Origin of the sequence: Corynebacterium sp. Marseille-Q2823 (genome assembly GCF_903645345.1) — a bacterium.
GTDB classification, from domain to species: Bacteria; Actinomycetota; Actinomycetes; order Mycobacteriales; family Mycobacteriaceae; genus Corynebacterium; species Corynebacterium hiratae.
The window spans coordinates 1-56,877 of record NZ_CAHJXS010000012.1; the positions used below are offsets into that span (position 1 = coordinate 1).

At 61.4% G+C, this 56,877-nt stretch carries 51 protein-coding genes and 5 pseudogenes (1 of these 56 only partly in view); 31 read left to right on the forward strand and 25 right to left on the reverse strand.

The genetic code is table 11. The features are described 5' to 3' along the window. Positions 1-167 precede the first annotated feature (167 nt). From HWX44_RS11970 to HWX44_RS11980, 3 genes are read right to left on the reverse strand one after another with little or no spacing between them, the layout of a single operon-like run. Positions 168-563: a YwaF family protein gene (locus HWX44_RS11970; RefSeq protein WP_254868239.1), complete on the reverse strand. Its 396-nt coding sequence runs from the start codon at positions 561-563 to the stop codon at positions 168-170. Between the two features lie 53 nt (positions 564-616). Beyond that, on the reverse strand, positions 617-1,267 hold the full coding sequence (locus tag HWX44_RS11975) for an ABC transporter ATP-binding protein (protein WP_175974874.1): 651 nt from the start codon (positions 1,265-1,267) through the stop codon (positions 617-619). Next, a complete protein-coding gene (locus tag HWX44_RS11980; protein ID WP_175974876.1) occupies positions 1,267-2,262 on the reverse strand; it encodes an ABC transporter permease in 996 nt (331 codons plus the stop codon). The genes HWX44_RS11975 and HWX44_RS11980 overlap by 1 nt, the downstream gene beginning before the upstream one ends. A 115-nt stretch (positions 2,263-2,377) precedes the next feature. On the opposite strand from HWX44_RS11980, the gene HWX44_RS11985 reads away from it, so the two are divergent. The 3 genes and pseudogenes from HWX44_RS11985 to HWX44_RS13580 all read left to right on the forward strand — a co-directional run. Then, entirely contained in the window at positions 2,378-3,544 is a 1,167-nt protein-coding gene (locus tag HWX44_RS11985; protein WP_175975011.1) for a sensor histidine kinase, read from the forward strand. Next, the gene (locus tag HWX44_RS11990) at positions 3,519-4,139 is read left to right on the forward strand and encodes a response regulator (protein WP_175974878.1); all 621 of its coding nucleotides are present in this window, start codon (positions 3,519-3,521) and stop codon (positions 4,137-4,139) included. Before HWX44_RS11985 ends, HWX44_RS11990 begins: the two co-directional genes overlap by 26 nt. After that, positions 4,140-4,679 (forward strand): annotated as a pseudogene (locus HWX44_RS13580) (NAD(P)-binding domain-containing protein); the annotation flags it as partial. A gap of 452 nt (positions 4,680-5,131) precedes the next feature. Here HWX44_RS13580 and HWX44_RS12000 read toward each other — a convergent pair. Then, positions 5,132-5,704 carry a VanZ family protein gene (locus HWX44_RS12000; protein ID WP_175974880.1) on the reverse strand — a complete coding sequence of 191 codons (573 nt, stop codon included), beginning with the start codon at positions 5,702-5,704 and terminating at the stop codon, positions 5,132-5,134. Positions 5,705-5,790: 86 nt separating this feature from the next. Here HWX44_RS12000 and HWX44_RS12005 point away from each other — a divergent pair, with 86 nt between their 5' ends. Further along, positions 5,791-6,756, forward strand: coding sequence for an MDR family oxidoreductase (locus tag HWX44_RS12005; RefSeq protein WP_175974882.1), 966 nt, complete (start codon positions 5,791-5,793; stop codon positions 6,754-6,756). 44 nt (positions 6,757-6,800) lie between these two features. On the opposite strand, the gene metS is transcribed toward HWX44_RS12005, so the two are convergent. From metS to HWX44_RS12030, 5 genes are all read right to left on the reverse strand, one after another. After that, complete coding sequence (metS, locus tag HWX44_RS12010; protein WP_046648774.1) at positions 6,801-6,968, reverse strand: methionine/alanine import NSS transporter subunit MetS; 168 nt, start codon at positions 6,966-6,968, stop codon at positions 6,801-6,803. A gap of 25 nt (positions 6,969-6,993) precedes the next feature. Next, a complete protein-coding gene (locus HWX44_RS12015) occupies positions 6,994-8,613 on the reverse strand; it encodes a sodium-dependent transporter (protein WP_175974884.1) in 1,620 nt (539 codons plus the stop codon). Between the two features lie 251 nt (positions 8,614-8,864). Further along, positions 8,865-10,190 (reverse strand): MFS transporter, encoded by a 1,326-nt coding sequence (locus HWX44_RS12020; RefSeq protein ID WP_175974886.1) that lies wholly within the window; start codon positions 10,188-10,190, stop codon positions 8,865-8,867. A 116-nt stretch (positions 10,191-10,306) separates the two neighbouring features. Beyond that, a complete protein-coding gene (locus HWX44_RS12025) occupies positions 10,307-11,572 on the reverse strand; it encodes an AMP-binding protein (RefSeq protein WP_444843292.1) in 1,266 nt (421 codons plus the stop codon). Between the two features lie 330 nt (positions 11,573-11,902). After that, the gene (locus HWX44_RS12030) at positions 11,903-12,478 is read right to left on the reverse strand and encodes a TetR/AcrR family transcriptional regulator (protein WP_254868243.1); all 576 of its coding nucleotides are present in this window, start codon (positions 12,476-12,478) and stop codon (positions 11,903-11,905) included. 112 nt (positions 12,479-12,590) lie between these two features. Here HWX44_RS12030 and HWX44_RS12035 point away from each other — a divergent pair, with 112 nt between their 5' ends. The 10 genes and pseudogenes from HWX44_RS12035 to HWX44_RS12080 all read left to right on the forward strand — a co-directional run bounded on the left by HWX44_RS12035 (position 12,591) and on the right by HWX44_RS12080 (position 20,748). After that, the gene (locus HWX44_RS12035) at positions 12,591-13,049 is read left to right on the forward strand and encodes a hotdog fold thioesterase (protein WP_175974900.1); all 459 of its coding nucleotides are present in this window, start codon (positions 12,591-12,593) and stop codon (positions 13,047-13,049) included. 111 nt (positions 13,050-13,160) lie between these two features. Further along, positions 13,161-14,147, forward strand: a complete 987-nt coding sequence (gene paaA, locus HWX44_RS12040) for a 1,2-phenylacetyl-CoA epoxidase subunit PaaA (RefSeq protein WP_175974902.1) — start codon at positions 13,161-13,163, stop codon at positions 14,145-14,147. Positions 14,148-14,194: 47 nt separating this feature from the next. Next, positions 14,195-14,482 carry a 1,2-phenylacetyl-CoA epoxidase subunit PaaB gene (gene paaB / locus HWX44_RS12045; protein ID WP_039672784.1) on the forward strand — a complete coding sequence of 96 codons (288 nt, stop codon included), beginning with the start codon at positions 14,195-14,197 and terminating at the stop codon, positions 14,480-14,482. Further along, entirely contained in the window at positions 14,479-15,315 is an 837-nt protein-coding gene (gene paaC / locus HWX44_RS12050) for a 1,2-phenylacetyl-CoA epoxidase subunit PaaC (RefSeq protein WP_070517300.1), read from the forward strand. The genes paaB and paaC overlap by 4 nt, the downstream gene beginning before the upstream one ends. Positions 15,316-15,342: 27 nt before the next feature. Further along, complete coding sequence (paaD, locus tag HWX44_RS12055; protein ID WP_175974905.1) at positions 15,343-15,882, forward strand: 1,2-phenylacetyl-CoA epoxidase subunit PaaD; 540 nt, start codon at positions 15,343-15,345, stop codon at positions 15,880-15,882. Next, the gene (gene paaE, locus HWX44_RS12060; RefSeq protein ID WP_175974907.1) at positions 15,882-17,042 is read left to right on the forward strand and encodes a 1,2-phenylacetyl-CoA epoxidase subunit PaaE; all 1,161 of its coding nucleotides are present in this window, start codon (positions 15,882-15,884) and stop codon (positions 17,040-17,042) included. Before paaD ends, paaE begins: the two co-directional genes overlap by 1 nt. An 11-nt stretch (positions 17,043-17,053) precedes the next feature. After that, on the forward strand, positions 17,054-17,830 hold the full coding sequence (locus tag HWX44_RS12065) for an enoyl-CoA hydratase/isomerase family protein (protein ID WP_175974909.1): 777 nt from the start codon (positions 17,054-17,056) through the stop codon (positions 17,828-17,830). 74 nt (positions 17,831-17,904) lie between these two features. Further along, a pseudogene (locus HWX44_RS12070) lies at positions 17,905-19,100 on the forward strand (thiolase family protein). Beyond that, positions 19,101-19,868, forward strand: a complete 768-nt coding sequence (locus HWX44_RS12075) for an enoyl-CoA hydratase/isomerase family protein (protein ID WP_175974911.1) — start codon at positions 19,101-19,103, stop codon at positions 19,866-19,868. A gap of 28 nt (positions 19,869-19,896) precedes the next feature. Further along, positions 19,897-20,748, forward strand: a complete 852-nt coding sequence (locus HWX44_RS12080) for a 3-hydroxyacyl-CoA dehydrogenase family protein (RefSeq protein ID WP_175974913.1) — start codon at positions 19,897-19,899, stop codon at positions 20,746-20,748. Here HWX44_RS12080 and HWX44_RS12085 read toward each other — a convergent pair. The 9 genes and pseudogenes from HWX44_RS12085 to HWX44_RS12125 all read right to left on the reverse strand — a co-directional run bounded on the left by HWX44_RS12085 (position 20,736) and on the right by HWX44_RS12125 (position 30,705). Then, positions 20,736-21,473, reverse strand: a complete 738-nt coding sequence (locus HWX44_RS12085) for a response regulator (protein WP_175974916.1) — start codon at positions 21,471-21,473, stop codon at positions 20,736-20,738. The genes HWX44_RS12080 and HWX44_RS12085 overlap by 13 nt on opposite strands. Continuing rightward, the gene (locus tag HWX44_RS12090) at positions 21,470-24,067 is read right to left on the reverse strand and encodes an ATP-binding protein (RefSeq protein WP_175974918.1); all 2,598 of its coding nucleotides are present in this window, start codon (positions 24,065-24,067) and stop codon (positions 21,470-21,472) included. Before HWX44_RS12090 ends, HWX44_RS12085 begins: the two co-directional genes overlap by 4 nt. Positions 24,068-24,090: 23 nt before the next feature. Next, positions 24,091-24,642 (reverse strand): potassium-transporting ATPase subunit C, encoded by a 552-nt coding sequence (locus tag HWX44_RS12095; protein WP_175974920.1) that lies wholly within the window; start codon positions 24,640-24,642, stop codon positions 24,091-24,093. A 29-nt stretch (positions 24,643-24,671) separates the two neighbouring features. Further along, positions 24,672-26,741 (reverse strand): potassium-transporting ATPase subunit KdpB, encoded by a 2,070-nt coding sequence (kdpB, locus tag HWX44_RS12100; protein WP_070510099.1) that lies wholly within the window; start codon positions 26,739-26,741, stop codon positions 24,672-24,674. Continuing rightward, positions 26,738-28,123: pseudogene (gene kdpA / locus HWX44_RS12105) on the reverse strand (potassium-transporting ATPase subunit KdpA); the annotation flags it as partial. The pseudogene kdpA and the gene kdpB, both read right to left, overlap by 4 nt. A 15-nt stretch (positions 28,124-28,138) precedes the next feature. After that, positions 28,139-29,452: an ISL3 family transposase gene (locus HWX44_RS12110; RefSeq protein WP_175974922.1), complete on the reverse strand. Its 1,314-nt coding sequence runs from the start codon at positions 29,450-29,452 to the stop codon at positions 28,139-28,141. 99 nt (positions 29,453-29,551) lie between these two features. Beyond that, complete coding sequence (locus HWX44_RS12115) at positions 29,552-29,926, reverse strand: potassium-transporting ATPase subunit KdpA (RefSeq protein WP_254868244.1); 375 nt, start codon at positions 29,924-29,926, stop codon at positions 29,552-29,554. Further along, on the reverse strand, positions 29,923-30,018 hold the full coding sequence (gene kdpF / locus HWX44_RS12120) for a K(+)-transporting ATPase subunit F (RefSeq protein ID WP_039672809.1): 96 nt from the start codon (positions 30,016-30,018) through the stop codon (positions 29,923-29,925). Before kdpF ends, HWX44_RS12115 begins: the two co-directional genes overlap by 4 nt. A 276-nt stretch (positions 30,019-30,294) precedes the next feature. Continuing rightward, positions 30,295-30,705, reverse strand: a complete 411-nt coding sequence (locus HWX44_RS12125) for a PaaI family thioesterase (RefSeq protein WP_070510093.1) — start codon at positions 30,703-30,705, stop codon at positions 30,295-30,297. 102 nt (positions 30,706-30,807) lie between these two features. Here HWX44_RS12125 and paaZ point away from each other — a divergent pair, with 102 nt between their 5' ends. The 5 genes from paaZ to HWX44_RS12150 all read left to right on the forward strand — a co-directional run bounded on the left by paaZ (position 30,808) and on the right by HWX44_RS12150 (position 38,581). After that, positions 30,808-32,886 carry a phenylacetic acid degradation bifunctional protein PaaZ gene (gene paaZ / locus HWX44_RS12130; protein ID WP_175974924.1) on the forward strand — a complete coding sequence of 693 codons (2,079 nt, stop codon included), beginning with the start codon at positions 30,808-30,810 and terminating at the stop codon, positions 32,884-32,886. A gap of 60 nt (positions 32,887-32,946) precedes the next feature. Beyond that, positions 32,947-34,647: an FAD-binding dehydrogenase gene (locus HWX44_RS12135; RefSeq protein ID WP_175974926.1), complete on the forward strand. Its 1,701-nt coding sequence runs from the start codon at positions 32,947-32,949 to the stop codon at positions 34,645-34,647. Between the two features lie 27 nt (positions 34,648-34,674). Continuing rightward, positions 34,675-35,958 carry a hypothetical protein gene (locus tag HWX44_RS12140; RefSeq protein WP_175974928.1) on the forward strand — a complete coding sequence of 428 codons (1,284 nt, stop codon included), beginning with the start codon at positions 34,675-34,677 and terminating at the stop codon, positions 35,956-35,958. A 233-nt stretch (positions 35,959-36,191) separates the two neighbouring features. Further along, entirely contained in the window at positions 36,192-37,946 is a 1,755-nt protein-coding gene (locus HWX44_RS12145) for an RNA-binding domain-containing protein (protein ID WP_368302423.1), read from the forward strand. Between the two features lie 341 nt (positions 37,947-38,287). Then, a complete protein-coding gene (locus HWX44_RS12150; RefSeq protein ID WP_246818760.1) occupies positions 38,288-38,581 on the forward strand; it encodes a type I restriction-modification enzyme R subunit C-terminal domain-containing protein in 294 nt (97 codons plus the stop codon). A 168-nt stretch (positions 38,582-38,749) separates the two neighbouring features. Here HWX44_RS12150 and leuS read toward each other — a convergent pair whose 3' ends face one another. Further along, complete coding sequence (leuS, locus tag HWX44_RS12155) at positions 38,750-41,593, reverse strand: leucine--tRNA ligase (RefSeq protein WP_175974930.1); 2,844 nt, start codon at positions 41,591-41,593, stop codon at positions 38,750-38,752. A 199-nt stretch (positions 41,594-41,792) separates the two neighbouring features. Between leuS and HWX44_RS12160 the strand changes: the two genes are divergently transcribed. After that, positions 41,793-42,065 (forward strand): type II toxin-antitoxin system Phd/YefM family antitoxin, encoded by a 273-nt coding sequence (locus tag HWX44_RS12160; protein WP_049154824.1) that lies wholly within the window; start codon positions 41,793-41,795, stop codon positions 42,063-42,065. Next, positions 42,065-42,448, forward strand: coding sequence for a type II toxin-antitoxin system VapC family toxin (locus tag HWX44_RS12165; RefSeq protein WP_070510079.1), 384 nt, complete (start codon positions 42,065-42,067; stop codon positions 42,446-42,448). Before HWX44_RS12160 ends, HWX44_RS12165 begins: the two co-directional genes overlap by 1 nt. A 376-nt stretch (positions 42,449-42,824) precedes the next feature. On the opposite strand, the gene HWX44_RS12170 is transcribed toward HWX44_RS12165, so the two are convergent. Next, the gene (locus HWX44_RS12170; protein WP_070525139.1) at positions 42,825-43,205 is read right to left on the reverse strand and encodes a zinc ribbon domain-containing protein YjdM; all 381 of its coding nucleotides are present in this window, start codon (positions 43,203-43,205) and stop codon (positions 42,825-42,827) included. A 115-nt stretch (positions 43,206-43,320) separates the two neighbouring features. On the opposite strand from HWX44_RS12170, the gene HWX44_RS12175 reads away from it, so the two are divergent. Further along, entirely contained in the window at positions 43,321-43,929 is a 609-nt protein-coding gene (locus tag HWX44_RS12175) for a CueP family metal-binding protein (RefSeq protein ID WP_070517622.1), read from the forward strand. Positions 43,930-44,346: 417 nt separating this feature from the next. Here HWX44_RS12175 and HWX44_RS12180 read toward each other — a convergent pair whose 3' ends face one another. Both HWX44_RS12180 and HWX44_RS12185 read right to left on the reverse strand, forming a co-directional pair. Continuing rightward, a complete protein-coding gene (locus HWX44_RS12180) occupies positions 44,347-45,060 on the reverse strand; it encodes a Fic family protein (RefSeq protein WP_254868246.1) in 714 nt (237 codons plus the stop codon). Between the two features lie 24 nt (positions 45,061-45,084). Then, a complete protein-coding gene (locus HWX44_RS12185; protein WP_175974934.1) occupies positions 45,085-45,801 on the reverse strand; it encodes a helix-turn-helix domain-containing protein in 717 nt (238 codons plus the stop codon). A gap of 115 nt (positions 45,802-45,916) precedes the next feature. Between HWX44_RS12185 and HWX44_RS12190 the strand changes: the two genes are divergently transcribed. Together HWX44_RS12190 and HWX44_RS12195 are read left to right on the forward strand one after the other, a co-directional pair. Further along, positions 45,917-48,445, forward strand: coding sequence for a hypothetical protein (locus HWX44_RS12190; protein WP_254868247.1), 2,529 nt, complete (start codon positions 45,917-45,919; stop codon positions 48,443-48,445). 29 nt (positions 48,446-48,474) lie between these two features. Then, positions 48,475-49,125 (forward strand): MOSC domain-containing protein, encoded by a 651-nt coding sequence (locus tag HWX44_RS12195; protein WP_070745245.1) that lies wholly within the window; start codon positions 48,475-48,477, stop codon positions 49,123-49,125. On the opposite strand, the gene HWX44_RS12200 is transcribed toward HWX44_RS12195, so the two are convergent. Continuing rightward, on the reverse strand, positions 49,100-50,659 hold the full coding sequence (locus HWX44_RS12200) for an ATP-binding protein (RefSeq protein ID WP_175974938.1): 1,560 nt from the start codon (positions 50,657-50,659) through the stop codon (positions 49,100-49,102). The two genes, HWX44_RS12195 and HWX44_RS12200, sit on opposite strands and share 26 nt — an antisense overlap. A gap of 354 nt (positions 50,660-51,013) precedes the next feature. Between HWX44_RS12200 and HWX44_RS13205 the strand changes: the two genes are divergently transcribed. From HWX44_RS13205 to arfB, 4 genes are all read left to right on the forward strand, one after another. Beyond that, positions 51,014-51,346, forward strand: a complete 333-nt coding sequence (locus HWX44_RS13205; protein ID WP_005530810.1) for a Fic/DOC family N-terminal domain-containing protein — start codon at positions 51,014-51,016, stop codon at positions 51,344-51,346. Then, a complete protein-coding gene (locus HWX44_RS13210) occupies positions 51,346-51,732 on the forward strand; it encodes a Fic family protein (RefSeq protein WP_217703018.1) in 387 nt (128 codons plus the stop codon). Before HWX44_RS13205 ends, HWX44_RS13210 begins: the two co-directional genes overlap by 1 nt. Before the next feature lie 77 nt (positions 51,733-51,809). Beyond that, positions 51,810-52,319 (forward strand): putative glycolipid-binding domain-containing protein, encoded by a 510-nt coding sequence (locus tag HWX44_RS12210; RefSeq protein WP_254868249.1) that lies wholly within the window; start codon positions 51,810-51,812, stop codon positions 52,317-52,319. Positions 52,320-52,350: 31 nt separating this feature from the next. Next, positions 52,351-52,794, forward strand: a complete 444-nt coding sequence (arfB, locus tag HWX44_RS12215) for an alternative ribosome rescue aminoacyl-tRNA hydrolase ArfB (RefSeq protein WP_175974940.1) — start codon at positions 52,351-52,353, stop codon at positions 52,792-52,794. 54 nt (positions 52,795-52,848) lie between these two features. On the opposite strand, the gene HWX44_RS12220 is transcribed toward arfB, so the two are convergent. Then, a complete protein-coding gene (locus HWX44_RS12220; protein WP_175974943.1) occupies positions 52,849-53,157 on the reverse strand; it encodes a HigA family addiction module antitoxin in 309 nt (102 codons plus the stop codon). After that, positions 53,144-53,248 (reverse strand): annotated as a pseudogene (locus tag HWX44_RS13415) (type II toxin-antitoxin system RelE/ParE family toxin); the annotation flags it as partial. The pseudogene HWX44_RS13415 and the gene HWX44_RS12220, both read right to left, overlap by 14 nt. A 149-nt stretch (positions 53,249-53,397) precedes the next feature. Between HWX44_RS13415 and cmtR the strand changes: the two are divergent. The 3 genes and pseudogenes from cmtR to HWX44_RS12235 form a co-directional block, all read left to right on the forward strand. Next, positions 53,398-53,757, forward strand: a complete 360-nt coding sequence (gene cmtR, locus HWX44_RS12225) for a Cd(II)/Pb(II)-sensing metalloregulatory transcriptional regulator CmtR (RefSeq protein ID WP_046646453.1) — start codon at positions 53,398-53,400, stop codon at positions 53,755-53,757. After that, positions 53,754-55,646, forward strand: a complete 1,893-nt coding sequence (locus HWX44_RS12230) for a heavy metal translocating P-type ATPase (protein WP_175974944.1) — start codon at positions 53,754-53,756, stop codon at positions 55,644-55,646. Before cmtR ends, HWX44_RS12230 begins: the two co-directional genes overlap by 4 nt. A gap of 283 nt (positions 55,647-55,929) precedes the next feature. Continuing rightward, positions 55,930-56,877: pseudogene (locus HWX44_RS12235) on the forward strand (ISL3 family transposase) (it continues 367 nt past the right edge of the window).

The following is a 56,877-nucleotide window of genomic DNA, read 5'->3' on the forward strand; positions in this document are numbered from 1 at the left end:
ACGGCGCGGCCACCCAGACGGGCGACCTGCCACATTCGACACCGGCATCGACAACGAATGGAACCCCAGCTTAGGCATAAGAAAAGGCTGGGCCGGACGCTCCTAAATCCACACGAAATGTCCCTTAATGCGACACGCCGCAAATCCACACGAAATGTCCCTTAAGCCTAGTAGATGACATCCGGGGTGATAATGGCCTGCGGGTTGAGGATGATGCCCCAGAAGTAGGTCAAGGTCCGCGCGTGCTCATTGCCGGTAATGAGGCCCAGCGCCAAGATGGGGCGCAGCACATCGCACAGGTGCAAAGGCAACGACTCGCGGATATCGAATTGCTTCGGGTCCAGGGAGATGACCGTCCACGCAGTGCCCGCCACCAGCAAGGCCCAGCCCACCATCCGGCGGATGAAGGTCTCGCGGGAGGTTCCCTTGATCCTGCGGGCAGCGACGATAAAGACCCCGCAGGCCACCACGGTGATGCTCAACATGAGCGCATGCAGCGCGGTCCACTGCTGCATGCGCGGGTAGTCAGTCGGGCTTACTCGGGGCTTGCGGGGTCGTATCATAACGGGGTTTTAATTTACCCCTTTGTATGAACATGTGAGAGATAAGGAGGTTCCTAGGCTGCTAGCTCGGAGTATTCGGAGAGTTTTCCGTCCTTGACTTCGACCACAGTGTCGGCATAGTCGAGCAAGCTGCGGTCGTGGGTAATGAACAGGGTTGCGGTGTCGAAGTCTTCAGTAACACCGCGGAGCAGCTTGGCAATGTCGCGCGAAAGCTTGGAATCCAAGGCGGAGGTGGGCTCATCCGCAAGCAACACGGAAGGCTGGCCCATGAGTGCGCGGGCAATATTGACGCGCTGGCGCTGGCCGCCAGAAAGCTGGTTCATGCGGCGGTTCCCAAAGCCCTCCAAGCCCACGAAACTGAGCAGCTCATCGGCACGATCCTGGCGCGGCTTGCGGCCCTCCATGTGGTCAATGATGAGCAGCTGTTCGCGCGCGGTCAGGGCGGCCAGCAGGTTGGCCTGCTGGAAGATGAGCCCGCGGGAGCCGGTTCGCTCCACGGTGCCGGAGTCCGGCTCGATGAGGCCGGCGGCTACGGAGAGCAGTGTGGACTTGCCGGAACCGGATTCGCCGATGACGGCGGTGAGCTCGCCCGGCTTGACGTCCAGGCTGACATTATCCAGCGCCGTAACGCGGGAGTCACCATCCGGGTAGGTCACCACGATGTCGCGAAGGGACAGTGCAGGGGAAGAAGCGGTGGTAGTCATTAGGCGTTGCCTCCTAGGGCGTCGAGCGGATTGATTTTGGAGACGCGGCGGGTGGCCAGGAAGGCACCAGCGATGCCGAGCAGCCAGATACCGAGCGCGGGAACAAGGACGGTCATGGCAGAGACCTCAAAAGGCACAGCACCCTGGGCGGCAAGGCCCAGCAGCCAGCCGACGAGCGCGCCGACCCCAACGCCGATCGCCAGGATGATGGCGGCCTGCGCGATGGCATCCTTGAGCAGGTACTTCACGCTGGCGCCAAGGGCGCGCAGGATGGACAGGTCACGGGTGCGCTGGATTGTCCAGATACTCAGGAAAGCGATGGTGACCAGCGCGGAAATCCCATAGAGGAAGGCTTGCATAGTCAGCAGCGAACCGCGCTCCGAGCTATAAGCCGGAAGACCGGACAGGGCCTTGCCCATAGACACGGAGGTGTCGGTCGGCTCCTGGGACAGCACGGCTACGCCCACCATGTCCTCAGGAGAATGGGAGACCTGCTGCCAGGTTTCGGTAGAGACCCACACCACCGGGGAGTGGGAATAGTACTCATCCTCAACCACCGCGGTGACGTCCAAATCCACACCGCCGAGAGTGCCCCGGGAAGGTGCGTTCATCTCTTCATCGATGGATTGGCTCAAAACCATGCCTTCCTCCGGAATCACGGTGCTGGAGCCAGGAATCTGAGTACCTTCGGGCAGGCCGAAGACTGCCACGCCGCCGTGGCCCTCCAGCTTGGTCTGCGAAGTACCAAGCGGAATGCCAGAAGCGGGGACGTCCTCGGCGAAGATCTCCGACTCGGTGAAGGACGGATCTTCCGTCGAGAAGGTCACGTTCGGAGTCTGCTCCCCGAGTGCCTCCAGGGCGGAAGTATTCTGCTTGGACAGGCCTTGGGTCAGGCCGGACAACATAACGAGCAACAACGTAATTAGAGCCACGACGCCGCCGATCAGGAAAAACCGACCGCGGGCGGTGACTATCTCTCTCAATGCCAGGAACATACTTTTAATCCTGCTGTGGCCAGCGCAGAAAGTAATCGAGTAGCCAGTTGAACCTCCACTCAACCAGTTGGTTGATTCCCCCTCCTCCAACCAGGCGATAAGCTGGACTGCCGTGATGATGAGCAACAGACTGTGGACCGTGGGACTGCACACCATGTTCGGTTTCCTCCTCGTATTCGGAGTACTCCGCGCATGGGCCGATGACCGCCTCGACGCCCGCGCCCTCGGCCTCTCCATCGCACTCGCAGTGGTCTACACGGGGTTTGCCATCTTCGGCTCCCGCACCATCACCCGCCCCGTCCCCACCACGCTGTGGCTCGCCGCCCTGTGCCTGCTGTGGATCGGGCTTATGGTGCACGCCCAAGACTTCATGTGGCTCGAGTTCCCGCTGGTCTTCGTCTTTATCCATGCGCTTCCCTTCTGGCCGGGAATCGTCGCCAGCGTGGTGCTGTGGGCCGTCGCCGCCTTCGTCCCCGCGTGGCTCCACCCACAGGGGTGGACTGCGGCCGCGGCCATCGGCCCGTTCATCGGCACCTGCTTTGCCGTGGCCGTCTACCACGCCGCCCGCCGGGTTCAGGCGGAGGCGGCGCACCACGAGGCCGTCGCCAAGCAGCTGCGTGAGACCCAGGAGGAGCTGGCGGCCAGCGAGCACCAAGCCGGGCGCCTCGAGGAACGGGAGCGGCTCTCCCGCGAAATCCACGACACAGTGGCGCAGGGGCTGTCCTCCATCGTCCTGCTCAGCCGCGCCGCCAAGAAGACGTCTACTCAACAGGACGTCGCTGAACAGCTCGCGCTCATTGAAAAGGTCGCCCAGGACAACCTCGCCGAGGCCCGGCGCTTCGTCAAAGAGCTGGCAGCCCCCGCCTCCTCCATCGACGCGGAACTGCGCTCCCTCGTGGATGAGCTCCAAGCCCAAGCCAAGGGACTGGGGCTGCGCACCCGCTTCGGGCTCAAACTCACCGGCAGTGCCGACGTCCCCGCCGAGTTTTCCCACGTCATCCTGCGCGCCGCGCGCGAAGGACTCACCAATGTCATGAAACACGCCGATGCCGACCGCGCCGTGGTCACTCTGGGCTCTTTCGAGGATGAGATCACCTTGGATGTCGTCGATGACGGTCGCGGCATCGAAGGGCCGCGCGGCTTCGGGTTAACCGGCCTGGAGCAGCGTGTTCGCAGCGTCGGCGGCAGCGTCCAGGTAGAATCTTCACCCGCCGGCACCGCGCTCGCGGTGCGAATCCCAACAGGAAGCAGCAGCAATGGTCAACGTGATGCTCATCGATGATCACCCCGTGGTCCGCGCCGGGCTGCGCGCGATTCTTAATGCCTTCCCCGACATCGAGGTGGTGTTGGAAGGCTCCGACGGCTCGGCCGTCGAGCAGCTGACGGATGCTGATGCTCCCCATATCGATGTGGTCGTCTGCGATATTCAGATGCCAGATGTCGATGGCATCGCCGCCACCCGGCGCGTGCGCGAGCTCGATGGGCCACCGGTGCTCATCCTGACCACCTATGACACGCAGGCGGATATCCTGGCCGCCGTGGAGGCGGGCGCGTTGGGTTACCTGCTCAAGGACGCCCCCGAGGAAACGCTGCACACCGCGGTGCTCGACACGGCTGCGGGAAAGCGGACCTTGGCGCCTGAGGTCACCAACCTCCTGGCGGAGCGCTTGGCGCAGCCGGAAACCGCGCTGTCCGCGCGCGAGCTGGAGATCCTGCAGGCGCTGTCAACGGGAGATTCCAACAAGCAGATTGCCCAGCGGCTCTTCATCTCCGAGGCCACGGTCAAGACCCACCTGATCCACGTCTATCAAAAGCTGGGCGTGGAAACCCGCACGGCGGCCGTCTCCGCTGCCCGCGAACGAAAGCTCATCCAATAAATGCATACGTACGATTGCATCGTGGTGGGTGGCGGCCAATCCGGCCTGGCCACCGGCTACTACCTGCGCCGGAACAAGCTCGATTTCCTCATCCTCGATGCCAACGACTCCCCCGGCGGGGCCTGGCAACACGTGTGGGACTCGCTCACGCTCTTTAGCGATGCCCAATCCTCCACGCTGCCCGGCTGGCCCATGCCTTCTTACCCGGGTTTCCCGCCGGCTTCCCATGTGGTGGACTACCTCACCCGCTATGAGCAGCGCTATGACCTGCCGGTCCGGCACGAGGTGGCGGTGGAGCGCGTGCTTGACGACGATCCCTTCTTCCGCCTTCTCACCACTCACGGTGAGTTCCGATCCCGGACCGTCGTGGCCGCGACGGGCACGTGGTCCGCGCCCTTTATCCCCTTCTACCCCGGTGAATTTGCTGGCCGCCAATGGCACACGGCAAGCTACCCGGGGCCGAATCCTTTCTTAGCCAGCACCAGCAGCGGCCATATCAGCCGTGTGGCCGTTGTCGGCGCGGGCAACTCCGGTGCCCAGATCGCCGCCGAGCTAGCCCTCGCCAGTGTGGACACCACGTGGTTTACCACGCACCCGCCGCGCTGGATGCCGGATGATGTGGATGGGCGCGTGCTCTTTAGCCGCAACCGTCAGCGCATGCTGGCGAAGCTTCGCGGCGAACCGGACCCAGGCCCCGAAACAGAACTGGGGGATATCGTCATGGTCCCGCCGGTGCTCAAGGCCCGCGATAGTGGGCTGCTGCGCGCCACCGACATGTTTTGCTCGCTCGATGAACTCACGAGCAGGCTGCTACGACTCATCGGCTTCGCCCAGCGCGCCTTCCCCGGCTGCTGGCAGAGGAAGCCCACGGTGGAAGGTTTCTTCCTGGCTATGGTCGTGGACTGTTCGGCTCGCCACGATTACCGGTGTCTCCCTAGGCGCGGCGGGTGGCGGGGGACGTCGCCACGCTCGTGCGTACGCCCAGCTAAGTACTACAGCGCCACCATGGCGAGGAGCACCACCGCTGCCAGCGCAAGCAGGAATCCGAGGCGGCGCAGAATCTTCATCTGCTCTTCGCGTCCCACGCGCGCCATGAGTGCGGCGCCGAGGACAGCACCCACCGTGTTGTATAAGAGGTCGTCGATATCGCTAAAGCCCAGCGCGAAGACGTATTGAGCGCTTTCTATGCACAGGCTGACCATGAGGCCGATGAGCATCGCCCCGCCCAAGCCCCAGCGAATCCTGACGCGGTTGCGCCCGGCCACGTAAATCGCTGCTCCCAGCGGCATGAAGAGGGCGATATTCCCCAGGAGATCGGTCCATCCGCCGTACCACACGGAGGCGTTCTCAAATCCGCCAAAGAGCTGCAGATTGACCCTTCGCACCGCATGCGCGGAGCCGTCCACCACGCCGGGGATGTCCATGAAGGGCTTGCCCACCGTCGCCAACACCACGACCACCAGGGACAGGGCCGCGACAAGGAGAGAATCACGAAGCAGGTGCTGATACGGATCCGGCGCGGGCCGCAGCCGATTGCGCGGGCGTTGAGCTTCTATCCCAGTCATGCGCTTCACCCTAACGATGTTCTCTGGACGCTGGCTGAAGCATTAGCCGGAAAACGCTGCTTCACATCCTCTGTACGATAGTGCCCATGAGCACACTCATTGTCACTCGCACGGATTCCGGAGTAACTCATTCTTTCCAGGAGCAGCCCCTGCTCGGGGAAGGTGACACGCTGGTAGATGTACAGTTTTCTTCCCTCAATTACAAGGACGCTATGGCCCTGGAGGGCAATAAGGGCGTCATGCGCATCGATCCCCTCGTTCCCGGTATCGATGTGGTGGGCACCGTGGTGGAAACGTCCGATTCACGCTTGAGCCCTGGCCAGCTTGTCGTCTCCTGCGGCGATGGCCTGGGCGAATTTCGCCATGGCGGCTACACCACCCGCCAGCGCGTCAACGGTGAAGCCACCATCCCCGTGCCCCAACGCTTCAGCGCGCACGATGCCGCCGCGATTGGCACGGCCGGATACACCGCCGCTATCTGCGTCAACCAGCTGCGCACGCACGGCACGACGAAGGGCCACATCCTCGTCACCGGTGCCACCGGCGGCGTGGGCTCCATCGCGGTCCAGCTGCTCAAGTCTTCCGGCTACGAGGTCACCGCCGTCACCGGCCGCGTGGAATCCCAGTCGGAGTACCTCACCTCACTCGGCGCGGATCACGTGCTTGACCGTGCAGCGCTGTCTGAGACCGGCCGCCCGCTGCAGAAGGCGCTGTACGACGGCGCCGTCGACCCCGCCGGCTCCACCGTCCTAGCCAACGTGCTGGCGCAGGTGCGCTGGGGCGGCGTGGTGGCGGCCACCGGTATGGCGGCTGGTCCGGATCTTCCCGCCTCGGTGCTGCCGTTCATCCTGCGCGGCATCGTGCTGGCCGGCGGTAACTCCGTCGACGCGCCCCGCGAGGTGCGCGAGGCGGCCTGGCAGCTTCTCGACGAACACCTCGACCTCACCATGCTGAACTCTATTACTGAAACGGTACCGCTGGCCGATGTCGCCACTGCCGCTCAAGAGCTGCGCGCCGGCTCCCGCCATGGACGCACGGTAGTCGAGATATAGGAAGGGGCAGGTGTGAGCGGGCAGCCGTTTACTGCCCGGCCCCTTTAGTGGTGCACGCGGTGCGATAGCGATTCGTCGTCAGTGCCGGGGGCGTTACCCAGCTCGCCGGTGAATTCATCGTCGCTGCGCGCCAACCAGATGGAGGACACAACCAGTCCGCCCCAGATGACGACGACGAAGAGGATAAAGAGCAGGATTGCGCTTGTAGTCATTGTTATTCTCCTTTCCTACTAGCCGCTACTTGTCGTCCGTGTTCGGTGCGGCGGCGTTGCCTGTAGCAAGCGGGTTCGGTGTGCCGGCCGGGCGGCCGCCCACTGGGACGCCGTAATCAGACGTCTCTATGCCGTCTAGGTACTTGTTTCCGCGGAAGTCCACTAGCGGCATGACGAAGCTAACGAGCAGAATGACGCCCAGAACCGCCCAGCCAAAGAGCCCAATCTGTGTGGAGGAGTAGCCCTCATAACCTTCGCGGACAATCGTGATGATCTCGTTGACCAGGAAGTAGACGAGCAGCAGCGGGGTCGCGACGAAAGTCAGGAACTGCCAGAAGCCACCCACCTTGAACTGCGACACGGCGTTGATGTGCTGCTGGATCTCGCGGCGGCGGCCGGTCACCCAGCCGACGACTACGAGGGCGCAGATGGCGCCGAAGACGATGCCCAGGTTATTGGTGAACTTATCCATGATGTCCAGGGTGACCAGGCCCGAGGAGGTGGCGAACAGGAAGCAGGACAGTACTCCCATGGCGCTGCCAACGCTGATGGCAGAAACGCGGCGAGAGATGTTGAACTTATCTGCCACGGCGGAGACAACGACCTCCATGATGGAGATCAGCGAGGTCACACCGGCCAGGAACAGGGAGCCGAAGAAGAGAACTCCGAACAATCCGCCGAGCGGCATGAGGTTGATGATGGTCGGGAAAGCGATGAAGGCCAGACCGATACCAGACTTAGCCACCTCATCCACAGACACACCCTGCTGGGCGGCCATGTAGCCCAGAGTGGCGAAGACTCCGATGCCGGCGAGAACCTCGAAGGAGGAGTTAGCAAAGGCGGTCACCAGACCCGTGTTGGTGAGGTTGGTACGCGGCTTGAGGTAGGAGGCGTAGGTGATCATGATGCCGAAGCCGATGGACAGAGAGAAGAAGATCTGTCCGTAGGCGGCGATCCACACCGATGCGTTGCTCAGCACGGACCAGTCCGGGGTGAAGAAAGCGTTGAGGCCCTCGGCGGCGCCGTCGAGGAAGAAGGCGCGGATGACCAAGATGATGAACATGACGGCCAGGACCGGCAGGAAGATGGAGGTCAGTTTACCGATGCCCTTGTTGATGCTCGTGGCCAGCGTGGCGATGCAGACAACCCATACGAGGATCATGACGCCCAGAATGGCGGGGACGACGTGGCCCGAGTAGGTTGCCTCTGGGTCCGCCTGGAGGAAGTCAACCATGAAATAGTCCGCGGGAGCTTCTCCCCACGCCTGGTTCACGGACTTGATGGTGTAGAGCGCCGCCCACGCAATGATGGCAGCGTAGTAGATGGCAATGAAGAAGTTCACGCCGACTTTGAACCAGCCGATTCCTTCCCAGCGGCTGCTGATACGGCGAAATGCCAGCGGTGCAGAACCGCGGAAGCGGTGACCAATGGCGAGGTCGAACCACAGGATGGGAATACCGGCGGTCAGCAAGGCCACCATGTACGGGATGAGGAAGGCACCGCCGCCGTTCTCATAGGCGACGTAGGGGAAGCGCCAGATATTACCCAGGCCGACGGCGGAGCCAATGGCGGCCATGAGGAAGACGAAGCGCGTATTAAAAGTATCGCGTGTCGAGCGAGTCTTATGCGGGGTTGTTGTGGTCATGAGAGAACTTTCTTCTTGAGCAAATATCGCGCACCACAAGACCGTAGGAATTGTTTATACGGACCGCGTACGGCGAGTATTAGCGAGAAGCTTAGTCTAACTGCCAACCTATAGGTACCGTTTTGAATATTTATTTACCCCCACAACACCACACCCCCTTTAGGGCCTGACCCTCCAACCGGAACAAAAGCCAGCGGAGAAAGGGTTAAGCGCTAAAGGGGGGGGTGGCGAGCGAACAACACTCGAGGCGATTAAACGTGCAGATCGCGGTTCTGAATACCCTTCGGGACGGAGAGCACACCAATGAGGGACACGACCGAAATCGCGATGCCGTAGGCAGCGATGGCCATCGAAGTCTCGTACCGCGTGTACAGCATCTCTGCAATCATCGGGGCAAAGGCACCACCAATGATGGAGCCGAAAGCGTAGCCGATGGACACGCCCGACAGGCGCACCCGCACCGGGAACATCTCCGCGTACATCGCTGACTGCGGGCCATAGGTCGCACCCAGGATGACGCCTAGGAGGAACACGGCCACGCCGAAGAACATGACGTTGCCCGAGTCAACCGCCCAGAACACCGGGGTGATATACAGCGCCAAGACGATGTAGCCGCCAATGAACGTTGTGCGGCGCCCCAACCGGTCAGACAGGTGGCCGAAGTACAGCGTTCCGATAAACCAACCAATCGACGCGATCAGGGCTACCCCAAGGGCCTGGGGGCGGGTATAGCCCACGACCTTCGTGCCATAGGCAGTGAAGTAGGCGATGACGAAGTAGCCAATCGCGTTGTTGGCGGCGAAGATGACCGCGCACTTGATGACGGTTCCGAGGTGGCCCTTGAACAGGACCGCAAGCGGTGCCGTGGACTTTTCCTTTAGTTCCTCCATCTCCGCGAAGGCCGGGGACTCTTCCACTGCCCGGCGGATCAGGTAGCCCAGGAGAATGAGCACCACGGAGGACAGGAACGGGATGCGCCAGCCCCAGGCAAGGAACTGCTCCGGAGTGAGGACCGAGGAGAGAACCAGCATGAAGATGGTGGCGAGGAACATACCAAGGGGCACACCAACCTGCGGGAACGCGCCGAAGAGTCCACGTTTGCCCTGCGGCGCGTGCTCAACGGCTAGCATCGCCGCGCCTCCCCATTCGCCGCCGGCGGACAGGCCCTGAAGGATGCGCAAGAGCACCAGCAGGATAGGCGCTGCCATGCCGATAGAGGCGTACGTCGGCAGCACACCCATCAACATGGTGGCCAAGCCCATGCCGACCAACGTGACCACGAGGACCGGCTTGCGTCCGAGCCGGTCACCCAAGTGGCCGGCCAGAATGGCCCCGAGGGGACGGAAAAGGAAGGAGATACCCAGCGACGCCCAGGCAATGATCTGAGCGAGCGAGGCGCTTTCGTTGGAGACCGGATCGAAATACTGGGTAGCGAAGATCAGGCCGGCGGCCTGAGCGTAGATGAAGAAGTCGAACCACTCAATAGTGGTGCCGACCATCGAACCGGCGAGCACGCGCTTGTGCTCTGTGGTGATTCCCGGCCCTTGGGCAGGCTGTTGGGTGACTGGTGCAGACATAGTGGGAGTCTTTTCTCTATGGGTGCAGAAGCACGGTGGATACAGTTAAAGCCAGTGAACGAAAGGGACAATGGTGAGGCGGGGCGTGCCAAAGAAGCCGAGAACGCGGCAGCGTTTTACTGATCGCGGTTGTCGACGATCCTCTTGGCCTTGCCCTCACCGCAATCGACGTGGTCAGTGATCTCGACGCCAACAGTGACGCCGATGCGCTCCTTGATCTGTTTCTTCAGCCACGCGGCGGAGGCATCGATCTGATCAGGAGTAGCCTCCGAGGAGTGCTCAACCACCAGGGTGAGGTGGTCCATGCGGCCACGCTTGCTCAGCACGCACTGGTAGCGCGGGCGAAGCACGCGGTCCTCAGTGATGATCTCCTCGAACTGCGACGGGAAACAGTTCACGCCACGCAGGATGATCATGTCATCGTTACGAGCGGAGATACGGTCGATGCGACGCATCGAACGCGCGGTACCCGGAAGCAGGCGGGTGATGTCGTGGGTGCGGTAGCGGATGATCGGGAAGGCCTCCTTGGTGAGGGAGGAGATGACCAACTCGCCATACTCGCCGTCGGGAACCGGCTGCATGGTCTCCGGATCGATGATCTCTGGGTAGAAGTGGTCCTCCCAGACGGTCAGGCCATCCTTGGTCTCGACACATTCTTGGGCCACGCCAGGGCCCATTACCTCGGAGAGGCCGTAGATATCGGTGGCCGTAATGCCGAAGCCTTCTTCGAGTTCGCGGCGCATTCCCTCGCTCCACGGCTCGGCGCCAAAGACGCCGGCGCGCAGGGAGGATTCGCGCGGATCCAGGCCTTCCTTGCGCATGCGGTCAAGGAGGTTGAGCACGTAAGACGGCGTACCCAGAATTGCGTCCGGCTGGAAGTCCTGCATGATCTGGATCTGGCGCTCCGTCTGACCACCGGAGGTCGGAATCGCCGTGGCTCCTAGGGCCTCGACGCCATAGTGGGCGCCCAGGCCGCCGGTAAAGAGGCCATAGCCGAACGTAATCTGAACCTTATCGCTCTTGCGCAGGCCGCCTGCCCGCAGCGAACGGGCTACGAGCTCGGCCCAAATACGCACGTCGTTCTCGGTGTATCCCACGACGGTCGGGCGACCCGTGGTGCCGGAAGAAGCGTGGATGCGGGAGATTTGGTTCTGGCCAACAGCAAACATCCCGAAGGGGTACTCCGCGCGAAGGGTTTCCTTGTCGGTGAACGGGAACAGCGCAAAGTCCGAGAGTTCCTTGAAGTCATCCGGGTGAACGCCCTTCTCATCGAACGCACGGCGGTAGTGCGGGACGTTGTAGTACGCGTGGCGAAGCTCGTTCTTCGCGCGCGCGGTCTGCAGCGCAATGATTTCATCGCGGGAGGCGTACTCAATGCCCATCTGGGGGCCGTGGTGGTCAGAGAAGATGTCAAACGTTGCGGTCACGTCATTTGCCTTTCATTTCGAGGAGTGGGAAATACCACACCCTTTAAGCTCCCTCGAAAGTGCTGCAAGAAGTTGGTTAGCTGGGACAACGCACAAAAGTACGTTAATTACTTACCGTTCGGTTGGGTAAGTCTTGTGACGTACACTACAGGCCGTTGTGGTGATAGACAACACAATAGTCAGTTTTGAAGCGCAACATCTCGCAGGCCACGCACCGACACCTATGGGCACGCAGGGCGAAACGCCGCCGCGACTAACGCGACACCCATCGCGACCATCTGCGAGCTAGGCCAAACAACATCTCAAAGCGGGCTCTCGCACAGTCGCTCGCCTATCAATCAACGTCGAGTTAATCATTCCGAAAATCATGCGGGTCAACAGCGGAGCCTCAATGTCGGAGCGGATAGCCCCCTCCTCCTGAGCAGCCTCCACCAGCGGAACCACGGAACGCGTCAGCGTACGACGGCGCTCCAACGCGCTCCGCTCCACCTCGGAGTTTCCACGCAAACGGAGCAAGAGCGCGACAGACTTCGGGTCGGAGCACAGCACCTCAATCGAGCCACGCAACAGCCCGCGCACCCTCTCCCCCGCCGATACATCGGCCGCGGCCATCTCTTCCGCGACCGCTTCCAAACGGCTCAGTGCCTGCACCACCGTGAGCTCCAAAATCTCTTCTTTCGACGAGATGTGGTGGTAGAGCGCGGACTTAGAAATCCCCAATTCGCTCGCCACATTATCCATCGACGTGGCGTCGTAGCCGCGGGCTGTAAAAGCACGGACAGCTGCACGAATGACATCTTCACGGGAGTAGCCGGGGCGGCCACGTGCCGCGCCCTGGACAGTGGATTTCTCATTCTTCACGCAGTCCATTCAAGCAGAGAGCCCCGAGCACCGTTAGACTAGTGAACCACCACACCCCTTTTCACTCCCTCGGCAGCACTGCGGAAACCCCTTACCTCAAGGAGGAATTCCCATGAGCACCGAGCACCCCATCCTCGCCCCCGGCGTCGCCGAAAGCCCCGAGTTCACCCACGTGCGCACCATGTTCGACGATGACCGTGCCACCGCGGAGATTGGCGCGAGAATTACCGCGCTAGACGTCGGCAGGTGCGAAGGCCACTTCACCATCCGCCCGGAGATGTGCAATGGACATGGCACGGCACAGGGTGGCTATTTATACATGTTTGCCGATTCCATCTTCGCCGGCGTTTGCAACTCCGGTGGCGACTTGGCCGTGGCCGCGCACAACTCGATTCACTACATCGCCCCCGCCTTCGAAGGGGATGTCGTTGACGGGGTTGGGGTGACCCGCCAAGCCTGGCGCCGCAACGGCGTTGTCGATGTCACCCTCAGCATCAAGGGTAAGCCCATCGCCGAATTCCGCGGCACGTACCGCGTGCTACCCGCCAAGCCCCAGAATCGCAACAAGTAGGGCGCAGCTCACAAACTTGGTTGACATAGCTCACACATGCCCCATATACTGACCAACCAGTCAGTAAGTATCACCGAGCCGACACTGAGCAGAGAGGGAACGATTCCTCCCATGACCCCATCAGAGAAAACACTCGCCGCCGTCCCGGCCGCGGATGAAGCACAAGCACAGCAGCGCTTCGACGAGCTCATCGCCGAAGACTCCCGCATCGAGCCCACCGACTGGATGCCCGCTGCCTACCGCAAGACCTTGACGCGCCAGATTTCCCAGCACGCGCACTCCGAAATCATCGGCATGCAGCCGGAGGCCAACTGGATCAGCCGCGCGCCTTCGCTCAAGCGCAAGGCCATCCTCATGGCCAAGGTGCAGGATGAGGCCGGCCACGGCCTCTACCTCTACTCCGCTGCGGAGACCTTGGGCACCTCGCGCGACGAGCTGGTTCAGCAGCTGCTCGACGGCACCGCCAAGTATTCCTCCATCTTCAACTACCCGGCGCGCACGTGGGCCGACATCGGAGCCATCGGCTGGCTGGTGGATGGCGCCGCCATCTGCAACCAGGTCCCGCTCTGCCGTGCTTCCTACGCACCCTATGGCCGCGCCATGGTGCGCATCTGTAAGGAAGAGTCCTTCCACCAGCGCCAAGGTTGGGGGATCCTCTACGAGCTGTCCCACGGAACGCCCGAGCAGAAGCAGATGGCGCAGGAAGCCATCAACCGTTTCTACGGACCCGCACTCCAGATGTTCGGCCCGCCCGACGATGACTCCCCCAACTCCAAGCAGTCCATGGCGTGGAACATCAAGCGCTTCTCCAACGACGAACTGCGCCAGCGCTTCGTGGACATGATCGTCCCGCAGGCTGAGGCCCTTGGCCTGCACTTTGAGGACCCGGACCTGAAGTGGAACGAAGAGCGCGGCCACTATGACTTCGGCGAGCTCGACTGGTCCGAGTTCAAGGCCGTCATCAAGGGCGAAGGCCCCTGCAACGTGCAGAGGATGCAGCGACGTCGCCAAGCGCATGCCGACGGCGCGTGGGTCCGTGAGGCTGCCGCAGCCTACGCCGAGAAGCACCACTCGGCTGATACCTCGCTTATCGCCTAAGCCCAAGCACACTGCCCAACCAGCCACAAGACTTTAAGGAAGATTCCATGTCCAGCTCCAACTGGCCCATGTGGGAGGTCTTCGTACGCTCCTCCCGCGGCCTTTCCCACGTTCACGCCGGCTCGCTCCACGCACCGGATGCCACCATGGCCCTGCGCAATGCCCGTGACCTTTACACCCGCCGCAACGAGGGAACCTCCGTCTGGGTTGTGCCCAGCGAGGCCATCGCCTCCTCTGACCCTGACTCTAAGGGCGGATTCTTCGAATCCCCGCAGGGCAAGAGCTACCGCCACGCCACCTACTACGACAAGTCGGAAGGAGTGCCGCACCTGTGACCGGATTTGCAGCCGCCGATTCTGCGACCAAGCAATCGCAGGGCAACGGCATCACCGCAGAAGACATCGCCGCCTCCGGCGCAGTGGCCCCCGAGGACACGGCTCGCTATGCGCTCATGCTGGGCGATGACGCCCTCATCCTGGCCCAGCGCCTGGGCTGGTGGATTTCGCGCGCGCCGGAGATGGAAGAGGACATCGCACTGGGCAACATCGCCCTCGATCTCATCGGGCACGCCCGCTTCCTACTGACCTACGCCGGTACCGCATGGGGCAAGACCGAGGATGACTTGGCTTACTTCCGTAACGAGGAGGAGTTCCGCTCCGCGCGCTTGGTCGAGCAGGAGAACGGCGACTTCGGCTACACCATCGCCCGCCAGCTGCTCTTTTCCTACTACCAGTACGGGCTCTACACGGCCTTGCTGGAGTCGCAGGATGAAACCATTGCGGCGATCGCGGCGAAGGCCATCAAGGAAGTCGAGTACCACGTCGACCACGCCAACCAGTGGATTCTTCGTCTGGGCCAAGGCACCGAGGAGTCCCACCGCCGAATCACGGAGGGCCTGATGTACATGTGGCCCTACCTTGACGAGCTCTTCGAGGATCTCCCGCTTCACGAGAAGCTGGCGGCAGAAGGCATCGCAGTTCTGCCCTCGAGCCTGCGCGCGCAGTTCGATGAGCGCATCGCCTACGTCCTAGACAAGGCAGGTCTGGCCATCCCGGACGTCAAGCAAGCCCGCTCCGGGCAGCGCACCGGGCGTTTCTCCGAGCACCGCGGTTTCATCCTCGCGGAGATGCAGTCCTTGGCGCGCCAACACCCCGGCGCGACCTGGTAAAGACAAGGAAAGGACCAAGGTTTCATCGTGTCCATCACAGATAAATCCCACCCGCTGCGCCCCACGCAGCCTGACGACGCCCACGTGTGGGACGTCGCCGCCGAGGTGCCCGATCCGGAGATCCCCGTGATCTCTATCGCCGACCTTGGAATTCTCCGAGAAGCACGCCTGGAAGGCGATACTGCGGTGGTCACGATTACCCCAACCTACTCCGGCTGCCCCGCCATGGAACACATCACGGCGGACATCACCACAGCGCTGACCGATGCCGGCTACGCGAAGGTGCGCGTCGACCTCGTTCTCCACCCGGCGTGGACCACCGACTGGATGACGGAGACCGGCCGGCAAAACCTCAAGGACTACGGCATTGCCCCACCCAGCGGTAAAACCCGGGCCACGCCGGAAGGTCCTATCCCGCTCACACTCGAACCGCCGCCGGCCATCGAATGCCCCCACTGTGGCTCCCGCCGCACACGTAAGCTTGCCCAATTCGGTTCCACCTCCTGCAAAGCTCTCTACAACTGCCAGGATTGCTTGGAGCCCTTCGACTACTTCAAGGTGCACTAATGACCACGACCCCGTCTGCCCCCACAAAGAAGAAGGCCACGTTCAACACCCTGACCGTGTCCGAGGTGCGCGCCCTGACTTCAGACTCCGTGGAGGTTTCCTTCGCTATCCCTCCGGAGCTCCAGGACGATTATGACTACATCCCCGGCCAGTACGTTGCACTGCGGGCAACCATCGACGGCCAGGAAGTCCGCCGCTCCTATTCCATCTGCGATGTGCCTCGCGACGGCGTGCTGCGCGTCGCCATCAAGCGCGACCGCGGTGGCGTCTTCTCCACGTGGGCCAATGACACCCTGCAGCCCGGCGACACCATGGACGTGATGAACCCGCAGGGCGCGTTCACCTCGAAGACCCACCTGACCGGGCTTAACAACCCGGAAGCCGTGCGCGCGGAGCTGGAGAAGCTCGAGAACCCGCACCTCGTGGCCATCGCCGCCGGTTCCGGCATCACGCCGATCATGGCGATCGCCCAGACCGTGCTCCACACCTCCCCCGACACCACTTTTGAGCTCATCTTTGCCAACAAGGGCGGCGGCGACGTCATGTTCGCCGAAGAGATCGGTGACCTCAAGGACAAGTTCCCCACGCGCTTTGCCGTGCACCACGTCCTCTCCCGCGAGCAGCGCGTCAACCCGCTGTTCTCCGGACGCATCGATGCTGAAAAACTCCAGACCCTGCTGGATAACGTCGTGCGCACGGACGCTGTCGACGAGTGGTTCCTCTGCGGTCCCTTCGATTTGGTGCAGCTGGTGCGCGATGAGCTGGCCAGCCGCGATGTCGGTGAGAAGGACGTGCGCTACGAGCTGTTCACCACCGGTAAGCCCTCTGGGGATCAGAACCAGGCCGGGCGCCACGTCGAGGTGGATCCGGAAGGCGATAACGTCAGCATCAACTTCCAACTCGATGGCCTCTCCGGCTCCGTGGAGTCCCCAGTTTCTGCCAACGAATCCCTGCTCAACGCCGCCCTGCGCGTGCGCTCCGACGTCCCCTTCGCCTGCGCCGGCGGCGTGTGCGGCACCTGCCGCGCCAAGCTGGTCGAGGGCGAGGTCGACATGGCGGAGAATTACGCCCTGGAGACCGACGAGGTCAAGGCTGGCTACATCCTGACCTGCCAGTCGCGCCCCACCACGCCCACCATCGTCCTCGACTTCGACGCCTAGGAGAAACATCCATGATCGACCTGCACCACGACGCCGAAGCCGGGGTCGTTGAGCTCGTACTCAACAACCCAAAGGCCATCAATTCCCTCGCGGAAGAAGACCTCGCCGAGCTCTCCCGCTGCCTCGATGAGGCCGCGCAGCTTAGCCCCCGCGCACTCATCTTGCGCGGTGAAGGCAAGGGCTTTTGCGCCGGCCGCAACATCAAGGGGCTCAACCCGCGCGAAGACGACGCCACCGCCTACCTCGCGGACGTTGTCACCCCCGTGCTCACAAAGATTGATAACTTCCCTGCCCCCACCTTCGCCGCCGTGCACGGCCCCTGCCTCGGCGTGGGCCTCGGCCTCGCCTTGGCCTGCGACGTCGTCTACGTTGCCGAAGATGCCAAGTTCGGTTCCCCATTCGCCAACCTAGGCGCCACTCTCGATTCGGGAGGGCACTCCCTCTTCGTCGAACGCCTCGGCACACACCGCGCGATGGACCTCATCATCACCGGCGAACTCATCTCCGGTGCGGAAGCGGTGCGCGCTGGCCTCTTCTCCCGTGCAGTCCCGGCAGAGGAGCTGCTGGAGTTTACCCGGGGCGTCGCCCAGCGCGCAGCCCGCGGCGCCACCCAAGCTTTTCTCACCAGCCGCACCCTGGTCCAGGACATCCGTGACAACGGCACCGGTTTGTGGGCCAGCGTCGATGCCGAGAACATCGCCCAAGGAAAACTCTGCGATACCGAGGACTACTACGAAGGCTTCGCCGCTTTCAATGAGAAGCGCCCGCCGGTCTTCCGCGGACGCTAAAACCTCCAGACCTTCTAGAACGCATACCGCGCAGTTCACACAGCGCAGTACACACGAATTAGTTAAGGAAAAACATGACCGCTTACCTCGTTTCCGGATTCCGCACCCCCGTGGGCCGCTACGGCGGCGCACTGTCCTCGGTTCGCCCAGATGACCTCATGGCCACCGCTATCAAGAAGACGGTAGAGGAGGCTGGCCTCGACCCCTCCGCAGTGGATGAAGTCATCATCGGCAACGCCAACGGCGCCGGCGAGGAGAACCGCAACGTTGCCCGCATGTCCTGGCTGCTCGCCGGGTTCCCGGACACCGTTCCGGGCATTACGGTCAACCGCCTGTGCGCGTCAGGTATGTCCTCGATTGCCCTGGCCACTGCCCTCGTGGAATCCGGTCAGGCGGATATCGTCGTCGCCGGCGGCGTCGAATCCATGTCCCGCGCTCCCTGGGTCATGGAGAAGCCTAGCAAGCCTTTTGCCAAGCCAGGCCAGGTTTTTGATACCTCCATTGGCTGGCGTTTTGCCAACCCAAAGTTCGCGGAGCAGGAGAAGATGACCTACTCCATGCCGGAAACCGCCGAAGAGGTGGCCAACGTCTTCGGCATTAGCCGCGAGGAAGCCGACGCCTTCGCCGTGCGTTCCCAGGAGCGCGCGCTCGCCGCGATTGAGGCCGGAAAGTTCGCCAGGGAAATCGTGCCCATCGAGGTCACCGACCGCAAGGGCAACGTCACCGTCGTCGATACCGATGAGGGCCCCCGCCCGGGCACCACGATGGAGGTCTTGGCCAAGCTGCGCCCGGTGACCTCACTGGGTGACGTCACCACGGCGGGTAACGCCTCCTCGCTGAACGACGGTGCCTCCTGCGTCATTGTCGCCTCCGACGAGGCACTTGAAAAGCACAACCTGACCGCCCGCGCCCGCGTGGTGGCCAACTCCGCGCGCGGTGTGCGCCCGGAAATCATGGGCACGGGCCCCATCCCGGCAACCCGCGACGTGCTCGAGCGCGCCGGCTGGGAGCTGGACAGCGTGGATGCCGTCGAGCTCAACGAAGCTTTCGCATCACAGTCCATCGCCTGCATCCGCGAGCTAGGCTTGGATGAGGACAAGGTCAACGCCTGGGGCGGCGCCATCGCGCTGGGCCACCCGCTGGGTCCTCCGGTTCCCGCATTACCTTGACCCTGCTCAACCGTCTGGAAACAGACGGGCTGAGCCGCGGCATCGCCACCATGTGCGTGGGCGTGGGCCAGGGCACCGCAATTGCGATTGAGAGGGTGTAAATGACTACTGCCATCGAGATTTCAACGCGCGGTGAGAAGGACGAGATAGTCGTCGCCAAGCTCAACCGCCCCGCCGTCCGCAACGCCATCGATGAGCAGATGGTGGCGGAGTTCCACGAGCTCTGCGCGCAGCTCGAGTCCGATCCTCGCATCCTCATCATCACCGGCTGCACGGTGGATACCCCGAAGGGTCCCCGCGGGATCTTCGCCTCCGGGGCGGACATCGCGCAGCTTCGGGAGCGCCGCCGCGAGGATGCCCTCCGCGGCATCAACTCCGGCATCTTCCACCGCATCGCCTCACTGCCCTCCCCCGTCATCGCAGCGGTGGATGGCTACGCCCTCGGTGGCGGTCTGGAGCTGGCCTTGGCCGCGGACTTCCGTGTGTCCACTCCTTTTGCCAAGTTTGGGCAGCCCGAAGCCGGCCTGGGTATCGCTGCCGCCGCGGGTGCCACCTGGCGCCTCAAGGAGTGCGTGGGCACCCCGCTAGCGAAAGAGATTCTGCTGGCCGGGCGCATCCTCAACGGCGAGGAAGCACTGGCCAACCATCTGGTCAGCGAGCTGCACGAGCCGGATGCGCTGGTCGACGGCGCCCTGGAACTAGCCGGGCGCATAGCCCAGCAGGACCCGCTCGCCGTGCGCTTGACCAAGCAGCTCATCGCCATGCCAGATGCAGCGCACCCGGCGGTGGATAACATCGCCCAGGCCGTGCTCTTTGAGTCCCCCGCCAAGTTTGAGCGGATGCAGGCCTTCCTGGACCGCAAGAAATAAACCTTCCACTCACAAGGAGAGTCAACTCATGTCCTCAGTACTGCAGGTTCCCGCCAAGGTCGGCGTGCTCGGCGGCGGCCGCATGGGCGCCGGCATTGCTCACGCCTTCCTGGCCGCCGGCGCGTCCGTGACCGTGGTGGATATCAACGATGACGCCGTGGCCGCCGCCCGCGAGCGCGTGCACAAGGCCATCCGCGGCTCCCTCGACCGCGGGGCGGAAGGCACCTTCGAATCCTGGGATGAGCGTCTCAGCTTGTCCACCGCCGCCTCCGCCTTTGCCGGCTTTGACCTCGTGGTTGAGGCAGTTCCGGAGTCGATGGATCTCAAGGTGGCCGCCTTTAAGGATATCGCCGAAGCCGCCCCGCAAGCCGTCGTCGCCACCAATACCTCCTCACTGTCGGTATCCCAGCTGGCAGAGAGCATCCCCAACGACGTCATTGGCCTGCACTTCTTCAACCCGGTTCCGGCCTCCAAGCTGGTAGAAGTGGTTGTTGCCGAGTCCACCCCGGAAGCACTTGTGGAGACAGCCAAGGGCTGGGTCGAGGGCCTGGGTAAGACCGCGGTGGTGGTCAAGGATGCCCCCGGCTTCGCGTCCTCCCGCCTCGGCGTGGCCATCGCGCTTGAGGCCATCCGCATGGTCGAGGAAGGCGTGGCCTCCCCGCGCGATATCGACAACGCCATGGTGCTGGGCTACAAGTTCCCCATCGGCCCGCTGGAGCTGACCGATATCGTGGGCCTGGATGTGCGCCTCGGCATCGCCGAATACCTCGAATCCCAGCTGGGTGAGCGCTTTAGCCCGCCGCAGCTCATGCGCGACATGGTCGCCCGCGGCGAGCTGGGCCGCAAGTCCGGCAAGGGCTTCTACGACTACTCCGAGTAGCCACTCCCTCCCACACCCGGCTCGGGCACCACGAAGCGGTACCCCAAGCCGGGCTCCGTGAGGAGGAAGGCGGGATTAGCTGGGTCATCCTCTAGCTTGCGGCGCAACTGGGAGGTGTAAATACGCAGGTAGTGCCCCTGCCCCTCAAAGCCTGGACCCCAGATTTCAGAAAGCAGATCCTCTTTGCGTACCAAGCCGCCGTGGGCGCGAAGCAACGTGGTGAGCACGCCCCACTCGGTGGGGGTCAGGTGCAACGGCTCACCGTCTTTAGTGATGGAATGGCGCGGAACGTCGATCAGAACGTCCCCGGCGCGTACCACAGCGGCCTCAGTGCGCCTCACTGGACTCTGTGGGCTACCATGTCTTAGCGCCACGCGCACGCGGGCCAGAAGCTCCTCCATAGAGAAGGGCTTGGTGACGTAGTCGTCCGCGCCGCGGTCGAGAGCTGCGGCGCTGAACAGCGGATCAGAACGTGCCGTCAAGATGATCACCGGTACTGCAGACCATCCGCGGATTCCTTCCAACACGACGGTTCCGTCCATATCCGGCAACCCCATGTCCAAGATGACTACGTCTGGCTGCTGCTGTGACACCACCTGCAGTCCCTTAGCACCTGTACGTGCTGGGTGAACCTCGTAGCCCCGAGCCTTGAAATTAATGCTCAGTGTGTTGAGCAGACGCGGGTCATCGTCCACGATGGCGATGCTAGTTTTCTTCGTCGTCATTTTTGTTCTCCTCCCGCGACGGGAAACCGCAAAACAAAGGTTGCGCCCGGGGTGGCAGCTACCTCGATGCTACCGCCCATGGCCTCCACAAAGCCTTGAACAACAGAAAGGCCAAGGCCCACTCCGTTGTCGTTGCTGGTATCACCCAAACGCTGAAATGCCTGGAACAGTTCCTTCTGTTTCTCCGGCGGGATACCCGGTCCTTCATCGCCGACAATCAGTTCCACCTGTTCGGCGATAGTCTGAGCACTCATCGTCACCTGGCCAGTCGGCGCATAACGCAGGGCGTTATCAAAGAGATTGGCCAAGACACGCTCCATGAGGGCTGCATCCGCGCAGCACGTAACTCCACGCACACTAGGGTCCAGATGGATGCGCCCAATTTGCTCCGGGGAATGCCCGAAGGCACAGGAAGCAATGGCGCGATTAGCCACTTCGGCTACGTCGACGATGTCTCGGCGGGCGGTTATGGCGCCAGCTGTGAGCCGGGAGTAATCCAACAAATTGGTGACCAACCCGGTGAGTTCCTCGATGCTCGCCGCAGTTTCTGCCAAAAGCATATCTTGGTCCTCGGGAGTGAATTCAATGTCGGCATTACGCAATGACGACACCGCCAACTTGGCCGTTGCCAACGGAGTACGCAAATCGTGGCTCACACTCGACAGCAGCGCTCGCCGCAGCTCGTCTGCAGCGGCTATCGCATCAGCGCGCGCGGCCTCAGCAGAAAGCTTTTCGCGGCGAACAATACCCGCGAGGTAGCCCGCGACCACGGTGACAAGGCCACGATCCCGGGCAGACAGAGTCGGGCCCGCAAGACGAAGCTGAACCGTCCCATCTTCGCTCGCCACAACGGTGTCCACTGTCTGTTCATGGCGCACTTTCTCGGGAATATGAAGGTGCTTCGAAGTGCGCTCGGGGCTAACTGCGCGCCAGGTGGCAAGGACGTCACCGTTGTCATCCAGCAGCTCCGCTCGACGACAATTGAATGCCTCCCCCACCTTGCGCATCACGGCATCTTTCGGGGAAGAATCTGCACGGCGATTCAACGCGGCACGGGAAAACACCGTAAGCAGCTCAGCATCACGCGCAGCCACAGCTGCATTCGCCCGCTCAATCTTGGCGCGGCGCACAAGAATGCCGACTGCCAGAGCGATAGCCACCATGACCACGGCGATGACAGCGTTAGCGGGATCGGCGATGTCGAAGGTATGGATTGGCTCGGTGAAAAACCAATTGACCGCCAAACCGGAAGCCACCGCCACCACCACGGCCGGCCACAGGCCACCCACCAAACTGACAAGCAGAATGAGTGCAAAGTAGAACGCAGAACAGGTACCTGTTCCCAAGTCCTGGCCGTCAGCCTGCACTAACAACGCAGTGAGTCCGACGAAGGCCAACGCTGAACTAAGCCACGCGATTGCACGCTGCGGGAAGGGCCGGAAAGGATGCAGCATACGTGTGAGCGGAAACGGCTTTTCCGGGGGAAGATTGACAAGGTGGCAGTCAATCGAGCCGGATTCGCGCAGTACTGTCTCTGCTACCGTGCTGTGCCAGTGCACGCCGAAACGCCGCCGCGGCGACACCCCGACAACAAGCTGGGTAGCGTTGACGCTTCGCGCAAAGTTGAGCAGAGCTTCCGGCACGGAGTCCCCAGTAACCTGGTGCAGCCGCGCACCCACATCGTGGGCCAGGGTCTGCAGCCGGGCAAGTTGTTGCGCCGATCCCGCCACCGAAGAGGAACGCGACGTGAAGGAATCACCAAAAACGACGTGGACCACATGCAGTTCCGCCGAAGATTTCGTCGCGATGCGCCGCCCGCGCCGGATCAGGGTCTCAGCATGGGCAACGTTTTGGATGGCCACAACGACCCGCTCACGTGCTTCCCACGTAGCGGTGATTTTTTGATCCGAGCGATACGTAATGAGTGCTTCATCAACCTGATCTGCCAGCCAGAGCAGTGCCAACTCGCGCAACGCGGTGAGGTTTCCCACGCGGAAGTAATTGTTGAGTGCAGGTTCGATGCGTGCTTCGCGGTACACGTGTCCGTCGCTAAGCCGGGTGCGCAGAAGCTGCGGGGAGACGTCGACCAGCTCGATTTCATTCGCAGCACGCACTACCTCATCCGGCACGGTTTCCTGCGGTGCGATGCCCGTGATCTGCTTGACTACATCGTTGAGGCTTTCCAGATGCTGGATATTGAGAGTCGAGATGACGTCAATTCCGGCAGCCAGAATCTCTTCGATGTCTTCCCACCGCTTCTCGTGCTCTTCGTCGCGAGGATTGGAGTGGGCAAACTCATCGACGAGGACTATGTCAGGCTTGCGCTCGATGACTGCGGCGGTATCCAGCTCCCCGGCGGACAGACCGTCAACGGTGCGCCGCGGAATGATCTCCAAACCCTCGCACAAGGCTTTCGTATATGCGCGACCGTGGTCTTCCACAATGCCGACGACAACGTCACGGCCTTGGTTAATCAGCGTGTGCGCCTCACTAAGCATGGCGCAGGTTTTGCCCGCGCCGGGAGCGGCGCCCAACAAAATCTTCAAGGTGCCGCGTTTGGTGCGCGAGGACGGCGCAGTTGCTTCGGTCAACATTGCTTCATCTTATGAGCTGATCTTTATGAGCAGGGAGTAGGCGTGGGCAACGACATATTGAGAGTTGTCACATTGACCGTGTCTTCGCCTAGAAAACCGAGGCTGGCATGCTCCGTGTTCTCGGCGATGAGCTTTTCCATCTCTTCCATGCTGATGCCCTGCTCCCGAGCCACACGCGGAGCTTGCAGCTTGGCGTACTCGGGGCTGATGCCGGAATCCACGCCAGAGCCGGAGCCCGTGACGGCGTCGGCAGGCACACGGTCTTCGCTTACGCCTTCCCGCTGGGCAATAGCGGCGCGGCGTTCCTGGATGTTTTTCTCCAGCTCCGTGCTGCTCGTACCGTAGTTACTCATTCCCTCGGCGCGAGGGAAGAAGTAGGGGCCCTCGCTCACCCCGTCTTGGATTTGGGTAGAGCCCACGAGGCACTCTCCTTGGTAGATGAGATTGCCGTCGGCGGACTGCGGTGTGATGCGGGAAATGGCCCACACAGCCGCCGGATAGACCATGCCGAGTGCTACGACGCAGAGCAGCACGGCGACAAAACCGGCAATGAGGTTACGCAGATAAACACGCATTGTTCTTCCTTTTTCTTTGCAGGTTCTCTTTAGAGGCCTGGGAGGAGGGAGACGACCTGGTCAATGAGCCAGATGCCAATGAACGGGGTAATAACGCCGCCTAATCCCCAAATACCGAGGTTCCGGCGCAGAAGGGAGGACGCGGAGGCTGGCTTATACGACACGCCCTTGAGCGCCAAGGGGATGAGCGCGACGATGATGAGCGCGTTAAAGATCACCGCAGACACGATGGCGGACTCAGGCGAATGCAGGTGCATGATGTTGAGGCGTTCCAAGTGCGGCAACTGCGCGGAGAAGAGCGCCGGCAGGATGGCGAAGTACTTTGCCAAGTCGTTGGCCAAGGAGAAGGTGGTCAACGCACCACGGGTGATCAGCAGCTGCTTACCAATGCGAACGACGTCGATAAGCTTCGTCGGATCAGAGTCCAGGTCCACCATGTTGGCGGCTTCCTTCGCCGCGGAGGTACCAGTGTTCATGGCTACTCCCACATCCGCCTGCGCCAGGGCCGGGGCGTCGTTGGTGCCGTCACCGGTCATGGCCACCATGCGGCCTTGCGCCTGCTCTTCGCGGATGCGGGCGAGCTTATCTTCCGGGGTGGCCTCGGCGATGTAGTCATCGACACCGGCTTCCTTAGCAATGGCCGCGGCGGTCAGCGGGTTGTCGCCGGTGACCATGATGGTTTTGATACCCATCTGGCGCAGCTCGGCGAAACGCTCGGCCATGCCGGGCTTGACGACGTCACTCAGCTGCACCACCGCGATCACCTTGCGGCTGCCATCGGATTCTTCCACGGCAACTGGCAGCGGGGTACCGCCGTCTTGCGCAATCTGGGTTACTGAATCCTCGATCTCTTGCGGCCACGCGCCGCCTGCCTCAGTTACCCACTTTCGCACGGCGTCGCCCGCGCCCTTGCGCAGCTTTCTGTTAGCCAGGTCGAGACCAGACATCCTGGTAGAAGCGCTGAACGGGATGACTTCAGCCTTCCGAGCTTCCGCGTCGCCCTCGCTAGACAGAGAGTAGTTCTCCGTCAACCAGGAGACGATGGAGCGGCCCTCCGGGGTTTCATCCGCCAGGGAAGAAATGCGTGCAATCTCTGCAGCTTCACGTTCGTTCACACCCGAAGCCACGATCAGGCCCGTGGCCTGGCGGTTGCCGTACGTGATGGTGCCGGTCTTATCCATAAGAAGCGTGGCGACGTCACCGGCTGCTTCCACCGCACGGCCGGAAGTGGCCAGAACGTTGTGGCGAACGAGGCGGTTCATGCCGGCGATACCCACGGCGGATAACAGTGCGGCGATGGTCGTCGGGATGAGGCATACCAGCAGCGCGACGAGGGACAGCGGGGACAACTCAGCGCCGGTGAACAAACCCATGGGAGCCAAAGCCGTCACGGCGATGAGGAAGAGGATAGTCAGCGTGGAAAGAAGGATGCTCAGCGCAATCTCATTCGGAGTCTTGCGGCGCTCGGCTCCTTCCACCAGAGCAATCATCGTGTCCACAAAAGTGGAACCCGGTTCAGAGGTGATCTTGACCTTGATGGAGTCAGAGAGCACCACGGTGCCGCCAGTCACGGCGCAGCGGTCACCGCCGGCCTCGCGGACGACGGGAGCCGATTCACCCGTGATAGCAGACTCGTCGACGGTAGCGGCACCTTCGATGACGTCACCGTCACCCGGGATGGTCTCCCCGGCTTCCACTCGCACGATAGAGCCTCTCGTGAGCTCAGACGCAGGGACCACCTCAATGCCGGAGTCCGTTATTAGGTTGGCAGTGGCATCATCACGCACAGAGCGCAGGCTGTCGGCCTGGGCCTTTCCGCGGCCTTCGGCATAAGCCTCCGCAAAGGCCGCGAAGGCGATAGTGAACCACAGCCATATAGTCACGACCCATCCATAGAAGCTGGGGTTGATGATGGACCACACCGTAGTCAGTGCGGCGCCGACCCACACGACGAACATCACGGGGTTGCGTGCTTGGGCAAGCGGGGACATTTTGCTCGGCAGCGCCTTCAGCGCCGCAGCGGCAAGACCGCTGTTTTTGTCCGCAGTCTTTGTGCGAGGAGCCTTGACCTGCTCAGCGGTCATGGTAGGGGTTGTCATGATAGTGCCTCCGAAATGGGACCCAGGGTGAGGACGGGGAAGAAGGTGAGTGCTGCGACCAGCAGGATGACGCCGATGGTCAACAGGGAGAAGGTGATGCCGGACGTGGGCAAGCTGCCGGTAGTGGTGGCCTGGCGCTTCTGCCCTGCCAGGCTTCCGGCTAGGTATAGGGCGAAGACGATGGGCAAGAAGCGGCCCAACAGCATGGCCAAGCCCAACGTGATCTGCCACCAGGGCTCAGTCACCGTGAGACCTGCAAAAGCCGAGCCATTGTTGTTGGCCGCGGAGGTAAACGCGTAAAGCACTTCAGAGAGGCCGTGCGCATTGTCCGCTGTGCCCGGCGCGCCGAAGTTGGTTGCAGATAGCTCGACAAGCTTGCGCTGCGCCACGGAGGCTCCGACGCCCACGAGGACTAGAACCGGCATGGTGAGGATGTAGAGGCTGACTGCCGAAATTTCCTTGCGTCCAATCTTGTTGCCCATAAACTCCGGTGTGCGGCCTACCAGGAGACCACCGATGAACACTGCTAGGATGGCCACAATCAAGAGGCCATAGAGGCCAGTGCCCACACCGCCTGGAGCGATCTCACCCAGCAGCATGTTGAGGATGAGCAAGCCGCCGCCCAGCGGGGAATAGCTATCGTGCATGGAGTCCACCGCACCCGTCGAGGTACCCGTGGTGGACACGGCGAACAATGCCGAAGCGTCAATGCCAAGGCGCTGTTCGATACCTTCCATGTTGGCGCCTGCCAACTGGGAAGCACCACCGACGAGGGTGTGCTGTGCCCAGGTCACTAGGACAACCATCACGGTCCACAGACCACCGGCAACGCCGAGCAGCGTCCACGCGTGCTTCTGCGATTTAAGCATCACGCCGTACGTGCGAATCATGCAGAAAGAGATGACGAGCAGGGAGAAGATCTCCACCAGGTTGGTAAAGCCCGTTGGATTCTCAAACGGGTGCGCCGAGTTAGCTCCGAAGATGCCACCACCGTTGGTGCCCAGCAGCTTAATAGCTTCTTGGCTGGCCACAGGAGCACGGGAGATATCCACGCCAGAGTCAGTGACCAGGTTGGATCCAAAGGTTTGCATGGTTCCGCCAAGGATGAGCACGGTGGAGATAATGAGTGACAGGGGAAGCAGGATGCGAACCAGACCACGGGTGAGGTCCACCCAGAAGTTACCTATGAGCTTCTGACCATCCTGCGTTGCCGCCACGTCGCGCTGGTAACCCAGGTGGCCGATGCCACGGATCAACGCAACAGCCACGCACATGCCCACAGCAGCCGAGGCAAAGTTTTGTACGGTCAGGCCCAGCATCTGCGAAGCATTGGTCAGGGTGTCTTCGCCGGAATAGGACTGCCAGTTGGTGTTGGAAGTAAAGGGGCCCTTCCGGTTTTAGAGTGCGTTGATTTTGTCCTGTAGTTGTCCGGAGTGGATCAGGCTCCGCAAGATGTAGTGGTTGAGGTTTTTGAATCCTAGGGCGATGCCGCGTAGGTGTTCGAGTCTGCCGTTGATTGCCTCGACGGGGCCGTTGGAGGCACCGATATCGAAGTAGGCGAGCACATCTTTGCGTCGACGCCACAGGGTGCGTCCTAGTTGGGCGAGCTCTTCTAGGCCTTGTGGTAATCCTTTACGTAGGGTGTGGATGATGCGTTTCATGAGCTTTTTGCCTTCCGTTTTCTTCGGATGCGCGTACGCTGCGATCATGTCTTGGTAGAGCAGCCACGTTACTTCTAGGGCTACGTAGTCGTCATCGGTGGCCCACAGCATTTCTAAGCGTTGCTTTTGCCGCTCGGTGAGATAGTTCGTCCTGGTCAACAGGGTGCGCCGGTGCTTGTACAGTGGGTGCTCTTGGCGGCCGGGGCGCCCGGTGGTCTCACGTTGGAGTCGCTGTCGGCAACTGGTGAGCTTGTCGGCTGCTAGATGCACTACATGGAAAGGGTCCATGACTTTGTCTGCTTGTGGTAGTTGCTCTTCGACTGCGGTGGCATATCCGGTGAACCCATCCATGGTCACCACCTGTATCTGCTCCCGGAAGCTGGGGTCGCGCTCTTTAAGCCACCCGCTGAGCACGACGCCGGGCCTGCCTGGTCGCATGCCTAACAAACGTGCAGGCCCACGCCCGTCCACCAGCGGGGTGAGGTCAACCAGTATGGTCACCAGGTTTGATGCCTGGCCTGGTTTTCTGGTGTGTTTCCAGACATGTTCATCGACTCCAAGGACGCGAACTCCGTCTAGGTGGTGAGGGTCGCCGTAGACAAGCTGGCGGCAGGCATCCAGTGCGACCTGGTTGACCAGGTCCCAGCCCACGCCGAGTGCTTTGGCGGTAGCTGACACACTCATCCGATCAATAGCAAGGCGCTGCAAGATCCAGCGGGTGACCCGGTGGGTGAGCTTGGCGCCGTCATCAGCGCAAGCCAGAGATTCTTGGAAGATCTTCCTTTTACATGAGGTGGCTGTGCACTGGAATCTAGGGACTTTTATGTGCAGCCTGGTGGGGAATCCGACGACAGGAAGATCAACGAGTCGACGGGTGGTGTGGTCGCGCAGCTTGCCTGGCTGTCCGCAGTCCGGGCACACGCCGATAACGGCTACGGGCGTGGCCTCAATGATGGTCAGCGGTCCGGCATCGGCAGCACCGGTGATGGCAAGTCCGATTTCCGCGGTACGGCAAATGGTGTCGGCAACGAGGTTTCCAGTAGGCTTCACAGTACGGGTCCCTGGTGGGTTTAGATGGTTGTGTAGGAACTTTCATCTTCACACCAGGGACCCCTATATGTTGTGGTGACCCGCTGAACCCATCGTGTTCTACTTCACCCCGCTACGCACTCCAAAACCGGAAGAGCCAGTAAAGGAGGCCGCAGTGTTGAAGGCCATCCACGGCTCCACTGCGTCTTCGCGGGCGTTGCCAAAGCTTGGCAGCACTGCTTGGAGCCGCTGCACTGCGTAAAGAACCAAGACGGAGGCCAGGCTGAAGCCCAGCAGCGCACGAGTGTAGTTCTTGGCGTTATGGCCCCGGTTGGGGTCAACCCGCAAAATTCTGTATATGAGGCGCTCGACAGCCCAGTCTTTTTCAGAGGTATAGGTACGAGCCATCCAGTTACCAAGCGGCACATAAGCCGCCGCTAGAAGGGCAAAGAGGGCGAGGTACTGCGGTGCTACCGCCACAATGCTGGCGATCATGCGAAACGCTCCGGGTCAATAAGAGAAATGATGAGATAGGCCACGAGCGCGACAACAATAATGAGCCCGATAACCGCTGTGATGGTGTTCATGATTTACGCGTCTCCGTCCATAAACTCGTTGATGGCGGAGGGAGCGCTAAATGTAAGGACCACGATCACGATGACCAGAATGTCCAACATGTGGGAGAGACCCCCTTGGGTGAAAGCAATACAAGGTGTGCCCGGTGCCCCAGAGCATCGAGCGCCGGTGCTGGTGAGCACCTGCCGAGCATTGACGTTAGGCCCGCTCCCCCCTAGACCTACGGGTTATTTGCGGCATCTTTACACCCCTTGACCCCGATTTTTACGCTTTATTTACGGACTCCCTTACTTCCCTTCCGCTTTAGGGGAAATCAACGCATTCGTGATACGCGCCGTGCACAGTCTCCTCCCCTCGTCATCTGTAATGACGATCTCGTGGGAGCACAGCGTCTTACCCAGCTTGATAGCGGTGGCCGTCGCCGTGACCTGACCCGAGCGCCCGGAGGCGTGGTGCGTCGCGTTGATGTCCACGCCGACAGCGACCTTGCCCAGCGTCGAGGCGTGAATCACCGCCGCCCAGCTGCCGACGGCCTCAGCGATACAGGCCATCGCGCCGCCGTGAAGCAGCCCGAAGGATTGGGTGTTGCCCTCAACCGGCATGGTGGCCACCACCCGCTCGGCTGACTCTTCCAGGATTTCTACGCCCATCTTCTTGTCCAGCTCACCCAACTGAATCTTCCATACCTCTGCGGCCATGCCGTGCTCCTTACTTAATCCTAGAAATGTGACGCAGACTATACTAGCCTGTATTTACTGACCAACCGTTCGGAAACTAATGGAAAGGCCAAACTTTTCGCTATGACTGAAGCCCTCGTCCCCAGCTATCTCTCCGGCCAGTGGCTCACCCCGGACAACCCTTCACGCGTTGCGGACGTGCACGACGCCTCCACCGGGGATGTCGTCGCCCTAGTTAGCGCCGAAGGCCTCGACATCGCCGGCGCCATCGATTACGCCCGCAGCACCGGGCGCGAAGGGCTACAGAAGCTCACCTTCCACGAGCGCGCCCTCAAGCTCAAGGAGCTGGCGATCTATCTCCAAGATCACCGCGAAGAGCTCTACGAACTGGCCAACAAGGCCGGCGCTAACAAGCGCGATAATTTCGTCGATATCGACGGCGGCATTTCCACCATGTTCACCTTCTCCTCGAAGGGCCGCCGCGAGATGCCCAACTGCACCGTCATGCCGGATGGTGAGGCGGAGGTCTTTTCCAAGGACGGCTCCTTCATTGGCCGCCACATCTACACCTCCATCCCCGGCGTCGCGGTGCAGATCAACGCCTTCAACTTCCCCGTCTGGGGCATGCTGGAAAAGTTCGCCCCGGCTTTCATCGCGGGCGTGCCTTCCATTGTTAAGCCCGCTACGCCCACCGGCTACATCACCGCAGCCTGCGTGCGCCTCATGATCGATTCCGGAATTCTTCCGGAGGGCAGCCTGCAGCTCATCTCCGGCTCCACCCGCGACCTGCTAGATCACCTGGATTACCGCGATCACGTGGCCTTCACCGGCTCCGCCGACACCGCGAATACCCTGCGCGCACACCGCAACGTCATCGAGGGTGGCATCCAGTTCAGCGCGGAGGCGGACTCCCTCAATGCCGCCATCCTCGGCGCAGATGTTACCGCGGATTCCCCGGAATTCGATGCCTTCGTCAAGGCGGTCTTCGGCGAGATGACCTCGAAGGCGGGCCAGAAGTGTACAGCCATCCGCCGCGCCATCGTCCCGCATGCGCTTGTCGACGCCACCATCGAAGCCCTCAGCGCACGCCTGCGCGACAAGGTCGTCGTGGGCGATCCGCGTGATGCCTCCGCCACCATGGGCCCGCTGGTCTCCGCGGATCAGAAGCAGGACGTCGCGGAGGCCGTCGAGAAGCTCAAGGCAGGCGGCGGTGAGGTTGCCTACGGCGGAGAGGAGGCCGAGGGCGCCTTCTTTAACCCCACTATCCTGCGCTTTGCCGATAACCGTGCCCAGGCCGTCCACGACACCGAGGCCTTCGGCCCCGTCGTCTCCTTCCTGGGCTACGACTCCCCCGCCGAGGCTGTCGAGCTCGCCGCCCTGGGCTCCGGCTCATTGGTCGCTTCCGTCATTACGCATGACCCGCAGCTGGCACGCGAGTATGCTCTGGGCATCGCCGCCCACCACGGCCGCCTGCACTTCCTCGACCGCGATGACGCGAAGACCTCGACCGGCCACGGCTCTCCCCTCCCGCACCTCGTCCACGGTGGCCCGGGCCGCGCCGGCGGCGGCGAAGAACTGGGTGGCGTGCGCGGCATCCTGCACTACATGCAGCGCACCGCTATCCAGGGTACCCCGGATCATCTCACCGCCATCACGGGCCAGTGGCACCGCGGCGCGGCCGTGCAGCGCGTGACCCGCGCCGACGTGGAGAATGGCCAGGGCACCCACCCCTTCCGCAAGGACCTGGCCACGCTGCAGATTGGTGACCAATTCGCTTCCGACCTGCGCCACGTCTCCCTCGAGGAAATCCTCGAGTTCGCGGAGAAGACCGGCGATACCTTCTACGCCCACACGGACGAGGAGGCTGCAACAGCTAACCCCTTCTTCCCGCGCCGCGTCGCACACGGCTACCTGCTGGTCTCCTGGGCAGCCGGCCTCTTCGTGGAGCCTGCGCCGGGCCCGGTCCTGGCTAACTACGGCCTGGAGAACCTACGCTTCATCACACCGGTAACCTATGACGATTCCATCCGCGTGGAGCTGACCGCCAAGCGCATCACCCCGCGCGTGACCGATGACTACGGCGAGGTCTGCTGGGACGCCGTACTCTACAACCAGGAGGATGAGATTGTGGCGACCTACGATGTCCTCACCCTCGTGGAGAAGGTGAACACCACCTATGCCGAGGGCACAGTCTCGGCATAAAGATGACGTTGTGCGAGCCAAGTCACACATCGAAGGTTGGTTTCTTTTATCATTACTGTCATGAAAGAAACTAACTCAGTCACTGGCTCCGTCATCATCGTCGGCAGCGGCCTCGCCGGCATGGTCGCCGGCTATGAGGCCCTCAAGGGCGGCAAGCACGTCATCTTCCTGGAACAAGAAAACCGCAATAACCTAGGCGGCCAGGCCTTCTGGTCCCTCGGCGGGCTGTTTTATGTCGACTCCCCCGAGCAGAAGATGATGCGGGTCAAGGACTCCGAAGAGTTGGCCTGGCGCGACTGGGCCAACTCCGCAGACTATGACCCGGTGACCGAGGAGGACCGTCACGACTACTGGGGCAAGAAATGGGGACGCGAGTATGTGCGCTTCGCCGCCAATGAAAAGCGCGGCTACCTCAAGTCATTGGGCCTCAACGTCCTCCCCACCATCGGCTGGGCCGAGCGTGGTTCCGGCGATGCCTCCGGCCACGGCAATTCCGTCCCGCGCTTCCACCTCACCTGGGGCACGGGCCCAGAGGTTGTGCGTGTCTTCCGTGAGCCGCTCCTCAAGGCAGAAGAAAAAGGCCAGGTAGAATTCCACTTCCGCCACAGGGTGGACGAGCTCGTCGTCGACAACAACGACGCCGGCAATCCGCGGGTCGTCGGCGTGCGCGGCAGCGTCCTCTCCCCCACCAGCCAGGCGCGTGGTGAGGCGAGCCCGAGGGACGTCGTCAAGCACTTCGAGCTGCGCGGCTCCGCCGTGGTCATCGCCACCGGCGGCATCGGCGGCAACCTGGACAAGGTCCGCCGCATGTGGCCGACGCAGCGCTGGGGCGAGTGCCCGAAGGAACTAGTCACGGGCGTTCCAGCGCATGTCGACGGCCGCGGCATCGACATCGCGCAGCAGGCCGGTGCCTCCGTGGTCAACACCGACCGCATGTGGGCCTACACCGAAGGCATGACCAACTGGAATTCCATCTGGCCCGGCCACGGCATCCGCATCATCCCCGGCCCGTCGGCACTGTGGCTCGACGCCGAAGGCAACCGCCTGCCCACCAACCTCTTCCCCGGCACCGATAACCTGGCGGCCTTGGCCCACATTGGACAGACCGGGCACGGTTACTCCTGGTTCGTGCTCAACCAGGCCATCGTGGATAAGGAGTTCATTTTCTCCGGCTCGGAGCAGAACCCGGACCTGACGGACAAGGAGTTCAAGAAGCTCGCCGGCAAGCTAGGCCCTGGCACGCACGTGGCAGTCAAAGCTTTCATGGAAAACGGTATCGACTGGGTCGTGGAAGACAACCTGGAGGATCTCGTCGCCGGAATGAACCGCATATCACCGGAGGGCTCCCCTACCATAGATGTTGCCCACCTTAGGAGAGTCCTAGAGGATCGGGATTCCCAGCTGGACAACCCCTTCAGCAAAGATGCCCAGGTCAACTACATTCGTGTGGCCCGCGGCTTCCTCGGCGACAAACTCATCCGCGTGGCTCCCCCGCACCGCATCCTCGATGAGTCCAAAGGCCCGCTCATCGCGGTGCGCCTGAAGTTCCTCACCCGCAAGACACTCGGCGGCCTAGAGACCAACTTGGATGGCCAGTGCCTGAACCCCGATGGCACAGTTCTTCCTGGGCTGTACGCCTGCGGCGAGGCCTCCGGTTTTGGCGGCGGCGGTATGCACGGCAAGAATGCGCTAGAAGGCACCTTCCTGGGTGGTTGTATCCACTCGGGCAAGCGCGTGGGCGAAGCGTTGGCGCGCGAATAGCACGGTTTTCTAATACTGTCGGGCACTATGAACCTCGCCAGGAACGTCCGCATCGACGTGGAGAATCCCTTCTTCACCACGTCCCGCTTCGTCGCCGCCCCCGCCGAACTCACCGTGGGCGAAATGATGATCATCGTCCACGCTGCACTCGGCCTTGAGCCCTCTCATCCGGGAATCCTCGTGGGTGAGGAAGGCACGCCGATCGACGTCCTCACCATCATTGACCAAGACTTTTTCGAAACATTCCGGGAAGTAGCGCACTACCACCCCTCGGACGGCGCCTGGAGTATCAGCATCAGCGTGGCGGACACCTCACGCGTCGTCATGGGGCTGCCAGCCCTCATCGCCGGCGAGGGTCCTGATCTCATGAGTGAGCTGGGCAGTGCCGAGGCGATGTTCAAGGTGGTCCTCGACGTTCAAGCCACCATGGCCTACATGGCCGTGCCCACGGAAAGCATGGAGCGCATCTTCGCGCTCTTCCCCAACTACACCCTGGACCAAATCCATCAGCGCCTCACCACGTTCTTCCCGCCGGCAGTAGCACAGCGCCTGGCCACCATGGGCACGGAGGCCGCCAATCTGGAAGGCGGCACCAAGCCCGCGCTGCCTGGGGATCTCCCTCTTGATCCTTTCCGCTCCACTCCTTTCGAAGACATCCCGGTGCCGTCCTCGGAGATGCTGGAGGAATGGCGCGCGGAAATCCACGAGGCCTACCCGGAGCTGCGCCCCGACTACGAGCTGCCGGCGCTTGACGACGCCATCGCCGCCCACGTAGGCCAACGCGTGCGCGAATACCTCGAGGTCATCGAAGAATTTCCGCGCCTCACCGGGGCCGGCTACCTGAAGCAGGCGGCTGTCGCTCGCCTCAAGGAAGGCCTGAACAGCCCCAATGATTTTGATGATGTCAAGCGCGAGGACTACCACCAGCCGCTGCTGAACCTGCGCGGATTCCTCACGGACCTGGATTGGCTCAAGACCACGACGACGCAGATCAAGCTCACTAAAAATGGCCGCAAGGCCATGAGCGATCCGCTCTGGGCAACGCAGGTCATCATGAACAATATCCCTTATGCCTACGCGGAACCGGAGGGCATTCCTCAGCTCTCCTTCGAACTAGTCCATTTATTCCGTGGAGAGTGGGAGTTCAACCCAGAATACGACTACACGCACGCCATCACCCGCGATCTGCTGTTCACGCTCGGCGTCATCGAGGATGATTCCACATTCCCTGACATCACCGATGGGTGCGAGGGCTTCCTCGGCGAGATCATCGCCAAAGTGCGCCAGGAGCTGAACCAAGAGCTGGATTAGCCCTGGTTCAGCCCCCCTCCAGGCCGCATGCCGCTGCCTACAACTACCGCGAACAACTCACAACAACCTCGAAACAACTACAAACAACCAGCAATAACCCTTTTGAACTGCGCTTTTCCAACCGATAGGAGCGCTAAACCAGACACAGTTGTTGGCAAAGTTGTTTAAGAGTTGTTTTTCGCGACACTCAAGCCTCAGAAAAACAACTTCCTGGGGAAATGTACAATAAGAACATGGACTCAACAGTTCCCGAGCTTGATTTTCTCCCCGCCCACGTCCGCGATGCCCTGGATGCAATCTGGGCCGGGGCGAAGGCCGACGCGGTGGAATCAGAGGTCCTCGAATTCAAAGAGGACCCCGCCGCCCGCCAGATGGGCGCTCGCCGCAGCGGGAATCCGGACGGCGACATCATTGAAAAACTTATCGACGAGTCCGTGTGCTTTGCTAACGGCGACACCGGTTCTGGGCACATTGTCCTCGGTGTCGCCGACAAGACACCCGGCCCCGCAGGTTTCTCGGGAACGGCAATGGATCCGGGAAGGATCGAGAAGAAAGTTTTCCACGGAACAGAGCCCAATCTGAGGGTTGAAGCGACCGAATTCGACTACCGCGGCTGCCGCCTTGTTCTTGTTCGCATCCCGGAAGCCCTGTCCTTCTATCGTCGCAAGAAGGGGCAGGCTTCCCGCCGCGTGGGAACAGATTGCACCCCCGTCCCCGAAGAGCTACGTCGCGCTATTTCACGTGTGCGCGCCAACCCCGACTTTTCCAACTCCCTGTCCCAGAAGGCCACACAAGACATCGATCTTGCGTCACTCAACGAAGCGCGACGACTCCTCCAGGTAAAGCGCAGCCGCTCGGGCGAAAGCGCACACGCACCCGAGACGACCACGGGCCTCCTCCGCGAGTTGGGACTTATCGACGAGGCTGGCCGGCTCAAGCGTGCCGGCGAAATTCTCCTGCTCCCACCAGAGGTTCCCCAGGTGATAATCCGCCACCTGTGGCGCCCGATGGTGGGCGCCGACCCGCAAGTTACTGAAATTTCTGCACCGCTTATCCAGGCACTCCCCCAAGTCCGCCGCCTCATCGCTGAGCGCGGCGACGAAGAGGTCGAACGCGTCCAGCTGGATAACGGTCAAGAATTCGCCATTCCTCGCTTCCCGTCGCAGGCCGTGGATGAAGCCGTCACCAATGCGGTTATTCACCGCGATTGGCAGCTCTCCCGCCCCATCGTCATTGAGCAATCACCCCGGACCCTGAAGATATTCTCACCCGGGCCGCTACCCGTGGGCGTGGAACCCCATCGTCTCCTCACTACTCAGTCCATTCCTCGCAATCCGCGTCTGATGGCAAGCATGCGCATGCTTGGCCTCGCGGAGGAGTCTTCTCGCGGTTTTGACCGCATGTGGGCCGCGATGTTGTCCACTGGTCGTGAGATTCCACAGGTTGATGCCACCGACACTGATGTGGAGGTCATCATGTCCGCAGGAAAGCCAGATGTCGATTTCGTTCGATGCCTACAGCGCCTGGCGGACGTCAAGGGAGCCCAACTCATCGGCAACCTTAATACCCTCCTCACACTGAAGCACTTGTGGGAAGCTCCGCTTATCACCGCCGACCAGATAAAGAAAAAGACTCAAACTTCCGACATCGAAATGGAGGAACTCGTGGCGGTCCTCGAGGAAAAGGACCTGTTGACAAAGGTAAGGGATGCCAAAGAATGGGTGCTGAGCGACTTCGCGCGTAAGGCAATGGGCAAGGAATCCCCGGGGGATCTATCTACTGTCAGCGTCCAGGAGTGGATAGAGGAACGCCTGAAGTCCGGTGAGTCTTTACGTTCTTCCGAACTTGCTGAAGACACTGGACTCAGCCGAACTGAAGTCACCAATATCCTGCGCCACCTGCGCACTCTCGGCCGCGCCATCATCGACCTGCCGGACCACAGCGCGGCCCAAACACCCGCTGGATCGCCCCGTAGGCGAAAACCTTAGACAACGACAAACAACCCACAACAACCTCGAAACAACTGCAAACAACCAGCAACAACCTGCCTGACCTGCTTTTTCACAACAAAGGGGAGCTCTAAACTAGACACAGTTGTTGGCAAAGTTGTTTAAGAGTTGTTTTTCGCGACACTCAAGCCTCAGAAAAACAACTTCCTGGGAAATGGATACCGAAGAGAGGTGAACCAGGCAAGGGATTTTTTGAAAATCCACGCTCGAGGGAATGCGCACGTCCATGTTTTGGACTCAAAGAAGGAGCGCCAAACCCGCATCTGACGCCCCGAAAATTACATATGGCTACTTAATAGAAGATAGCTTTTACTAATGGCATGGACCGTGACACGCGCAAGGCCGCGGTCATGGATTTAGCCGATGAGCTGGGGAATTTAGTCGCGGTCTCCCCCGCCCTGGAGGAACAGCTCGGCGTGGGCCTTCCCCGCTTAGTCCGCACCATCATCGGGTTGGACGAATCCGCGGCGCGTTCCGCGTTTGCGGACATGATGGACGGCGCACGCCTGAACTCGGTGCAGCTGGCCTTCATGAACCAGATCATCGGCGGGTTAGTCCACAACGGAATCGTCACTGTCGCGGAGCTCTTTGAGAGCACCTTACGACAACTATAGTTCCCCCTTCGACGCCTTTGACGGCAACGTGGCCACCATCCATGACATCAAGGAGCGCCTAGAGCGCGCATTGAACACAGCGTGGATGAGGTGCCCCTAAGACCGTTCCTGAGGCACCTCAGAGGCGGTGCCGGAGTAACCGCAGGAACGGCGCTTTCTTGGGGCGAGTTACTTCACAACGAGGTTGACCATGCGGCCCGGAACGTAAATCTCCTTGACCACGTTCTTGCCAGCGGTGAGTTCCGCAATGCGCTCATCGTCCTTGGCAATGCCCACGACGGTGGCTTGGTCGGCGTCGGCAGGCACCATGACGCGGGCCTTGACCTTGCCGTTGATCTGCACCGGAACCTCGATCTCATCATCAACCAGGTACTTCTCGTCGAACTCCGGGAAGGCCTCGTAGGTCACGGTCTCATCGTGACCAAAGCGCTTCCACAGTTCCTCCGCGATGTGCGGGGCAACAGGGGAGACCAGCTGGGCCAAGGGCTCCACAGCGGCGCGCGGAGCGCCCTTCGGGTAGGCCTTGGTCAGGTAGTTCACGTACTCGATGAGCTTGGCCACCACGGTGTTCAGGCGCAGGTTCTCGTAGTCATCGCGTACGCCGGCGATGGTGCGGTTGAGGTGCTTCAGGTCATCGTCGGAAAGCTCCGCGTCCGTCGTGCACAGCTCGCCGGAGTTCTCATCGATAGCCAGGCGCCACAGGCGCTGGAGGAAGCGCTGCGCACCGACGACGTCCTTTGTTGCCCACGGGCGGGAGGTATCCAGCGGGCCCATCGACATCTCGTACACACGCAGGGTATCGGCACCGTACTCGTTGCAGATGTCATCCGGGGCCACGGAGTTCTTCAGGGACTTGCCCATCTTGCCGTACTCCTGGTTGACCTCTTCATCCCCGTAGTAGAACGCGCCATCGCGTTCTACTACCTCGGCGGCCGGGACGTAGACGCCACGGGAATCGGTGTAGGCGTAGGCCTGGATGTAGCCCTGGTTGTACAGGCGGCGGTAGGGCTCCTTGGAGCTCACGTAGCCCAGGTCGAAGAGAACCTTGTGCCAGAAGCGCGAGTAGAGCAGGTGCAGCACAGCGTGCTCAACGCCACCGACGTAGAGGTCTACGCCGCCCGGATCGTTGGCGCCGTGCTCTTCTGTGCGCGGGCCCGTCCAGTAGCGCTCGTTCTCCAGATCGCAGAAGACTTCATCGTTCGTCGGATCGATGTAGCGCAGCTGGTACCAGGAAGAACCTGCCCACTGCGGCATGACGTTGGTGTCGCGGTAGTAGGTCTTCGGGCCATCGCCTAGGTCGAGCTCCACCTCAACCCACTCGCGGGCCTTGGCCAGCGGCGGCTGCGGGGAGGAATCGGCATCATCTGGGTCGAATGACACCGGCTTGTAGTCTTCTACCTCCGGCAGCTCAATGGGCAGCATCGACTCCGGCAGCGGGTAGGCCTGACCGGCCTCGTCATAGACGATGGGGAAGGGCTCGCCCCAGTAGCGCTGGCGGGCAAACAGCCAGTCACGCAGCTTGTACTGGATCTTCTCGCGGCCCACGCCCTGCTCCTCCAGCCACGGGATGATGGCGGCGATGGCCTCGTCCTTGGACATACCGTTGATGTCCAGGGAATCGTTGGCGGAGTTCACGGCCTTGCCGGACTCGGTATAGGCCTCCTTGGTGATGTCGCCGCCAGCGACGACCTCCGTAATGGGCAGGCCAAAGACGGTGGCGAACTCGTAGTCACGGGTATCGTGCGCCGGGACCGCCATGATGGCGCCGGTGCCGTAGCCGGTCAGGACGTAGTCCGCGATGAAGATCGGGACCTGCTTGCCGTTGACCGGGTTGGTGGCATAGGTGCCCAGGAAGACGCCGGTCTTTTCCTTGTTCTCTTGGCGCTCCAGGTCAGACTTCGCGGCGATGGAAGCACGGTAGGCCTCCACAGCCTCCTTCGGATCATCGTGGCCGAAGGTCCAGCGCTCGTCGACATCATCCTCGTATGGGATGGGGGAGAGGAGGGCGTCGACAAGCTCGTGCTCCGGGGCCAGCACCACGTACTCCGCGCCGAACAGGGTATCCGGGCGGGTGGTGAAGACGTCGATGTCGTAGCCCTCAGCGTGGAAGGTGACCTCCGCGCCGCGGGAGCGGCCAATCCAGTTGCGCTGCATGGACTTGACCTTCTCCGGCCAATCCAGAAGCTCCAGGTCATCGAGCAGACGGTCGGAGTAGGCGGTAATGCGCATCATCCACTGGCGCAGGTTCTTGCGGAAGACCGGGAAATTACCGCGCTCGGACTTGCCCTCCGCGGTGACCTCCTCGTTGGCCAACACCGTGCCCAGGCCCGGGCACCAGTTCACGGTGGAGTTGGACAGGTAGACCAGACGGAACTCATCGAGCGCCTTGCGCTGCTCTTCCTTGCTCAGATCCGCGTAGTAGCGACCATCCTTGGTGGTGCGCTTGCCCACCTCAAGTTCCTTGATGAGCTCAGAAATCGGGCGTGCCTTCTGCTGCTCCTCATCAAACCAGGAGTTATAAATCTGCAGGAAAATCCACTGCGTCCACTTATAAAACTCCGGGTCAGTCGAAGCCACCGAGCGGCGCGGATCGTGGCCCAGCCCCAGCATGCCCAGCTGGCGGCGCATATTGTTGATATTCGCCTCCGTGGTGGTGCGCGGGTGCGTACCAGTCTGGATGGCGTACTGCTCAGCCGGCAGGCCAAAGGCGTCATAACCCAGCGTGTGCAGGACGTTCTTGCCCAGCATGCGGTTAAAGCGGGCATAAGTATCCGTGGCGATATAACCCAGCGGGTGGCCTACGTGAAGGCCCGCGCCGGAGGGGTAGGGGAACATGTCCTGAATGTTCATCTTCTCCGCGGGAAGTTCCTTACCGTCCTCCGCGAGCGGCCCAACTGGGTTCGGCGCATTAAAGGTGCCGTTATCCTTCCAGTACTGCTGCCAGGCACTTTCAATCTGCGCGGCGAGCTCCGGCGTGTAGCGGTGGGTGGTGTTATCGCTCGGGTTAGTCATGGTTAGACAGTGTAGTCACCGCACGGACATCTCCCCAGTTAGACCCAGCTAGGCCGCAATTCCGTTCCGCAGCGCGGCCACGCAACTGACGACGCCCCCCTTGTCCCCTCTAAGCTCTGCCACTAAAATCACCATTGTTCTACTGTTCTACATTTAACTTTTTACAGTCACCAGCCAATAAGGAAAGGCGGTTGGAGCAATGACCAACATTTCTTTGCGCGAACTCAACCAGCGTTCTGGCCACATCGTTCGCGAAGTTGCCGCTACAGGTCAAAGCGTGGTCATCACCGACCGCAATCGGCCCATTGCTCGCGTTGTTCCCATTTCATCTCTAGATAGCCCCGTGGAGCAGTTAGTAGCTGCCGGAATCCTGAGCCACAACCCGAAGCCTTACTCACAGCCAAGCACCACAGACTATCTGCCTTCCGGGACAGACGTTGTATCGCTACTGGATAGGGAAGACCGCTTGTGATGATCTACGTCGATACTTCGGCACTAGCGAAGTTGGCCTTGCCCGAGCGCGAAAGCTCCGAAGTCGCTGCACTCCTTGAAGGCCAGCAACTGTTTTCTTCTGCACTCATTGACATCGAGTTATCTAAAGTGTGGCAGCGCAGTGGCCTCACCGGCGCCGGTTACCGGAAGTTCACGGAGGGGGTCTCCAAAGTTGGCATCAGCGATGAGGTCATTCGTCGAGCTTGCTCGCTGACCGGCGTTCGCTCCCTGGATGCCATCCACCTGGCGAGCGCCTGTCTTCTCCGCGACGCTGGCCTCACCCTGACCTTTTTCACCTACGACAAACAGCTCCACGCCGCTGCCCAGTCTCAAGGTTTTGCTGTCTTTCCCTCGCCACAGTGACGACCACCAATACAAGTCTTGGGGGTACCTCTACGTCGTCTTCACTACCAACCCGACTTAGGCCAAATTGGTGCGGAACAACTCCACCCCGCCGTCGAAAAATGCAAGGTAGCAGCGTCAAGAGTGACGTTGCGGCACCTGCCCGATGACCTAAGTCGGGACACAACGACCGTTCCCGTAGAACACTGTACGCATCTTCGCGAAGCGGATTACCTTCTTTGCTCCCCTCGCAGCGCGCAACGTCTGCGCGCCTCCATCGACCTGCAGGAGGCGTCTGACAAAAGGCAGCGGTCTCAAGCAAGTCGGTGCTCACCCACCCCATGACCCAAGTCGGGACCAGTAAAAGTCCTGGGGTAGCCCTACATCGTCTTCACTACTAAACCTTCTTCACCACAGCAGGCTTCAGCTTCATCGCGCCAAAACCATCAATCCGGCAATCAATGTTGTGGTCTTCCTGGCCGGTGCCGGCGTCGAAGTTCAGGCGGATGCCGCGCACCTTCGTGCCGGCCTTCAGCGGCTGCTGCGCGCCCTTGACCTTAAGGGTTTTGGTGATGGTGACCGTGTCGCCGTCAGCAAGCGCGTTGCCCACGGAGTCGACGATGGTCGGTTCGCTTCCTTCCGCGGCCGAAGCATCAGCAGAGTCGGCGGAGAACTCGTGCGCACACTCCGGACAGACGATAAGCGGCGGCATTTCGTAGGTGTACTCAGAGGAGCATTCGGGGCAGGGCGGCAGAGTTGCGGCCGAAGTATCAGACATAGGAAAAAGTTTAGCCTGCGTAGCGCGAAAAGATGATCCTTCTCTCATTCCTTTGATTGATACCCCAGTGGGGTATAGGCTTGGGTCAACATAATCGGACCCATTCGGAAGACTTATGAAACGCCTCATCGCCCTCACCACTGCCTGCGCCGCAGCCATCACCCTGTCCTCTTGCTCTACTGACAGCCCCGTACCGAGTGAAGCCTCGAAAAGCGCCGCTTCCAGCACCGACATCCAACAGGTGCCTGCCGAGGAGATCCTCGCCGAGTTCGATCTCGAAGGGTTGGATGGCCAGGAAATCGTGGACAAGCTGGACCGCCAGTCCAAGGACGAGCGCAATAGCGATCTCCTCGCATCCGTGCGCCCGAACGAGCTCATCCTCGCTACTGAACAGGGTCAGGCCTCCCTGCCGCTGCCGGAGGACAAGTTCTACCTCTCTATTGCGCCGTACCTCTCCCGTACGCACGACTGCTTCAACCACTCCCTGACCACCTGCACCGGTGAGCTCAGCCAGGAAGACATCCACGTCACCATCACGGATGATGAAGGAAACGAGCTGGTCAACGAGGACACGACGACGTTCGACAACGGCTTCATTGGCTACTGGCTGCCGGCCGACAAGAAGGGCACCATCACCATCGAACAGGACGGCAAGACCGGCGAGGTTCCCCTGGATACCTCTGACGAAGGCGGTACCTGCGTGACCACGCTGCAGATGGCATAATCTGCCCATTCACTCACCACGGTGAATCCCACCTCCTGGGGTTCACCGTTTGTCGTTTTTATGGTGTCCACGCAGTGCTTGCCGACGTCAACAGTGTTCTGGGCAAGTCCCCATACGGCCACTCCCTGAAGAAATCTCCGAGCAGGCAATTGACCACAACAAGTCCGCTGGTGTCGTCCACTCTGTTCCTTTTAGCCACGCCACCCCGTCGGCGCCGGCTTCTTGGGCGCAGGCGTTGTGGCTGCCCTGCTCGGCGCCATCGCCGCATTCCTGCAGTCTGTCGGCGTGGTCAAGGCTGACTTCTCCGCTCTGCAGAAGATGTTCCGCTAAGCACTACAGCACTATGCACTAAAGGATGCGCTGAGCATTCAGCCCCCACGTAGGCCCTCCGCTTCGGAAGCGGAGGGCCTACTGCGCTTACTGGGAGGACTCCTCTAGGCAGTCATACAGGAAGTCCATCAAGGTCGTAGCGTCATCGGATCGGAACAGTTCATCGAGGGCAAGGTTGAATTCCAGCCTTCTCGCATTAGGGATATTAAGTGCTGCGTAGCCATTGCTCATCAAGAGGCCTGACGCCACAAGCCGTGCGGTTCGCTTGTTTCCATCGAAGTAAAACTGGCTACGCGTGGCAGAGCAGAAATAGGCCAACGCTTGCTCGACTGGGTTTTCAAGACCTTGAAGGGAGACCAGCAAATCGGCATGAGCTTCACCCAATTCATCAGCAGGGTCGAAAGGGATGAACCCGCCATCCATGAGCCGCACTCCACCGCCATCTCCCTCCACATGGCCTTCACCACGGAAAAGACCAGCGTCCAGGGCCTCGTTCCTTGCTAGCACGGCATGGAGTGCGTTACTGGTGGCTTTATCCACCGCACATTCCTCTTTGAGGACCAGCTCATGGAGCAGGTTGAAAGCTTCTGACAAGTCCAAGATCTGTTGCTGTTCAGCAAGCGCCTTTCCACCCACCGTGACGCCATCGAGCAACGTACGGACTTCTGGGAGGGTGAACGTGTTTCCTTCCAGCGCGGCAGCGTTCCACACCAAGTCAGGAAGTTGCTTGGTTAGTCGAAATAACGCACGGTCGGTCCCCAACTCCGAAACCTGCGGCCGCTCATGGTACTCCCAGCTCACGCGGCTCGTCGCTCTTCTCATCACCTATGCCCCTCCCACATAGTTTTCAGCGCGCACATCAATAGCAAGCTGGTGCGGTGACACGTAGTGTATTCCTGATTCTTTTGTTGCGCCCGTGAGCTCTTCACCAGCGACAGGCACGAGGGTGATTCCTCCGGATACGTGCTCAGCACTCGCGCGAATCCGAGTGGGCAACGAGGGCACGATGTCTGCTGGATTTGTGCACCAGATCAATGTTGATTGAGGTTCTTCTTCACCTGCGATCTGCCCCGCGACTCGTTGCGCTGCAAAAGCACCCGACATCGCCCAAGTTTGCCCACTCGCATCAACCGCTGAAGCAATCGTTATGGGATTTGACGGTAAGAAGTGGAGAGCCCCGTGGCGGCCATATGGGTTGGAGGCCCACGCGGCCCGTTCCATGAGAGCCCGGTAGCTACCGCCGCCGGCCGGAGCGTCACCCCACTGCACAAAGCGGTCAATCCAGGCTTTAACGTCCGGCTCCTCACTGGCGAGTTCCCCAAGAAGCACTCGGGCGGCTGTCGCGGCCGCGGCATCACTCATGCGGTGTACCTGTACGGAAACCTCGTATCCGAGCACGCGCATTACCTTGGCCAACCCGGCCAAACTCGGTTGAGCTGCCCCACGCAACCACAGATTGAGCGTATTTCGTGACACTCCCGAGCGCCGCGAGATTTCGCTAAGGCTCAGCGGGCTTTTCTTGAGGAGTTGTAATGGGTCCATAGCCCCACTATAGCCAGCTGTCCTATGCTTAGGACACCTGTCCTACCGTTAGGACAATCAAGCCCTCTACCAGCGACATGGCAACAGCACCCCACGGTGTCCTATGATGAAAAAAATGAGCGCGGAGATCTATTCACTTCCCACAACGCCGTTGGTCACCACTGATTTCATCGAACAGGGCCCCCGGATTTCACTGCGCCGGGGAAGCAACATCCTCATGCTTCAGCTGCCCGCTACGTACCCCGAAGCGGAGCTGACGGATCCGCGGTGGGTGGTCAAGTCCCATTTCATCGATCGCCCCCACTCGGTGCGCGAATTCGCCACCGACGAGCCGCTGGAAGTCGGCATCCCTGGGCCGTTCACCCGCATCGAGGTCACCCTGCACGATGGGGATGAGGACCTCATCGAAACCATCACCTTCACCGGCATCACCGAGGACGCGCCCTTCATCGTCTATGACCGCACCACGCTTATCGCGCCGCAGGGCACCCTCAAAGACGCTAAGCCGCTCGGCATCTGGGCCGGCTGGGAAGTGGGCCCACTGCCGGATCAGGTCAGGGTGCCGCAGAGGGAACCGGTTGACGTCGCCAAGCACGGCGATTTTGAGTGGGACTTTGACGTCGCCATCCTGCCCAACGCCCGTGGCCTCGACAACGAGCCCGTGTTCACCAAGTCCCCGCGCGTGCATCTCATCACGGAAGGGGAGTGGCGCATCGATCTCACCTATGCGCCCCTCGGCGGCGAGCAAGAGGAGATTTCGGAGCAGACCTTCGACGCGGGCATCGCCGAGCCTTTCCCGGGTGACCTCTACGAAGACCCGTGGGTGGGCCGCTACAAGGTGTCGCTCTGGCACGACGAGGAGCTTGTCGACGTCCGCTTCATCTCCCTCGCCGAGGGCCTCCACATGCGCGCCACCAACGACGGTCCGCGCGGCATGGATTTCCGCATCATCGATGCTCTCGGCGCGCACTCGGCCTTCAGCTACACGTTGGCTTCCCCGCCGAAGAAGCCCATCGCGTTGGAGAAGGGCCTGCGCACCTTCGAGGACACCGAAGTCTCGCGCCGCGAGGTCGTGGCCAGCGAGGCCGGCTATGAACTGGAATTCGATGTCTGGCCCGAGGCCCTGTTCAGCCGCGTCAAGCGCATCGGCCTAGAGCCCACCGAGCACTCCGATAAGCCGGTGATTTTTGCCGGCCAGCTCGATCAGGACGACATGTTCACCGTCCACTCGCCGCGCCCGCTGCCGCTGGCGAAGTTCGTCACCATCGATGGCCGGCAGAAAATCAAGGAGCTGGCGCGCACCTCGAAGACAACGCAGGCGGTCACCAGCCTCGCCGTTCCCAACGCCGCGCTGGCCAACGCCGTGCGCAAGCAGCCCTCTGCCGAACTTTTCCTCATGTGGTCCACGCTGTCCTACGAGGACTACCTGGATTCGCTCCCGGCGGAGGAGCGCGCGGCCCACGAGTCCCGCAGCTTGGAGCGGCGCATCGTCGAGTACGAGGCTTCCGCATCCACCAGCTTGATCTATGCGGCGCTGGCCACCGTCCGCAAGTCCCCGTTCGTCAGCCGCGGCCTACTCAACGGCGATGAGATTATCATCGAGCAGAACGCAGAACCGCAGGCAGATTTAGTGGGCTGGGCCTGGCCATTGGCCGAGCCCACCGTAGCGCCCACCCAACTCACGCCCACCGAAGAGGGGTTTGAACTGCCCGCGGAGCTTGCTGAGCATGGCTCGCTGCTTGTCGACGTCCGCGAACTCCGCGCCTCCTCCAACCTCGCCGCCCCTGCACGCCCCTCCAGCGCCTCCATCGTGATCACGCCGGAAGGCTCTCCCGCAGCTCTGGCCTCAAAGGATTGGACTCCGGAACAGCTCTGGGGCACCTTCCGCGCCCTTCACGTGCTTTCACAGCGCAGCCCGAACCCGAAGCTGCAGGCGATGTTCGACAGCACCATTGATCGCCTGCGCGCCCAACCGGAAGCTGCACTCCACGCCCTGGCGCGCACTGGCGTTAGCGTGAACCAGCAGGCCCGCTCGCTCGCGCGCACGCGCTTGTTCCACTCCCCGCTGGAGCCCACTGCCGAATCCGGCGTCGATAGCTACCTGGATCTCCTCCTCGATCCCTCCGCCAGCGAGAACCCCGAGCTCACCGCCGTGCGCGAGTCCGGCGCTGATGGACTGACCCGCCCGATGCTACTCAATGCTGCGACCATTCACAGCCCCACACCGCCCGTCGATGACCCGATGGGGGAGGCCGGCCGCGTCGCCGCGCTGCGCGAGTGCTTTGCCAACAACGGCGCCCTCGATGCGCTGGGCACCATCGAGCACCTGCGCAAGGACGCCACGGCACTGGCCTCGCTGGTGCAAAACGCGGGCGTTGACATGTCCGTCAACCACACCCTCATCGCGTTGGGCGCCTTTGCCAGCGGAAACACCGCCGACGAGCTCAATGCAGCGGCCTGGATGCCCTATATTTCCTATGCCTTCGCCCTAGCCTCCCGCGCTGCGGCGAATGACATCATCATGGAAAGCCCGCTGCTCAAGGAGGACATGCCCATGCTTGCCGACGTCCTCCCCCTCGCCCCCCGCCTCTTCTTCTACGACCTCGTGACTGCGGAGGCGCTCTTCCACGATCGCGACCTGTAAGCCCGTGAGGTGTGCCACAATGGGTGAGCATGAAGGTTATCTCCACGAACGTCGCTGTCCGCCGCCCCGAGCCGCACGGGCGGCACGAGTACACGGGCATCGATAAGCAGCCACGCCCCCTCCTGGATCTGGAAATACCCGGGCCCAACTACGGTGACGGCTCTGGCGTGGTGGGGGATTCCATCGGTGACCACGCCCACCACGGCGGCGCTGAGAAGGCCGTGTATGCGGTGGCCCGTGAGGAGCTCGATTACTGGGAGGGCACGCTCAACCGCGTGCTGCGTGATGGCTACTTCGGGGAGAACCTCACCACCGAAGGGATTTCTTGGTCGAATATGCTGATCAACCAGCAGATTCAGGTGGGGGAGTGCGTGCTTGAAGTGTCTATCCCGCGCACGCCTTGTGCCACCTTCTCCGGCTGGATGGACGAGCCCGGTTGGCTCAAGTCCTTCACGGAGCGCGGTGATTGCGGTTCCTACCTGCGCATCATCGAACCCGGCCGCATCACTCCTGGCGATGAAATTACGCTTATCGGCCGCCCCGACCATGACATCACCATGGGCATGGCCTTCGCGGCCAAGATGGGGGACAAGGAGCTAGCCCGGCGCGTCGTGGACGCCGGCTGCCTTGCCGCAGTCCACCACGATCAGCTGGTTAAGCGCCTGCAGCCCCGCGGTTAGCTAGCCATTCATAGGTTGTCGCTTGTGAACCGCGCGTGCCATCCATACGCACGAATCGTGCCTTCACCAGTGACTTCAGCGCATATCGGACCTGCGCTCGAGTAAGGTTTGTGGCTGTTTCTATTTCGCCGATAGACAGCGGTTGTGCCGCCGTACGCAGCGCCTCCGCTACGCGCGGGGCGTTAACACCCAGGCGTTCCAAGGTCACTGGTGCATCCACTCGTCGTTCCGGGCCGGTGCCTGATTCCTCCTTGCGTAGTGGCTCCCAGATACGGGCCTCTCCACGAGTGTCCGGCCGCCACATTTTCACCGTAAATTGCACGCCAGAATCTATCAGGTCAGGCTCCGGTAGTCCTTGCTCTCGCGCGGCATCCAGCATGAGCTGCACGCCGCCGCCTTCGCCCTCAATAACAAAAGAGGCATCGTCTGCTTTGAGATATCGGCACAGTCTATAGAGCCGCTGGTTAATCTCCTGGCGCGCCAGATCTCTCGACTTGAGCTGTTCAACCGTCAGATCCCGTAGGCCTCCTGGACTGGAGATAACCATCTTGTCCGGCAGTAGGCGGACATCAATCGATTTACCCGCACCCAACGTATTTGGCCCAAGATCACGGTGCACCAATGCATTAGCCACGGCCTCTCGAATGGCCGGAAGGGGAAGTTCAGGAACTTCCACCATTGATCCGTCCTCTCGATATCGCCGTACGGCGGCTAAACGTTGCCTTACCCATCCCATTACCGAGTTCAACAGCACCGGAACGGGCCCCTCAAAGGTCTCCAACCCCAGCACTCGCCCGTGCTTCGAACCATTTGGTAGCCTTTGCGCCACCGTTACTGCTAAGGAGGGAAAATGTCCTTGGGGATAGAAACCCAGCGCATACAGGCCAGCAAGGGTCAGCTCTCCAGTCGCGGTTGTCACCGCTAGCGCCCGTAAGACGTCCTCATCTTGAGTAAGTCCCGATAGTCGCCGATTCATTCTCCGCGCCTGAACCAAGAAATCTTGCACCACGTCGCTATCTAGGTCTGCAAGGCTCGTGCCTTCCACAATCGTCGTGTCATAGGACACTGCCTCTTCGGCATGCAGCTTTGCCACGTCCATCATGCGCAGCTCCGAGGCACTCATACGGTAGTCCCCATCAGCCATTCGAAGATACGCTTCTCCCCTGTAGATAGCAGGCTTATCAATAATCGGAAGACCCGTAACCTCCGCAATCACGACATGCGTGCCATCTATTGCCACACTGTCGGTATGCACTGTGACTGGAGGGGTGATGGCATGACGCGCCTGCGAGGCCAGAGCAGCCTCCATCTCCGAAGGATTCTCAATGCCAGTGACAATGAAGCCTTCTTTCTCATTGACACCGAGAATGATAAGGCCGCCACTCGGCATGTTTGCGAACGCGCACAATGTCTGCGGTAGAGAGTCCGGAATGCCCCCTTGAGCGGTTTTGACCTCGACTGTTGTTGAATCACCGCCGCGCAACTCAAGCTCAGCCAATAGCTCTCTCAGCTGATTCTCGGACCAATTGTTCACGATGAATACCCGCCCTCAATGTTAACAATGACGGCTCAATGCTAACTTCATTCCTCTTCAATGACAAGAGTTCTCATTGATCTTCCCATTGAGGTGTCATTGACATTCTCATTGAGGCCAAATTATGGCCCTGAAACCCCGTATGTTTAAGCTTTATCTAGCGCATAAACCGCAATGAGTGGTTGGATAAGAGTTATCCAACCACTCATTTGCTGTCTGACGAATGGATAGCCTCTACAAGCCTCACTACGTTACCGAGAGCTGGATCCCCGAATCAGGCTCCGGCACTCCCCGGCGCGATAAGGCCGGAGGCCCTTTTTAGGTCTATGTCCCTGACCATCTTGTAAGTAAGGCATGGAGTTTTCCCCAGAGCTCACCAGCCGGGCAGCACGTATCGAGCGAGAGATCTTGGATCTCAACCGTCATGCTGCTTCTGGCCAGTTGGAGTCTGTGGCCCGCTTACTCATGCGTTCTGAGGCGATTTCTTCCTCACGCATTGAAGGTATTGCGCCCAACGTCGACAAGGTTGTCCTCGCGGAACTCGCCCAAAAGGAGGAAGTCCGCGGCTTTAAGGAAAGCGCGGAAGAGGTTGCGCGTAACCTCACCGTTCTGTGTTCCATTGAGAAGAGCTTTGCCACCGAACCAACATCTCCATCGGCCTTCTTGAAAAGCTCCAAAGAGAGTTGATGGGGGAGAAGGGCTCTATCCCCACTGGTCTCCGCACTATTCAAAACTGGATTGGTGGAAGTAACCACACACCCATTGGGGCCGAGTTCATCCCAGCGCCCCCAGGCCTAGTCCATGACCTCGTGGACGACTTATGTCTTTACCTCGATGGCGCTTCGCACGGTGCTCTCATCCAGGCCGCGATTGCTCACGCTCAATTCGAAACGATTCACCCATTTGCAGATGGCAACGGCCGTGTGGGCCGTGCTCTCATTCATGGGATTCTTCTGCGTCGCGGACTTACTGAATACACCATTCTGCCGGTATGCCTCGTCCTCGGTACGTGGTCCAAATCGAAAGCTACCTGCCTTTTCGCACCATCAAGCGTGGGAAAATCCTCACCATGAAGCGCACGTATAAGTGGGAGCATGTCGAGATTCCCCTCATCCGGAACTAGGCCGCAGTTCATTTTTTAAGAGCCGGTTTGACCGCTTCCGGAGTGCAATACGGCGATGGATACGAGGCCACGTGGGAGCTGCGCGCCGCGGAGAACTGGGTGACTGAACGTGTGTCGGTGAACGTTGAAGGCGACGGATGGGGGCGAAGCCTCGAGCTGTTTAGGTCCGAGCAAGGCGTGTGGTCGGCGGAAACCAATGAAGAGGGCGCCCAGCTTGAAGATCTGCCCTCCCCCGGTATCGTCCAGTCAGCCGACCTGAAAGCCGCACTCGATTGCGCTCTCGGTCTGTGCCCTCTCACCAACACAATGCCTATTCGTCGCTTGACGCTACTTGAGACTCAGGTTCCGAAAACGCAGCTGATCATGGCTTGGATTGATATACCGTCCCTCCAGGTGATCGCATCAGACCAGTACTACAGCTCCGTCGATTCTGAAACTGTCCGATATGAAAGTGGAACACGGGGAGTCGACGTCGAGTTGGAGGTCGACGGTGGCGGCGTGGACGTACACTACCCTGATCTCGCACGGCGGGTCTGATCCGGAAGCAACTCTAACTAAGCTGGGCGGTATGAACGACCTGACCATCGCGCCTGGCCCAGGGATCCCCGGGGGTCTGGTCATCGTCGCCGCCGACCTGACGGAGCGGTTCGCGAAGTCGTCGGGACCAGGTGGCCAAGGCGTCAATACTACGGACAGCAAAGTGCAGCTTTCCGTCGATATCGCTACGTGCTCATCGCTTTCCGACGCCCAGCGTCGCCGCGTCCTTCACAGCCTCGAACACCGCCTGGACGGCACAGTGCTCACCGTGAGCGCGTCGACGCAGCGCTCGCAGGTCCGTAACCGCGCCGAGGCGCGAGAGCGCATGGCCGCCCTCTTGCGTGAGGCGCTCGCTCCGCTTCCTCCTCCGCGGCGCAGGACCAAGCCGACGCAGAGCTCGGTGCGACGCCGTCTCGAAGCGAAAAAGCGGCGCTCGGAACTCAAGTCCACGCGACGGCGGCCCCAAATTTCCTAGTTCGAACCATCCGCGTGCATATCCTCACGCTGACGGACCTGGTTCGGGTAACCGCTACGCTGAGACAGCTTGGACTGGTTGAATCCGCTCGATTTCCGAGAGGATCTTGTCTTCCGCCACGTCCAAGTCATATTGAGCCTGTAACCCGAGCCAGAACTGGGGGCTCATCTCGAAAAACTTCGCTAGACGAAGGGCCGTGTCAGCGGTTACAGCGCGCTTACCGTGAACAATTTCGTTGATCCGGCGGGGCGGAACGCCGATGGAGACGGCGAGCTTGTGCTGGGTGAGCCACATTCCTTTGAGAAAGTCCTCCATGAGGATCTCACCGGGGTGAACCGGAGGGAGCTTGTCAGTGGTAGTCAACGATCTCAACCTCCTCTGGCCCCGCGGCGGACCACCGAAAACAGATCCGCCACTGGTCGTTGATTCAAATGCTGAACTGACCCCGCCGATCACGTCGCTCCCGCGTTGGGTGGCAGCCGAACCACAAAGGATCAGTCATCTGCTATCCCATCGACTAATTCTTGCAGGTCGCAGGACCTTCGCGTAACTGTCAGTTCAGTGCATTTTGAATAGTTCAGCACACGTTGTATTGTTCAGCACATGCTGACTATTGCTTCGCGCCTCGACGTCATGAACCGGCTCGGCCGGGCCATGGCTGATCCGACGCGCTCCAGAATCCTGATGACCCTACTCGACGGCCCGAGCTACCCGGCTGTGCTTTCGCGCGACCTAGACCTGACCCGCTCGAACGTCTCGAACCACCTGACCTGCTTGCGTGACTGCGGCATCGTCGTCGCCGAGCCGGAGGGCCGCAAGACACGCTACGAAATCGCCGATCCGCACCTCGCGACAGCACTCAACGCACTAGTGAACGCGACGTTGGCTGTCGACGAAAACGCCCCGTGCATCGACCCTGAGTGCTCGGTGCCCGGCTGCGACGGGAAAGGAGTGGACGCATGAGTTCAGCATGTGGATGCGAACACGAGCCAGCCACGGAGATCGAAGATCTCGATCGCCCATGGTGGAAGGACCCCGAGTTGCTACTGCCGATCTTCTCCGGCGTAGCCCTCGGCATAGGCCTGGCGCTGGACTGGTCCGGGCTAGAGACACCCGCGACAGTACTGTTCTGGGTCGGCCTGCTGCTAGGGGCGTATACGTTCGCGCCCGGCGCGATACGGAACCTCGTCACAAAGCGCAAGCTCGGCATTGGCTTGCTGATGACGATCAGCGCGATCGGCGCGGTAATCCTCGGTTACGTCGGAGAGGCCGCGGCGCTAGCGTTCCTGTACTCGATCGCTGAGGCGCTGGAAGACAAGGCGATGGACCGGGCCCAGGGCGGACTGCGGGCACTGTTGAAGTTGGTGCCGCAGACCGCGACGGTACTGCGCGACGGCACGGCGGTCGAGGTCACCGCGAAGGACCTCGTGGTTGGCGAGCTGATGCTCGTGCGCCCCGGAGAGCGGATCGCCACAGACGGCATCATTCGGTCCGGGCACTCCAGCCTTGACACCTCAGCGATCACCGGAGAATCCATTCCGGAGGAGGTTGCGCCCGGCGACGAGGTACCCGCGGGAGCGATCAACTCCGCCGGTGTGCTGGAGGTCGAGACGACCGCAGCTGGAACGGACAACTCGCTGACCACACTCGTCGACCTCGTCGAGCAAGCGCAGGCGGAGAAGGGTGACCGCGCCCGGATCGCCGACCGGATTGCCCGACCCTTAGTGCCCGGGGTGATGATCCTGGCGGTGCTGGTCGGTGTGATCGGCTCGCTGCTCGGCGACCCCGAGACGTGGATCACCCGCGCGTTGGTGGTCCTGGTCGCAGCATCACCGTGCGCGCTGGCAATCTCCGTGCCGTTGACGGTCGTGGCCGCGATCGGCGCAGCCAGCCAGTTCGGAGTGGTCATCAAGTCCGGGGCGGCGTTCGAGCGCCTCGGCGGCATCCGTCACCTGGCGGTGGACAAGACCGGAACCCTTACACGCAACCAGCCCGAGGTTACCGGAGTGGTCCCGGCAGTGGGATTCGATCGGGCTCAAGTGCTTGCCTTCGCGGCGGCAGTTGAACAGCAATCGACGCACCCCCTCGCCGCGGCGATCGCGGCAGCGGAGCCCGAAGCGCCCGCCGCCCTGGACATCAGCGAGGAAGCCGGACATGGCATCGGCGGCACCGTCGAAGGCCGACGCCTGCTGGTGGGCAGCCCCCGGTGGATCGACGCCGGGCCACTGAAGGCAGACGTCGAGCGCATGGAGTCCGAGGGCCAGACCTGCGTCCTGGTCACCGTCGATGACACCCTCGCCGGAGCGATCGGCGTCCGCGACGAGCTGCGGCCCGAGGTGCCCGAAGCCGTGCAGACCCTGCGCGCCAACGACGTGCAAGTGAGCATGCTCACCGGCGACAACACTCGCACCGCTCGGGCGCTGGCTGAAATCGCCGGAATCGACGACGTGCGCGCCGAGCTGCGCCCGGAGGACAAGGCAAACATCGTCGCCGAATTCTCCTCCAAGACACCGACGGCGATGATTGGCGACGGCATCAACGACGCGCCCGCACTGGCGGGCGCGACGGTGGGCATAGCGATGGGAGCGACCGGCTCTGACGCCGCGATCGATTCCGCTGACGTCGCCTTCACCGGCCACGACCTCCGGCTGATCCCGCAGGCGCTGCAGCACGCCCGCCGAGGCAGCAGGATCATCAACCAAAACATCGTGCTGTCTCTGGCCATCATCATCGTGTTAATGCCGCTGGCGATCAGCGGCGTGCTGGGCCTGGCCGCCGTCGTGTTGGTCCACGAGGTCGCCGAAGTGATCATGATCTTGAACGGCCTGCGGGCTGCGCAAGCGAAACGCTGAGGCTGCGACCGGCAAGTCTCGTAAGGGTTAAACCACACGCCGAGCGGACACACCTTGGGCCAGGCACGTAATTCGAGTTCACGGTCCGTCTCCGTGGAATCGGGATCGTACTCGGCGACCTGGCTCTTCGCGGCACGTACCCCAGCCGGTTAAGGGGCTCTTCGAGTTTCGGAGTGCGTAGCTGACCGCATAGCCCGGTTCGGGGTGGCACAACATGTAGGGGTCCTGGCCGGTACAAGATGAGAGTTACGACGCTTCCATCTGACCGAACCAGGACCCTACTGTGCAGCCTAGTGGCAACCTCGTCGCAGACACCATCTGCCGCACGGCAGAAATCGGCTTGACGATCACCGGAGCCGCCGACGCCGGAACCTTCACCATCATCGACGCCGCCCCGGTCGCTGTCGAGGGGCACTGCCCCGACTGCACCCAACCCGGGAAACTGCGTGATCACACTGTCCGCCGACTGGTTGACCTGCCGGTCGTGGGGTTTCCCACACGCCTGCACGTTCGTGTCCCCCGATTCACCTGCACCAATCAACAATGTCGGAGGAAAATCTTCCAAGCCTGCCTCAACTGCGCCAATGACGGGGCCAAGCTCACCGACCGGGTGACCGGCTGGATCCTCCAGCGACTGGCCATCGACCGGATGAGCGTGGCCGCCACCGCCAAGGCCCTCGGGGTGGGGTGGGAACTGGTCAATCAGGTCGCTGTGGACGCCTGCCGCAAGCTCGTCTACGACAACCCCCACCACCTGGACGGGGTGCGCATCCTCGGGGTGGATGAGCACGTGTGGAAGCACACCCGAAAGCCAGGCCAGCCGTCGAACCTGGTGACGATCCTGGTCGACCTCACCCCGCTGGCCGATGGCTGTGGGCCGGCCCGACTACTGGATATCCGCCCAGGCCGCAGCGCGGACGTGCTGCGCACGTGGCTGCAGGAACGCGACCCTGGTTTCCGCAGCCAGGTGCAGGTGGTGACCATGGACGGCTTCACCGGCTACGCCACCGCCGTCGACCAGGTACTGCCCCAGGCGAGGAAGGTGATGGATCCGTTCCACGTCGTGCATCTGGCAGCGGACAAGCTCACTGGCTGCCGGCAGAGGCTCCAACGTGAGACCACGGGGCGTCGTGGACGCAAGGATGATCCGCTGTACAAGCACCGGCGGACCTTGCTGACCAGGAGGAACTACCTTACCGAGCGGCAGAACAGGCGGCTGGACCTGTTGTGG

Bases quoted from the DNA above. Each gene is read 5' to 3' on its own strand.
- HWX44_RS11980 (WP_175974876.1), bottom strand. From the start codon at position 2,262: ATGTTCCTGGCATTGAGAGAGATAGTCACCGCCCGCGGTCGGTTTTTC.
- leuS (WP_175974930.1), bottom strand. From the start codon at position 41,593: ATGACTAACCCGAGCGATAACACCACCCACCGCTACACGCCGGAGCTC.
- paaE (WP_175974907.1), top strand. From the start codon at position 15,882: ATGACCACGACCCCGTCTGCCCCCACAAAGAAGAAGGCCACGTTCAAC.
- metS (WP_046648774.1), bottom strand. From the start codon at position 6,968: ATGACTACAAGCGCAATCCTGCTCTTTATCCTCTTCGTCGTCGTCATC.
- HWX44_RS12000 (WP_175974880.1), bottom strand. From the start codon at position 5,704: ATGACTGGGATAGAAGCTCAACGCCCGCGCAATCGGCTGCGGCCCGCG.
- HWX44_RS12135 (WP_175974926.1), top strand. From the start codon at position 32,947: ATGAAAGAAACTAACTCAGTCACTGGCTCCGTCATCATCGTCGGCAGC.
- HWX44_RS12175 (WP_070517622.1), top strand. From the start codon at position 43,321: ATGAAACGCCTCATCGCCCTCACCACTGCCTGCGCCGCAGCCATCACC.
- HWX44_RS12065 (WP_175974909.1), top strand. From the start codon at position 17,054: ATGATCGACCTGCACCACGACGCCGAAGCCGGGGTCGTTGAGCTCGTA.
- HWX44_RS12160 (WP_049154824.1), top strand. From the start codon at position 41,793: ATGACCAACATTTCTTTGCGCGAACTCAACCAGCGTTCTGGCCACATC.
- paaB (WP_039672784.1), top strand. From the start codon at position 14,195: ATGTCCAGCTCCAACTGGCCCATGTGGGAGGTCTTCGTACGCTCCTCC.
- HWX44_RS12095 (WP_175974920.1), bottom strand. From the start codon at position 24,642: ATGCGTGTTTATCTGCGTAACCTCATTGCCGGTTTTGTCGCCGTGCTG.
- HWX44_RS12080 (WP_175974913.1), top strand. From the start codon at position 19,897: ATGTCCTCAGTACTGCAGGTTCCCGCCAAGGTCGGCGTGCTCGGCGGC.
- HWX44_RS12165 (WP_070510079.1), top strand. From the start codon at position 42,065: ATGATCTACGTCGATACTTCGGCACTAGCGAAGTTGGCCTTGCCCGAG.
- HWX44_RS12125 (WP_070510093.1), bottom strand. From the start codon at position 30,705: ATGGCCGCAGAGGTATGGAAGATTCAGTTGGGTGAGCTGGACAAGAAG.
- HWX44_RS12075 (WP_175974911.1), top strand. From the start codon at position 19,101: ATGACTACTGCCATCGAGATTTCAACGCGCGGTGAGAAGGACGAGATA.
- HWX44_RS13205 (WP_005530810.1), top strand. From the start codon at position 51,014: ATGGAGTTTTCCCCAGAGCTCACCAGCCGGGCAGCACGTATCGAGCGA.
- HWX44_RS11990 (WP_175974878.1), top strand. From the start codon at position 3,519: ATGGTCAACGTGATGCTCATCGATGATCACCCCGTGGTCCGCGCCGGG.
- HWX44_RS12115 (WP_254868244.1), bottom strand. From the start codon at position 29,926: ATGATCGCCAGCATTGTGGCGGTAGCACCGCAGTACCTCGCCCTCTTT.
- HWX44_RS12090 (WP_175974918.1), bottom strand. From the start codon at position 24,067: ATGTTGACCGAAGCAACTGCGCCGTCCTCGCGCACCAAACGCGGCACC.
- HWX44_RS12150 (WP_246818760.1), top strand. From the start codon at position 38,288: ATGGACCGTGACACGCGCAAGGCCGCGGTCATGGATTTAGCCGATGAG.
- HWX44_RS12015 (WP_175974884.1), bottom strand. From the start codon at position 8,613: ATGACCACAACAACCCCGCATAAGACTCGCTCGACACGCGATACTTTT.
- HWX44_RS12145 (WP_368302423.1), top strand. From the start codon at position 36,192: ATGGACTCAACAGTTCCCGAGCTTGATTTTCTCCCCGCCCACGTCCGC.
- HWX44_RS11970 (WP_254868239.1), bottom strand. From the start codon at position 563: ATGATACGACCCCGCAAGCCCCGAGTAAGCCCGACTGACTACCCGCGC.
- HWX44_RS12085 (WP_175974916.1), bottom strand. From the start codon at position 21,473: ATGACGACGAAGAAAACTAGCATCGCCATCGTGGACGATGACCCGCGT.
- HWX44_RS12035 (WP_175974900.1), top strand. From the start codon at position 12,591: ATGAGCACCGAGCACCCCATCCTCGCCCCCGGCGTCGCCGAAAGCCCC.
- HWX44_RS11975 (WP_175974874.1), bottom strand. From the start codon at position 1,267: ATGACTACCACCGCTTCTTCCCCTGCACTGTCCCTTCGCGACATCGTG.
- paaZ (WP_175974924.1), top strand. From the start codon at position 30,808: ATGACTGAAGCCCTCGTCCCCAGCTATCTCTCCGGCCAGTGGCTCACC.
- HWX44_RS13210 (WP_217703018.1), top strand. From the start codon at position 51,346: ATGGGGGAGAAGGGCTCTATCCCCACTGGTCTCCGCACTATTCAAAAC.
- arfB (WP_175974940.1), top strand. From the start codon at position 52,351: ATGAACGACCTGACCATCGCGCCTGGCCCAGGGATCCCCGGGGGTCTG.
- HWX44_RS12230 (WP_175974944.1), top strand. From the start codon at position 53,754: ATGAGTTCAGCATGTGGATGCGAACACGAGCCAGCCACGGAGATCGAA.
- HWX44_RS12170 (WP_070525139.1), bottom strand. From the start codon at position 43,205: ATGTCTGATACTTCGGCCGCAACTCTGCCGCCCTGCCCCGAATGCTCC.
- cmtR (WP_046646453.1), top strand. From the start codon at position 53,398: ATGCTGACTATTGCTTCGCGCCTCGACGTCATGAACCGGCTCGGCCGG.
- kdpB (WP_070510099.1), bottom strand. From the start codon at position 26,741: ATGACAACCCCTACCATGACCGCTGAGCAGGTCAAGGCTCCTCGCACA.
- HWX44_RS12140 (WP_175974928.1), top strand. From the start codon at position 34,675: ATGAACCTCGCCAGGAACGTCCGCATCGACGTGGAGAATCCCTTCTTC.
- HWX44_RS12025 (WP_444843292.1), bottom strand. From the start codon at position 11,572: ATGGGCATTGAGTACGCCTCCCGCGATGAAATCATTGCGCTGCAGACC.
- HWX44_RS12195 (WP_070745245.1), top strand. From the start codon at position 48,475: ATGAAGGTTATCTCCACGAACGTCGCTGTCCGCCGCCCCGAGCCGCAC.
- HWX44_RS12190 (WP_254868247.1), top strand. From the start codon at position 45,917: ATGAGCGCGGAGATCTATTCACTTCCCACAACGCCGTTGGTCACCACT.
- HWX44_RS11985 (WP_175975011.1), top strand. From the start codon at position 2,378: ATGATGAGCAACAGACTGTGGACCGTGGGACTGCACACCATGTTCGGT.
- kdpF (WP_039672809.1), bottom strand. From the start codon at position 30,018: ATGAACACCATCACAGCGGTTATCGGGCTCATTATTGTTGTCGCGCTC.
- HWX44_RS12005 (WP_175974882.1), top strand. From the start codon at position 5,791: ATGAGCACACTCATTGTCACTCGCACGGATTCCGGAGTAACTCATTCT.
- HWX44_RS12185 (WP_175974934.1), bottom strand. From the start codon at position 45,801: ATGGACCCATTACAACTCCTCAAGAAAAGCCCGCTGAGCCTTAGCGAA.
- paaA (WP_175974902.1), top strand. From the start codon at position 13,161: ATGACCCCATCAGAGAAAACACTCGCCGCCGTCCCGGCCGCGGATGAA.
- HWX44_RS12020 (WP_175974886.1), bottom strand. From the start codon at position 10,190: ATGTCTGCACCAGTCACCCAACAGCCTGCCCAAGGGCCGGGAATCACC.